At 61.4% G+C, this 57,671-nt stretch carries 52 protein-coding genes (2 of these 52 cut by a window edge); 45 read left to right on the forward strand and 7 right to left on the reverse strand.

Annotated features, from left to right (window positions below):
• The 4 genes in view from uvrC to whiA are tightly spaced (at most 18 nt apart) and all read left to right on the forward strand, a layout consistent with a single transcriptional unit that may run on beyond the window.
• On the forward strand, positions 1-1,589 hold the 3' portion of the coding sequence (uvrC, locus tag SHEL_RS05195; RefSeq protein WP_012798199.1) for an excinuclease ABC subunit UvrC. 412 nt of this gene lie to the left of the window's left edge; only the last 1,589 of its 2,001 coding nucleotides appear in the window; its start codon lies off the left edge, out of view; its stop codon occupies positions 1,587-1,589.
• 8 nt (positions 1,590-1,597) lie between these two features.
• Positions 1,598-2,584: an RNase adapter RapZ gene (gene rapZ, locus SHEL_RS05200; RefSeq protein WP_012798200.1), complete on the forward strand. Its 987-nt coding sequence runs from the start codon at positions 1,598-1,600 to the stop codon at positions 2,582-2,584.
• Positions 2,585-2,602: 18 nt separating this feature from the next.
• On the forward strand, positions 2,603-3,757 hold the full coding sequence (locus SHEL_RS05205) for a gluconeogenesis factor YvcK family protein (RefSeq protein ID WP_012798201.1): 1,155 nt from the start codon (positions 2,603-2,605) through the stop codon (positions 3,755-3,757).
• A 3-nt stretch (positions 3,758-3,760) separates the two neighbouring features.
• Positions 3,761-4,684, forward strand: a complete 924-nt coding sequence (whiA, locus tag SHEL_RS05210; RefSeq protein ID WP_012798202.1) for a DNA-binding protein WhiA — start codon at positions 3,761-3,763, stop codon at positions 4,682-4,684.
• A gap of 11 nt (positions 4,685-4,695) precedes the next feature.
• On the opposite strand, the gene SHEL_RS05215 is transcribed toward whiA, so the two are convergent.
• Positions 4,696-5,880, reverse strand: coding sequence for a MalY/PatB family protein (locus SHEL_RS05215; RefSeq protein WP_012798203.1), 1,185 nt, complete (start codon positions 5,878-5,880; stop codon positions 4,696-4,698).
• Between the two features lie 280 nt (positions 5,881-6,160).
• Between SHEL_RS05215 and SHEL_RS05220 the strand changes: the two genes are divergently transcribed.
• The 14 genes from SHEL_RS05220 (at position 6,161) to hflX (ending at position 24,493) form a co-directional block, all read left to right on the forward strand.
• Entirely contained in the window at positions 6,161-8,086 is a 1,926-nt protein-coding gene (locus tag SHEL_RS05220) for a ribonuclease J (protein WP_083762411.1), read from the forward strand.
• Between the two features lie 139 nt (positions 8,087-8,225).
• Positions 8,226-11,261 carry a DNA translocase FtsK gene (locus tag SHEL_RS05225; RefSeq protein WP_012798205.1) on the forward strand — a complete coding sequence of 1,012 codons (3,036 nt, stop codon included), beginning with the start codon at positions 8,226-8,228 and terminating at the stop codon, positions 11,259-11,261.
• 13 nt (positions 11,262-11,274) lie between these two features.
• Entirely contained in the window at positions 11,275-12,684 is a 1,410-nt protein-coding gene (locus tag SHEL_RS05230; protein WP_012798206.1) for a helix-turn-helix domain-containing protein, read from the forward strand.
• 28 nt (positions 12,685-12,712) lie between these two features.
• A complete protein-coding gene (locus SHEL_RS05235; protein WP_012798207.1) occupies positions 12,713-13,210 on the forward strand; it encodes a YajQ family cyclic di-GMP-binding protein in 498 nt (165 codons plus the stop codon).
• Between the two features lie 9 nt (positions 13,211-13,219).
• Positions 13,220-14,560, forward strand: coding sequence for a 30S ribosomal protein S12 methylthiotransferase RimO (gene rimO, locus SHEL_RS05240; RefSeq protein WP_012798208.1), 1,341 nt, complete (start codon positions 13,220-13,222; stop codon positions 14,558-14,560).
• Positions 14,553-15,668 (forward strand): CDP-diacylglycerol--glycerol-3-phosphate 3-phosphatidyltransferase, encoded by a 1,116-nt coding sequence (gene pgsA / locus SHEL_RS05245; protein WP_012798209.1) that lies wholly within the window; start codon positions 14,553-14,555, stop codon positions 15,666-15,668. The genes rimO and pgsA overlap by 8 nt, the downstream gene beginning before the upstream one ends.
• A gap of 231 nt (positions 15,669-15,899) precedes the next feature.
• Positions 15,900-16,985 carry a recombinase RecA gene (recA, locus tag SHEL_RS05250; protein ID WP_012798210.1) on the forward strand — a complete coding sequence of 362 codons (1,086 nt, stop codon included), beginning with the start codon at positions 15,900-15,902 and terminating at the stop codon, positions 16,983-16,985.
• Positions 16,986-17,003: 18 nt separating this feature from the next.
• A complete protein-coding gene (locus SHEL_RS05255; RefSeq protein ID WP_012798211.1) occupies positions 17,004-17,537 on the forward strand; it encodes a regulatory protein RecX in 534 nt (177 codons plus the stop codon).
• A gap of 207 nt (positions 17,538-17,744) precedes the next feature.
• Entirely contained in the window at positions 17,745-19,286 is a 1,542-nt protein-coding gene (rny, locus tag SHEL_RS05260) for a ribonuclease Y (RefSeq protein ID WP_012798212.1), read from the forward strand.
• Positions 19,287-19,301: 15 nt separating this feature from the next.
• A complete protein-coding gene (locus SHEL_RS05265) occupies positions 19,302-20,384 on the forward strand; it encodes an ATP-binding protein (RefSeq protein WP_012798213.1) in 1,083 nt (360 codons plus the stop codon).
• Between the two features lie 119 nt (positions 20,385-20,503).
• Positions 20,504-20,833 carry a stage V sporulation protein S gene (locus tag SHEL_RS05270; RefSeq protein WP_012798214.1) on the forward strand — a complete coding sequence of 110 codons (330 nt, stop codon included), beginning with the start codon at positions 20,504-20,506 and terminating at the stop codon, positions 20,831-20,833.
• Between the two features lie 46 nt (positions 20,834-20,879).
• Positions 20,880-22,235 carry a tRNA (N6-isopentenyl adenosine(37)-C2)-methylthiotransferase MiaB gene (miaB, locus tag SHEL_RS05275; RefSeq protein ID WP_012798215.1) on the forward strand — a complete coding sequence of 452 codons (1,356 nt, stop codon included), beginning with the start codon at positions 20,880-20,882 and terminating at the stop codon, positions 22,233-22,235.
• Between the two features lie 7 nt (positions 22,236-22,242).
• A complete protein-coding gene (gene miaA / locus SHEL_RS05280; protein ID WP_012798216.1) occupies positions 22,243-23,220 on the forward strand; it encodes a tRNA (adenosine(37)-N6)-dimethylallyltransferase MiaA in 978 nt (325 codons plus the stop codon).
• Entirely contained in the window at positions 23,192-24,493 is a 1,302-nt protein-coding gene (gene hflX, locus SHEL_RS05285) for a GTPase HflX (RefSeq protein ID WP_012798217.1), read from the forward strand. The genes miaA and hflX overlap by 29 nt, the downstream gene beginning before the upstream one ends.
• Positions 24,494-24,570: 77 nt before the next feature.
• Here the strand turns inward: hflX and lexA are convergent, their stop codons facing one another.
• Positions 24,571-25,263: a transcriptional repressor LexA gene (gene lexA / locus SHEL_RS05290; protein WP_012798218.1), complete on the reverse strand. Its 693-nt coding sequence runs from the start codon at positions 25,261-25,263 to the stop codon at positions 24,571-24,573.
• A gap of 109 nt (positions 25,264-25,372) precedes the next feature.
• Between lexA and SHEL_RS05295 the strand changes: the two genes are divergently transcribed.
• From SHEL_RS05295 to dut, 3 genes are all read left to right on the forward strand, one after another.
• On the forward strand, positions 25,373-25,660 hold the full coding sequence (locus tag SHEL_RS05295) for a hypothetical protein (RefSeq protein ID WP_012798219.1): 288 nt from the start codon (positions 25,373-25,375) through the stop codon (positions 25,658-25,660).
• Positions 25,661-25,992: 332 nt separating this feature from the next.
• Positions 25,993-26,442, forward strand: coding sequence for a transcriptional regulator NrdR (nrdR, locus tag SHEL_RS05300; RefSeq protein ID WP_012798220.1), 450 nt, complete (start codon positions 25,993-25,995; stop codon positions 26,440-26,442).
• A 2-nt stretch (positions 26,443-26,444) separates the two neighbouring features.
• Positions 26,445-26,891: a dUTP diphosphatase gene (gene dut / locus SHEL_RS05305; protein ID WP_012798221.1), complete on the forward strand. Its 447-nt coding sequence runs from the start codon at positions 26,445-26,447 to the stop codon at positions 26,889-26,891.
• Between the two features lie 225 nt (positions 26,892-27,116).
• Here the strand turns inward: dut and SHEL_RS05310 are convergent, their stop codons facing one another.
• Positions 27,117-27,992 carry a DegV family protein gene (locus SHEL_RS05310; RefSeq protein WP_012798222.1) on the reverse strand — a complete coding sequence of 292 codons (876 nt, stop codon included), beginning with the start codon at positions 27,990-27,992 and terminating at the stop codon, positions 27,117-27,119.
• Positions 27,993-28,283: 291 nt separating this feature from the next.
• Complete coding sequence (locus SHEL_RS05315; RefSeq protein ID WP_012798223.1) at positions 28,284-29,501, reverse strand: IS110 family RNA-guided transposase; 1,218 nt, start codon at positions 29,499-29,501, stop codon at positions 28,284-28,286.
• 300 nt (positions 29,502-29,801) lie between these two features.
• Here SHEL_RS05315 and SHEL_RS05320 point away from each other — a divergent pair, with 300 nt between their 5' ends.
• From SHEL_RS05320 to SHEL_RS05345, 6 genes are all read left to right on the forward strand, one after another.
• On the forward strand, positions 29,802-30,287 hold the full coding sequence (locus SHEL_RS05320; protein WP_012798224.1) for a PaaI family thioesterase: 486 nt from the start codon (positions 29,802-29,804) through the stop codon (positions 30,285-30,287).
• A 119-nt stretch (positions 30,288-30,406) separates the two neighbouring features.
• Complete coding sequence (locus SHEL_RS05325) at positions 30,407-31,291, forward strand: methionyl aminopeptidase (protein ID WP_012798225.1); 885 nt, start codon at positions 30,407-30,409, stop codon at positions 31,289-31,291.
• 150 nt (positions 31,292-31,441) lie between these two features.
• Positions 31,442-34,300: an isoleucine--tRNA ligase gene (ileS, locus tag SHEL_RS05330; RefSeq protein ID WP_012798226.1), complete on the forward strand. Its 2,859-nt coding sequence runs from the start codon at positions 31,442-31,444 to the stop codon at positions 34,298-34,300.
• A gap of 21 nt (positions 34,301-34,321) precedes the next feature.
• The gene (gene lspA / locus SHEL_RS05335) at positions 34,322-34,927 is read left to right on the forward strand and encodes a signal peptidase II (protein WP_012798227.1); all 606 of its coding nucleotides are present in this window, start codon (positions 34,322-34,324) and stop codon (positions 34,925-34,927) included.
• On the forward strand, positions 34,927-35,889 hold the full coding sequence (locus SHEL_RS05340) for an RluA family pseudouridine synthase (protein WP_012798228.1): 963 nt from the start codon (positions 34,927-34,929) through the stop codon (positions 35,887-35,889). The genes lspA and SHEL_RS05340 overlap by 1 nt, the downstream gene beginning before the upstream one ends.
• A gap of 464 nt (positions 35,890-36,353) precedes the next feature.
• Positions 36,354-36,701: a hypothetical protein gene (locus tag SHEL_RS05345; RefSeq protein ID WP_012798229.1), complete on the forward strand. Its 348-nt coding sequence runs from the start codon at positions 36,354-36,356 to the stop codon at positions 36,699-36,701.
• Positions 36,702-36,792: 91 nt separating this feature from the next.
• Here SHEL_RS05345 and SHEL_RS05350 read toward each other — a convergent pair whose 3' ends face one another.
• Together SHEL_RS05350 and SHEL_RS05355 are read right to left on the reverse strand one after the other, a co-directional pair.
• On the reverse strand, positions 36,793-37,005 hold the full coding sequence (locus SHEL_RS05350; protein ID WP_012798230.1) for a hypothetical protein: 213 nt from the start codon (positions 37,003-37,005) through the stop codon (positions 36,793-36,795).
• 643 nt (positions 37,006-37,648) lie between these two features.
• On the reverse strand, positions 37,649-38,866 hold the full coding sequence (locus tag SHEL_RS05355) for a MalY/PatB family protein (protein WP_012798231.1): 1,218 nt from the start codon (positions 38,864-38,866) through the stop codon (positions 37,649-37,651).
• Positions 38,867-39,241: 375 nt separating this feature from the next.
• Here SHEL_RS05355 and SHEL_RS15830 point away from each other — a divergent pair, with 375 nt between their 5' ends.
• The 18 genes from SHEL_RS15830 to SHEL_RS05445 all read left to right on the forward strand — a co-directional run bounded on the left by SHEL_RS15830 (position 39,242) and on the right by SHEL_RS05445 (position 56,581).
• Positions 39,242-39,562 (forward strand): nitrous oxide-stimulated promoter family protein, encoded by a 321-nt coding sequence (locus SHEL_RS15830; RefSeq protein WP_350454473.1) that lies wholly within the window; start codon positions 39,242-39,244, stop codon positions 39,560-39,562.
• Positions 39,563-39,824: 262 nt separating this feature from the next.
• Positions 39,825-40,112: a 30S ribosomal protein S15 gene (rpsO, locus tag SHEL_RS05365; RefSeq protein WP_012798233.1), complete on the forward strand. Its 288-nt coding sequence runs from the start codon at positions 39,825-39,827 to the stop codon at positions 40,110-40,112.
• Between the two features lie 122 nt (positions 40,113-40,234).
• Positions 40,235-42,466 (forward strand): polyribonucleotide nucleotidyltransferase, encoded by a 2,232-nt coding sequence (pnp, locus tag SHEL_RS05370; protein ID WP_012798234.1) that lies wholly within the window; start codon positions 40,235-40,237, stop codon positions 42,464-42,466.
• A gap of 138 nt (positions 42,467-42,604) precedes the next feature.
• Positions 42,605-42,850, forward strand: coding sequence for a 30S ribosomal protein S16 (rpsP, locus tag SHEL_RS05375; RefSeq protein WP_012798235.1), 246 nt, complete (start codon positions 42,605-42,607; stop codon positions 42,848-42,850).
• Positions 42,851-43,108: a KH domain-containing protein gene (locus tag SHEL_RS05380; protein WP_012798236.1), complete on the forward strand. Its 258-nt coding sequence runs from the start codon at positions 42,851-42,853 to the stop codon at positions 43,106-43,108.
• A gap of 4 nt (positions 43,109-43,112) precedes the next feature.
• Positions 43,113-43,670 carry a ribosome maturation factor RimM gene (gene rimM, locus SHEL_RS05385; protein WP_012798237.1) on the forward strand — a complete coding sequence of 186 codons (558 nt, stop codon included), beginning with the start codon at positions 43,113-43,115 and terminating at the stop codon, positions 43,668-43,670.
• Between the two features lies 1 nt (position 43,671).
• Positions 43,672-44,412, forward strand: coding sequence for a tRNA (guanosine(37)-N1)-methyltransferase TrmD (gene trmD / locus SHEL_RS05390; protein ID WP_012798238.1), 741 nt, complete (start codon positions 43,672-43,674; stop codon positions 44,410-44,412).
• Positions 44,413-44,450: 38 nt separating this feature from the next.
• Positions 44,451-45,020: a signal peptidase I gene (lepB, locus tag SHEL_RS05395; RefSeq protein WP_012798239.1), complete on the forward strand. Its 570-nt coding sequence runs from the start codon at positions 44,451-44,453 to the stop codon at positions 45,018-45,020.
• Between the two features lie 2 nt (positions 45,021-45,022).
• Positions 45,023-45,955 (forward strand): glycine--tRNA ligase subunit alpha, encoded by a 933-nt coding sequence (locus SHEL_RS05400; protein ID WP_012798240.1) that lies wholly within the window; start codon positions 45,023-45,025, stop codon positions 45,953-45,955.
• Positions 45,945-48,029 (forward strand): glycine--tRNA ligase subunit beta, encoded by a 2,085-nt coding sequence (glyS, locus tag SHEL_RS05405; RefSeq protein ID WP_012798241.1) that lies wholly within the window; start codon positions 45,945-45,947, stop codon positions 48,027-48,029. Before SHEL_RS05400 ends, glyS begins: the two co-directional genes overlap by 11 nt.
• Positions 48,030-48,213: 184 nt before the next feature.
• On the forward strand, positions 48,214-49,092 hold the full coding sequence (locus tag SHEL_RS05410; RefSeq protein ID WP_050749533.1) for a pyruvate, water dikinase regulatory protein: 879 nt from the start codon (positions 48,214-48,216) through the stop codon (positions 49,090-49,092).
• A 43-nt stretch (positions 49,093-49,135) separates the two neighbouring features.
• Positions 49,136-51,865 (forward strand): pyruvate, phosphate dikinase, encoded by a 2,730-nt coding sequence (gene ppdK, locus SHEL_RS05415; RefSeq protein WP_012798243.1) that lies wholly within the window; start codon positions 49,136-49,138, stop codon positions 51,863-51,865.
• Between the two features lie 157 nt (positions 51,866-52,022).
• Positions 52,023-52,463, forward strand: a complete 441-nt coding sequence (locus SHEL_RS14250) for a DUF1292 domain-containing protein (RefSeq protein ID WP_012798244.1) — start codon at positions 52,023-52,025, stop codon at positions 52,461-52,463.
• A gap of 170 nt (positions 52,464-52,633) precedes the next feature.
• Positions 52,634-52,975 carry a DUF1292 domain-containing protein gene (locus SHEL_RS05425; protein ID WP_012798245.1) on the forward strand — a complete coding sequence of 114 codons (342 nt, stop codon included), beginning with the start codon at positions 52,634-52,636 and terminating at the stop codon, positions 52,973-52,975.
• 73 nt (positions 52,976-53,048) lie between these two features.
• The gene (locus tag SHEL_RS05430; protein WP_012798246.1) at positions 53,049-53,783 is read left to right on the forward strand and encodes a CPBP family intramembrane glutamic endopeptidase; all 735 of its coding nucleotides are present in this window, start codon (positions 53,049-53,051) and stop codon (positions 53,781-53,783) included.
• A 137-nt stretch (positions 53,784-53,920) separates the two neighbouring features.
• Complete coding sequence (gene cbiM, locus SHEL_RS05435) at positions 53,921-54,940, forward strand: cobalt transporter CbiM (RefSeq protein WP_012798247.1); 1,020 nt, start codon at positions 53,921-53,923, stop codon at positions 54,938-54,940.
• Positions 54,941-54,947: 7 nt separating this feature from the next.
• Entirely contained in the window at positions 54,948-55,775 is an 828-nt protein-coding gene (locus tag SHEL_RS05440) for an energy-coupling factor transporter transmembrane component T (protein WP_012798248.1), read from the forward strand.
• Complete coding sequence (locus SHEL_RS05445; RefSeq protein WP_232001632.1) at positions 55,772-56,581, forward strand: energy-coupling factor ABC transporter ATP-binding protein; 810 nt, start codon at positions 55,772-55,774, stop codon at positions 56,579-56,581. The genes SHEL_RS05440 and SHEL_RS05445 overlap by 4 nt, the downstream gene beginning before the upstream one ends.
• Before the next feature lie 477 nt (positions 56,582-57,058).
• On the opposite strand, the gene SHEL_RS05450 is transcribed toward SHEL_RS05445, so the two are convergent.
• On the reverse strand, positions 57,059-57,671 hold the final stretch of the coding sequence (locus SHEL_RS05450) for a YgiQ family radical SAM protein (protein WP_012798250.1). The gene runs 1,544 nt beyond the window's last position; only the last 613 of its 2,157 coding nucleotides appear in the window; its start codon lies beyond the right edge, outside the window; it ends in the stop codon at positions 57,059-57,061.

A 57,671-nucleotide genomic window follows, 5' to 3' on the forward strand; every position in this document is an offset into this window, starting at 1 on the left:
ACGGACGTGCGGCGCGCCAGCTGGTGGACATCGTCCGCAAGGTCGTGCCGCTGTGCTCGAGCTCCTGTGCGGAGTGGCGCCGTCTGAAGAAGAAGCTCGATAATGACGATTTGACGGCGTTCCTGTCGGAGACCGGCACCCGGCCCTGCTTCGACGCCCATGTGGGATTAGGCCCCGGCGCCTGCTGCGGGCAGATCACGCCCGAGGACTACCGCAGGCACGTCGAGCGCGTGGAGAAGTTTCTGTCAGGCAGGCGCACCGAGTTCATCGAGGAGCTGACCCAGGAGATGATGGAGGCGGCCGCGGATTTGGATTTCGAACGCGCCGCACGTCTCAAATCAAGGATTGACACCATCAACTCGCTTACGGACCGCCAGCATGCGGTGTCGTCGCGCAATCTGAACGCCGATGTGGTGGGCATCCACCGCGAGGAGACCATCGCGGGCGTCCACGTGTTCATGATACGTGAAGGCCGCATCATCAACAGCAACGAGTTCGTGCTGGACCGCGGCAGCGACGTGCCCGACGAGGACCTGCTGCATACGTTCCTGCTGCGCTACTACGACGCCACCACGTCCATTCCCCACGAGGTTATCGTGGAGCGCGAGCTGGAGGACTCCGATGCCATGGAGGAGTGGCTGACGGGAAAGCTGGCCAGCAAGTTCGGCGCGAAGGTGCACCTTACGGTGCCTGCCCGCGGCGAGAAGGCGGAGCTGCTGGAAATGGCCCGCAAGAACGCCTCCCACACGCTGAACCGCTACAAGGTCCGTACCAACTACGAGGACAAACGGGTGAACGCCGCCCTGCTGCAGCTGGAAAGCGCGCTGGCGCTGGATGAGCCGCCCATGCGCATCGAGTGCTTCGACATCTCCACCATCCACGGCTCCTACACGGTGGCCTCCATGGTGGTGTTCACCGACGGGCGTCCCGACAAGGGACAGTACCGCCGCTTCAAAATCAAGACGCCTTTGGACGAGGCCGACGACTTCCTGAGCATGCGCGAGGTCATCGGGCGGCGCTACGCCCCCGAGCGCATGGCGGATACGCGGTTCGGCAAGAAGCCCGACCTGCTCATCCTGGACGGCGGTCTGCCTCAGCTCAATGCGGTGCTCGACCAGTTCGAGGAGATGGGCATTAACGACATTCCCGTGTGCGGCCTGGCCAAACGCGACGAGGAGCTGTTCGTCCCCTGGCAGCAGACAGGTCCTGTGGTGCTGCCGGGCGGCTCGGCCTCGCTGTATCTGGTCAAGCACGTCCGCGACGAGAGCCACCGCTTCGCCATCACCTTCCACCGGGAGCTTCGCGGCAAGGGCATGACCAAATCCATCCTCGACGACGTGGTGGGGCTCGGTCCCGTTCGCAAGAAGGCCCTGCTCAAATCCATGGGCGGTTTCAAGAAGCTTCGCGCTGCCAGCCTGGAGGAGATCAAGGCCACCAAGTCGGTCCCCGCTGAGGTGGCCGAAGAGGTCTACGCGGTCCTAAGGCAGTATAATGAGAAACGAACGACCGATATTTCAGAAGGGCTCGGGGAAGATCCTGTTCTGCAGGGCGAATCCGACGGGTCCGGCACTGACGACGTGCTTGAATAGGAGGCACCATGGTCCAGGAATTCAGCGACGACATCCAGAAGAGCCCTGATGCCAGCAATCTGGTCATCATCACCGGCATGAGCGGGGCGGGCCGCACCGAGGCCATGCATGTTTTCGAGGACATGGGCTACTACTGCATCGACAACCTGCCCGCCGGCCTGATCAAGAACCTTTTGGACATGGCGCACGCCTCCAACCTGCAGAAGAAGATAGCCGTCGTCTGCGACGCGCGCAACCAGTCGTATTTCGCGAATCTCCAGGGCGAGCTCGAGAACCTGCAGGGCCGTAACATTCCGTTCCGCGTGCTGTTTCTGGATGCGGACGACGAGAAACTGGTGGCGCGCTACAAGGCGAGCCGCCGCCGCCATCCCATGTGCGCCGAGGGCATGACCCTGGCCCAGGGCATCGCCGCCGAGCGGGCCCTGCTGTACGGCATCCGCATGATGGCCCGCGACGTGGTCAACACCTCCGACATGATGCCCCGACAGCTGCGCTCCCACATCCAGAGACTCTATTCCGACGAATCCGTGCGCGGCGGCCTTGCGGTCACCGTGTACTCCTTCGGGTTCAAGCACGGCGCGCCCACCGATGCCGACATCGTCATCGATGTGCGCTTCCTTCCCAATCCCTACTACGATTCCACGCTGCGCCCGCTGACGGGCTTGGATGCGCCCGTGCGCGACTTCGTCATGGCGCGCGACGAGACCGTGAACTTCCTCGCGTCGTGGAACAGCCTGCTCGACACGGTCATGCCTGGATACGTTCAGGAAGGCAAGCAGCAGCTGGCCATCGCCGTGGGCTGCACGGGCGGCCAGCACCGCAGCGTCGCCATCGCCGTGGCCACGGGCGAGCACCTGAGCACCCAAGGTTATCGCGTCAGCGTTACCCACCGCGACCTGCATCTGGCCGAATCGGTTCGTCGGTCCATCTACGAGGAACCTCCCGCGGATGAGGTCGGAACGCTGCCCTCCGCCGACGAACCCGACTGGGCATAAGAGGGAAGGTCTGCGAACATGACCCATTCCATATCACAGGATCCTTCGAACACAGCCTCGTTCGCACGCCTCCAGCTTTCCGCTGACGAGGCCCGCCAAGACCCGACAGCCCCCATCCGGGCGGTGGTCATCGGCGGCGGCACCGGAGCCCCCATGTCCATCCGAACGCTTTTGAGCCTGGATGCCCGGGTGTCGGCCGTGGTCGCCATGGCCGACGACGGCGGATCGACCGGCAAGCTCCGCTACGAGGCGGGGTCCCTTCCGCCGGGCGACATCCGCAAATGCATCCTGGCCATGGCATCCGACCCGGGCGACCCGGTGACCCGTGCCTTGAAGTGCCGCTTCGAGTTCGCGGGCAACCATTCGCTGGGAAACCTTCTGCTCGCGGCCCTCGAGGATGTGACCGGATCGTTCCCCGAAGCCATCGCGACCTGCGAAAACCTTGTGAACGCCCGGGGCAAGGTGTATCCGTCCACGTTGGACAAGGTGATGATCACGGCCACGACCAAGTCCGGCAACGTGATCCGCGGCCAGGCTCGCGCCTGCCATTCCCAGGAGACCCTTTCCCATGTGCAGTTGGAATCCGAAGAGCCGGTCAAGGCCTACGGGCCTGCGCTTGAGGCCATCAAGCAGGCCGACCTCATCGTTTTGGGGCCGGGTTCGCTGTTCACGTCCATCATCCCGAACTTGCTGGTGCCCGGCATAATCGACGCCATCCGGCAGTCCCATGCGCTCACGGTGTTCGTCTGTCCGCTGGCCGACCAGCAGGGCGAGACCCGCGGCATGACGGCGATCGAGCATTACCAAGCGCTGGTCGACCACGGCATGGGCGGCCTGATCCATTACATGGTGGTGCATAGCGCCGAACCGTTGAAGCCCGAAACGCCGATGGAGAGGGCAAGCCGGCCTCTGGGGGAGGGCGCCGACGACGGAAGGCGCGTCCCGAATGCGGGCGGGGATGCCCCCGTGGCCGTGCCGGTGAAGATCTCCTACGAGGACGCTGTCGCCATCCAGCAGCAGGGTGTTGTGGTCATCGTGCGCAACCTGGTGGACCCCAACCTTCCCACCTGGCACGATCCCATCGAGCTGAGGTCGGCGTTCAAGTCGATCATCGAGCTCAGCCGCTCGCAGGCCTCCCGCATGTGGAATCCTTCCGTCTTGAAAGGCCGGTAGGGCATGTCGTTCACCAACGATGTAAAAGACGAGCTGACACGCGTCATTCCGTCCTGCCGCCATTGCGACCGGTCGGTGCTGGCTGCGCTGGTGCGCATCGAGGGCACGCTGACGTTTTCGGGGCCGGGCAAGTACAAGCTCGAGATTTCCACGGAGCTTGGCTCGGTGGCCCGGTTGGTCATCCGGTCGCTGCACGGCATCTACCAGCTGGCGACCGAGCTCACCGTGCGCCGCAGCGTTCTGCATAAGACGCCGAACTACCTGATCACCGTGCCGAACCAGCCCAAGCTGGAACAGGCCCTCCACGACCTGGGCGTGCTTGGCCCCCAGGGTCTGCAGATGGGCATCGACGAGCATTTGGTGAAGAAGAACTGCTGCGCCGCCGGTTATGTGCGCGGGGCGTTTCTGGGCAGCGGGTTCATAGCCGACCCTCGCGGCGACTTCCATTTCGAAATCACCGTGGAGAACGCCGAGCTGGCCCGCGACCTGGCCGCCGTCATGAACGACCACGACATGAACGCGCATGTGCTGCAGCGCCGCAACTCCTATATCGTCTATATGAAAAGCGGCGAGTCGGTATCCGCGTTCCTCGCGTTCACGGGCGCCCACCAGTGCGCGTTGACCATGGAGAGCGAACGTGTGCGCAAAAGCGTACGCAACGACGTCAACCGCAAACTCAACGCCGAGCTGGCGAACCAGGCCAAGACCGCAAACGCTGCGGTGGACCAGATCGTCAGCATCCGCAAGATCGTCGAAAGCGGCAAGGTGAACACGCTGTCGCCGGGGCTGCAGGAGTTCGTCTACCTGCGCCTTCACAACCCTGAGCTATCCTTGAAAGAGCTGGGGGAGAAGGCGGACCCGCCCCTGTCGAAATCGGCGGTCTACCACCGCGTCCGCCGTCTTGAGGAGATCGCCAGCAAGCTGTAGCCGGAATTCGCCTACGCGTCCATACGGGTGCGGACGGCCTTGGCCAGCTGCTCGAATGCCACTTCGAGAATGGCCCGCGGACAAGCGATGTTGATGCGGATGAAACCGGAGCCCTCAAGTCCGAACATGGTGCCTTCGTCCACCCAAAGCTTGGCGTCGTGTTCCACCATGCGGTAGAGCTCGCCTGCGGTCAACCCCAGGTCGTTGCAGTCTATCCAGATCAGATAGGTGCTTTCGGGCTCGACGACGCGCAGTTCGGGCACGAAGTCCGCCAGATATCCCTTCACGTACTCCAGGTTGCCTTCCAGATAATCCTTCACCTGGCGCAGCCAGTCGTCGCCGTGCTCGTAGGCGGCTTGGGCGGCCGTAAGACCCAGGACGTTCACGCCGGACTGGCCGGTGGCCTTGATCGCGGTCTTGAAACGGGCCCGCATGTCCGGGTCGGCTATGAACACGTTCGACGCCTGCAGGCCTGCCAGGTTGAAGGTCTTGCTGGGCGCCGTGCAGGTCACGCAGCGCTTTTCGAACCGGGGGCTCAGCGAGGCGAACACCGTGTGGGTGTGGCCGGGTCGTGCGAAATCGGCGTGGATCTCGTCCGACACCACGATGACGTCATGGTCCAGGCAGATTTCGCCCAGGCGGCGAAGCTCGTCGGGGGTCCAGACGCGCCCGACGGGGTTGTGGGGGTTGCACAGCAGGAACAGCTTCACGTCGTTGTCTTCGATGCATGCTTCGAAATCGTCGAAATCGATGGCGTACTTCTCGCCGTCGAACACCAGAGGCGACCTGACCAGGGTGCGCCCGCCGTCTTCCACCACCTCTCTGAAGGGATAGTACACGGGTGGCTGGATGAGCACGCCGTCACCCGGCTCGGTGAACGCCGCCACCGCGGTGGCCAGGGCGTATACAACGCCGGGGGAGAGGACGATCCAGCTGCGGGACGGGGCGTAGCCGTGATGGCGTTCGAACCACGAGCGCACGGCATCGTAGTAGGGGGCCGACGGGTCGGTGTAGCCGAATATGCCGTGGCGCACACGTTCTGTCAGGGCGTCGAGGACCTCCTGCGGCGCGGGGAAGTCCATGTCCGCCACCCACAAGGGGATGAGATCCGCCGATTTGCCCCTCTCTTCGGCGTTGTCGTACTTGACGCTGTCGGTGCCGTACCGGTCGATGATGCGGTCGAAATCGTAGATCATGCTTGCTCCATTTCGCTCGTGTACGGAGCCATTCTATATCTAATTGAAGGACACGGTACGCACAACGCGTGGCGGTTCGGCACTTTCGCCCGCTGGAATTGTGGGACTCATGTGGCGTAAGATGGCCTCTGCGTTTGGAAAAATCGTATGAATGCAGTACTATATAGCGTCATACGCTCAGGCTGCGTGCTCCGGTTAACGGCTGTCGAGCTGCAAATCGCCTGATTAAAACGAATGTTACGTCGGACAGGCCCCCTTCTGGACCGACGTTGTGTACAACATGAATACCACCAATTCGAAGGAGTTTATCGATTTGAGCAATGGAAAACCTAGCGGCAAGGCCGCACAGTCCAAGGACGCTTCCAACGGCGTCCAGCCTTCGGCTGCGTCGGGCAACAAGAAGACCCGCCGCACGCGCCATGTGACTCTCGAACACGAGCGTCCCCACATCACCCGCGAGGTGGATTCTGCCAAGAAGGAATCCTTCGCCAAAGCGCGCACCCGCAATTCCCGCAAGTCCTCGGTGAACAAAGGCGGGGCCGTCAAGCACAAGAGCGACGCTCTCATGCGCATCATCCCCTTGGGCGGTTTGGACGGCATCGGCAAGAACATGACCGCGTTCGAATGCGGCGACGACATGGTGCTCATCGACGCAGGCCTCATGTTCCCCGACGACGGGCATCCCGGCGTCGACCTCATCCTGCCCGACTACACCTACGTGCTCGAAAACGAGCACAAGCTGCGGGGCATCCTGGTCACCCACGGCCACGAGGACCACACGGGTTCGCTTCCGTACCTGATGAAGGATCTGTCCTCCAAGGTGCCCATCTACGCCACCAAGCTCACGTTGGGCCTGATAGAGGGCAAGTTCCAGGAGCATCGCGTCAAGGCGCGCCTGCAGGAGATCCACGCCGGCGACGAAATCAAGCTGGGCAGCTTCGTCATCGACTTCTTCGCCGTGAACCATTCCATCCCGGGCGCGGTGGGCGTGTTTTTGCAATCGCCCGCGGGCAACATCCTGCACACCGGCGACTTCAAGCTAGACCAGACGCCCATCGACGGCATCCACACCGACTTCGGGGCCATGGCGCGCTTCAGCAAGATCGGCGTCGACCTCATGCTGTCCGACTCCACCAACGCCATGAAGACCACCTTCACGCCCTCCGAAGCCGAGGTGGGCAAGGCCCTGCGCAGCATCATCGAGAACGCCAAGGGCCGCGTGATCATCGCCAGCTTCGCAAGCCATATCCACCGTTTGCAGCAGATCGCCGACGCTGCGGTGGCCAACGGCCGCAAGGTCGTGGTCACGGGTCGTTCCATGATCCAGAACACCGACATCGCCCGCCGTCTGGGCTACCTTCACATCCAGGACATCGACCTGATCGACGCCTACGATCTGAAGGACATGCCGGCCGACAAAGTCGTCATCATGTGCACCGGCAGCCAGGGAGAGCCCCTGTCGGCGCTGTCCCGCATCGCCAACGGAGAGCACCGCACCATCGATATCGACCCTGGCGACACGGTCATCATCTCCGCCACGCCGGTCCCCGGCAACGAGAAGGCCGTCACCCGCGTGGTGAATTCCCTGTCCAAGATCGGCTGCGAGGTGTACGACAAGTCCCGCGCCATGGTGCACGTGTCCGGCCACGCCGGTTCCGAAGAGCTGAAGATCGTCATGTCCATCGCGAAGCCCAAGGCCTTCATGCCGGTCCACGGCGAAGCCGCCCACCTGCGCGCCCATGCGCGTTTGGCCGAAGCGGTGGGCATTCCCCACGACAACATCTTCGTCTGCGACAACGGCGACACGCTGGAGCTTTCTCCGTCGGGCGTCAGGCGCGGAGAGCCGGTCGAGAGCGGCATCGTGTACGTCGACGGTCTGTCGGTGGGCGATACCACCCGCGACGTGCTGTCCGAGCGCACGCAGCTGTCCAACTCGGGTTTGGCCTCCATCAGCGTGGCCATCGACCCAGCTCACGGCCGTTCCTGCGGCGACGTGATTATCGAGATGAAGGGCATCACCGGCGGCGACGTGTCCGAGCTGCGGGCCGAGGCCCACGACCGCATTGCCAGCGCCCTGCAGCGCGGCATGGACAAGAACGAGCGCGGCAAATCCTTGGAGAAGCACCTTCGCGACACCATGTACTCGCTTCTTTGGGAGAAGACCAAGCAGCGGCCCATCGTCATCGTCTCCATCATCGAGGTGTAGAAACCGCGCGTCGTTTTCGATTGTTTGACGGGTTCATCGGAGGGTTCGCATGTCGGGCCCTCCGTTTGCTATAATCAATCAATTACAACTATAAACACAGCAGTAAACGCAGCATAAACGCAGTATAAGGAGAGCATACGTGGCAAGAGGATCCAATTCTGCCGCCAAATCCAAATCGAATGCGTCCAAATCGAGCAGGGCGAAGGCGAACGGCTCCGCTGCCAAGGAGCCGGAAAGCCGCGTGCCTCTGAAGAAGGCCCAGAAGGGTTCCGGCGCGAAGGCCTCGAAGGCGTCCGAACAGAAGGTCGTGGCCACTGAGTCGCCTTTGCTGGACGAGCGCACCAAGCGCGACATCCTGGGCGTGGTGCTGGGCGTCTTCGCAGTGGCGCTGCTCGTTACCATGGTGGTGAAGCCCCAGGGCATCGTCACGTCGTTTTTGGCGAATACCATCCACGTCGGCCTGGGTGTCGGCGCCTACATCCTTCCCATCATCCTGATCGTCGTGTGCGTAAGCCTGTTCGTGCGCACCGAGCGCAGGTATTTCGCGCTGCGCATGGCCATCGGCCTGTTCCTGATACTCATCTGCATCATGTCGCTGTTCGCGCTGTACACCTCGGGCGGCGAGGCGGACTCCATCCTGTTCGCGCCCGAGAACCTGGCCACCCACGGGGGATACGTGGGCGCGGGCATCGCCTGGGTGCTGCTCAACCTGTTCGGCCGCGCGGTGGGAACCGTGTTCCTGCTGGGCTTGGGCATCGGCGCCGCCATCATCATCGGCTTCAGCGTGTCGGGTGTCATCAGCCTGGTGCAGGAGAAGGCCGAAGAGCAGCGGCAGCGCCGATTGGACCGCAAGGCCGAGGAGTACGCGCTGTACGACAACCAGCCCTATGACGTGGAACCCGACCCCGTCCAGCACGAGCCCCGCATCGTGCAGGCCCCGGCACCTGCGGAAAACCGCGTTGCCTCCGGCCTGCGCACCCGCATTCTGGGCGGCGGCTCCGGCACGGCGCACAGCGTTTCGGCAAGCGCGGGTGCAGGCGCCTACGCCGATGACTACGAATACGAGGAGCCCGCAAGCTCCGCCCAGACCCGCACGTTCGTGAGCCCCTTCAGCCAGGTCCGCGAGGTGGCGGGATTCAGCGCCAAGAACAACGCGTCACCGGATGTGCAGCGCCTGCCGTCCACGAGCCATGTGCCCCGCGACCTGTCCAAACCTCGCCGCGCCACCATGACCCTGCGTGAGCAGGCGTCGGCCGGGCTGGGGGACTACGGTCCCGGAGCCGACAACATGGACATGTACTGGCCGGGCGAATACGCCTACGAGGACGCAGGCTACATGGATGCCGTGTCGGACCGCGACGAGGGCGACCCCTACGGAACCGCCGTCAACGACTCCGACGCGTACTCTTCTGCAAACACCCAGGTCCTGGGTGCGGGTGCGCCTCCGCAGTCTGCCGCGCCGACGACCTATGTGCCCCCTGAGTTCACCCCTGCCACCCGCACGGGCCAGAAGGCCATGACCCGCCGCCTCAACCGCATAAGCGACGAGCCCGCCGCACCCCAGCCCGAGCAGCAGGAAGAACCCGCCGCCACGAAGAAGGCTCCCAAGACCCGGGCTTTGAACAAGAAGCCGGCATCCAAGAAGAAGGCCGACACCGCCGCCGAGGTCCGCGACGGATTTGTGCTGCCTTCGCCCGACCTGGTGAAGAGCAGCGGACGCGCCGCCAAGGCAAACGACGCCGAGCTGCGCTCCACCGCCGCCGAGCTGCAAACCACTCTGGAGGACTTCGGCATCATGGCCACGGTGGTGGACTGGGTGGCGGGCCCTACGGTCACACTGTTCAAGGTCGACCTTCCCAGCGGCGTGCGCGTGAACCGCATCATGAACCTGACCAACGACATCGCCCTGGCCCTGGCTTCGCCGGGCGTGCGCATCTTCGCCCCTGTTCCCGGCACGAATTACGTGGGCATCGAGGTTCCCAACAAGACCCGTCAGTCGGTGCTTCTGGGCGACGTGCTCAAGCATGTCAAGGGCGGCCCTCTGATGGTGGCCATCGGCAAGGACGTTGAGGGGCATCCCATCACGGCCGACCTGGCCAAAATGCCCCACCTGCTGGTGGCAGGCACCACCGGCTCCGGCAAATCCGTGGCCATCAACTCCATGATCATGACCATCCTCATGCGGGCCACCCCCGACGAGGTGCGCCTGATCATGGTTGACCCCAAGCGCGTCGAATTCACGCCCTACAATGGCATCCCGCACCTGTACGTGCCCGTGGTCAACGACAATAAGGAAGCAGCCAGCGCTTTGGCCTGGGGCGTTGCGGAAATGGAACGCCGTTTGAAGGTGCTTTCCAAACACGGCGTCCGCAACATCTCTCAGTACAACGCAAAGGTCGACGCCGGCGAGATCGACGAGCCCGATCTGACAGAGGACGGCGCCCAGGTGCGCAAGCTTCCCTATATCGTTATCGTCATCGACGAGCTGGCCGACCTGATGATGAACGTGGGTAAGGAAGTGGAGCTGTCCATCAGCCGCATCGCGCAGCTGGCGCGCGCGGCGGGCATCCACCTGATTCTGGCAACCCAGCGTCCGTCCACCAACGTTGTGACGGGCCTGATCAAGGCGAACATCACCAACCGCATGGCGCTCACGGTGGCTTCCGGCATCGACAGCCGCGTCATTCTGGATGAGACCGGCGCCGAGAACCTCATCGGCCAGGGCGACATGCTTTACGGCAAGCCGGAATATCCCAAGCCGGTGCGCATCCAGAGCTGCTTTGTGGACGAGGACGAGATCGAAGCGGTGGTCGAGCACCTGAAGACCCAGGGCGAGCCCGAATACCACAACGAGATCCTCAACGTGAACGTCATCGGCCTGGGTTCGTCCATGCCCGACGGGTCCGGAGGAAGCTCCACATCCCTCGATCCGCTCATTTGGGAAGCCGCAGATATAGTGGTTTCAAGCGGATTGGGCTCAACATCCAACATCCAACGCAGACTGAGTGTAGGCTATTCCCGAGCTGGACGTATAATGGACATGCTCGAAGAAAAAGGGATCGTAGGTCCCCCCAATGGAAGCAAGCCCCGTGAGGTGCTTGTCGATGAGCTCGAATTGGAAACGCTGAAGAGTTTTGAGCTGCACGACGAGCAAAAGGGTTCTATCGGATTTTAAGGAGTGATCTGCTGTGGCTGAAGCACCGCAGTTCGGAGCCATCCTGCGCCAGGCGCGCGAAGACTCCGGTGAAGATCTGAACACCGTTGCACGGCGTATCCGCATCCGTCCGGACATCCTCGAACGCATCGAGGAGTCCGACCTGGACGGCATGCCGCCCCGCGGGTATTCCCGCAATATGATCAACGCATACGCCCGCTACCTGGGTTTGAATCCCACGGAGCTGGTTAAGATGTATCTGGACGCGCAGTATGCGCACCAGATCGACAAGGCCCGCGCGAACATCCGTCCCTCGGGCTTCAACATGGACACGGGGCGCACCATGCGCGAGCGCCACGAGCTGTCTAACCAAGTGGGGGTGGGAGCGCCCGCGTCCCATTCCTCCTCGCACGTGCGCCGCAACGAGTCCTTCGAGGACCTGTTCCCGAGCTATGGCGAAACCGGCGGACGCCTGTCATCCTCCGGTGCCGGCGCCTATTCCGGAAGCTCCGCTTCGACCCGCTCGCTGGACAGCGCCATCACGTCCCGCGGCGCCTCCAGCGGCCTGGGCTCGGTGCATGTGGGCTCCTGCAACGGGTACGGCGACGGCCTTTCCCGCCGCCGTTCGCAGTCCGAAAGCAGCCTGACCCGCACCATGGAGCGCGTGCCGCAGAACGGTCGCCGTTCCCGTCGCGACAACGACCTGGGCGAACAGCCTTATTCCAACACGACGTGGTATGCCAACCAGCAAAACGGGTTCGACCTGCGCAGCAAGCTTCCCTTCATTCTGGCGGCCATCATCATCCTGCTGCTGGTAGTGGTCATCGCCGTGGTGGTCCAGTCCAGCAAGGCGCCGGCGGAAACCGACGACCAGACCACCATGAACATCTCCGGCATGCCTTCCTCATCCACCAGCACGTCGGACGACAAGGAAGCCGACAGCGAGAAGGATGCGGCGGCCGAGGAGGAGAAGGCCGAAGAGCCCGCCGAGGTCGCACCCACCGAAACGGTCATCAAGCTGTCCATTCCTGAGGAGGAGACCGCCTACGTCGAGGTGTACGAGGGTCAGACCTACAGCGAATCCAACGGGGAATCCCGCACGGCTGCGGAAACCTTCACGGGTCCCTACGAGCAGACGTTCAACGTGAACACCACGTTGCAGATCGTGACCACCAATCCCGACGGCGTGTACGTGACGCAGGATGACGAACAGGTGAGCTGGGAGGATTACGGCAGCGGCGTGTACGGCGTCACCTTCCGCTTCGAGGACGTGCTCAAGGCCTGGAACGAGGCCCACGGCATAACCACGGCGGCGGCCGAGACGACGGATGCGCAGTCTGCCGAATCGGGCGAGGCCGCAGAAGGCGAGGCGGAGCAGCCCGTCGAGACCACGGCGGAGGAGACCGCCGAAGCGTCTGCGGACGAATCCGCAGAGGTCGCATAGTAAAACGAAGACAAAGGGGGAGAGCCCTATGGCAAAAGAATCCAGCTTCGACGTCGTGTCCACCGTGGACATGCAGGAGATTGACAACGCATACCAGCAGGCGTGTCGCGAGATTGCGACCCGCTACGATTTGAAGGGGTCCGGCGCCAAGATCGACCTGGACAAGCAGGCCCGCAAGATTACCGTGTCCGCACCTGCCGATTTCGTGGCTAAACAGGTCATCGACGTCATCGGAACCAAGGTTGTCCGCCGCGGCATCGACCTGGGCGCCGTCAAGTGGGGCGACCCGCAGCCGGCCGCCGGCCAGAGCGTGCGCGTCGTGGCCGACATCGTCGAGGGCATCGACAAGGAAACCGCGAAGAAGATCTCTAAGGACATCCGCGACACCAAGCTCAAGGTGAAGGCCACGGTCGAAGGCGACAAGCTGCGCGTCAGCTCCGCCTCCAGGGATGCGCTGCAGGAAGTCATCCAGTTCCTCAAGGGACAGGACTACGGTCAGCCGCTGCAGTACGTCAACTATCGCTAAGGATCATACGTGTCGAATATCGATGTAACGTCCGTCCTGCTGAACGAGCAGGACGGACGTATTCCGTCTGTTAACTTCATCACCCTGGGCTGCGCCAAGAACGAAGTGGACTCGGCCGACATGCAGCGCCGACTGGTGTCGGCGGGTTTCGCGATCGTCGACGACGCCGAAGACGCCGACGCCGTCATCGTGAACACCTGCTCGTTCATCCAAGCCGCCATCGAGGAGAGCATCGACGTCATCTTGGAGGTGGCCGGGCTCGCCAACATCGCCGACGGCTCGTCCAAGCTCATCGTCGCAGGCTGCATGCCCGCCCGTTTCGGGGACGATCTGGAATCCGAGCTGAACGAGGCCAGTGCTTTCGTTCCCTGCAGCAAGGAGGACGACATCGTCGAGGTCGTCCAGCGTACACTGGGCGTGAATCCCGCACCCTTCGCCCGCGTGGACGTGGAAAGCGGCCCTGCGGCGGCCTATGTCAAGATCAGCGACGGCTGCAACCGCTTCTGCTCGTTCTGTTCCATTCCCTATATCCGCGGACGTTACCACAGCTTCCCTTACGAGCGCATCCGCGCCTCGGTGGAGCAGTGCATCGCCGAAGGCTCCGTGGAAATCACCCTCATCGGCCAGGATACGGGCTGCTGGGGCTCGGATTTCGAGGAGAAGTCCACCACGGCGCAGCTTCTGTCGAACCTGGCCGAAGAGTTCCCGGATACGTGGTTCCGTATCATGTACGTCGAGCCCGACGGCATAACCGACGAGCTGCTGGACGCCATCGCCGCGCATGACAACGTCTGCGACTACCTGGACATGCCGCTGCAGCATGCCAATCCCGAGCTGCTGAAATCCATGCGCCGCAAGGGCAGCGCCCCTGAGTTCCTGAAGCTTCTGGAACGCATTCGAACCCGCGTGCCGGGCATCACGCTGCGCACCACGCTCATCACGGGCTTCCCAGGCGAAACCGAGGAGGCCTTCGACGAGCTCATGGAGTTTCTGGAGGAGGCCGACTTCGATTACGTGGGCGTGTTCCCGTATTCGAGGGAGGAAGGCACCCGCGCCTACGACCTTCCCGACCAGGTAGAAGAGGAGCTGAAGGTGGCCCGGGCCCAGGAGGTCCGCGACCTGTGCGACGCGGTGGGGTCGGTTCATACCGCCGATCGCATCGGGAAAGAGCTGGACGTGCTGGTGTTGGGTGCCGAAGAGGACGGCCAGCTGTTCGGACGCGCCATGTGCCAGGCGCCTGATGTTGATGGCGTGGTATACGTCGACGGAGGCGAAGTGGGCGAAATTGTCCGCGTTACAATTGTGGACACGCTTGCATACGATATGGAAGGCGAAATCATTCATGGCTGAAACGAATGCTCAGACGATAAAGACCCCTTCGAACGTCATCACGATCATCCGTATCCTTTTGGTCCCTGTATTCGTCGTCGCCATTCTGAGCCCTTGGCCTGAGTGGCTTCACATCGGCGGGGCACAGGCCTGGCAGCCGTGGGCCGCAGCAGGCATCTTCATCCTCATTTCGGGAACGGACTGGCTGGACGGTTACCTCGCCCGCAAGCGCAACGAGGTTACCGACTTCGGCAAGTTCATCGACCCGATTGCCGACAAGATTCTGGTCACGGCCGCGTTGCTGGTGCTCGTCGAGCTGGGTTCGCTGCCCAGCTGGATCGTGCTCATCATTCTGGCACGCGAGCTCATCGTTTCCGGCGTGCGCATGATCGCCGCATCCCGCGGAGAGGTCATCGCTGCTTCTTATCTGGGCAAATTCAAGACGGTATTCCAAATGATCGCCATCGTGCTGTTCGTGGTGAAGGACAGCACCATCTTCCAGGGTCAGGCATCCGTGTGGCTTATCGTGCTGGCCTGGGTCGTTATGCTGATCGCCTTGGCGCTCACCGTCATCTCCATGGTTGACTACTTGTCCAAGGCCCGCCACCTGATCGGCTTCAAGCCTAAGGGCGGCATCCAGATTCCCGAGGAAGAGGAGACCATCGCCGAGCAGGTGCTGGGCGCCGCCAAGGCCAAGGGCGTCATGGTGGGCACTGCGGAAAGCTGCACCGGCGGCCTGATTGCCGGCACGTTGACCAGCATCCCCGGTTCTTCCGACAGCGTCGCGGGCGGCATCGTCAGTTATTCCAACGACGTGAAGATGGCCCGTTTGGGAGTCTTGGCGGAAACCCTCGACACTCACGGCGCCGTCAGCGAGCAGACGGCCTGCCAGATGGCCGAAGGCGCGCGCAAGCAGCTTGCGGTCGATGTCGCGGTGTCCGTAACGGGCATCGCCGGACCCGGCGGGGAAGTTCCCGGCAAGCCAGTGGGCACGGTCTGGATCGGCGTATCCAGCAAGCGCGGCACCCGCGCCGAGCTCCATCATTTCGACGGCGACCGCGATGCGGTCCGTTCCCAAACGGTGGATGCGGCCCTCCGCATGATGCTGGAAGAAATCAACGCCTTCTGATCTGGGCATTCAGGCTCAGCTCAGGTTCAGTTCAAAACCGGTTCAGGTTTTGGCCGTGTTTTGATGCAAAGTTTACATACGATTTGGCAAGGTTTGTGCTGTTAAATGGTCGTGTCGGAGGATAAAACTTCAATGGCCATTTTGAACATCTTCTTGACTTGAGAACATATGTTCGTAATAATGTAGCTAACGAGAATCAATCTGCCAAAAAGCAGTAGGCAAGGAGCATCCATGGCACGTAACTCACAACCGAAAAACATTTCGGACATCGACAACAAGGACGTGGCGTTGAAAAACGCTACGGAGCAGATCAATAAGAAGTTCGGCAAAGGTGCCATCATGAAGCTTGGCGAAGATGCCGAAAAGCTGGAGGTCGGCGTCATTCCCACAGGTGCGCTTTCGCTGGATGCTGCATTGGGTATCGGCGGCGTGCCACGTGGCCGAATCATCGAGGTCTACGGCCCCGAGGCAAGCGGCAAAACCACGCTGGCTCTGCAGATTCTTGCAGAGGCCCAGGCCGCAGGCGGCATCGCTGCGTTCATCGATGCGGAGCACGCCCTCGATCCAACCTATGCGGCCCGCTTGGGCGTAGACATAGATGAGTTGCTCATTGCCCAGCCGAGCACCGGCGAAGAGGCGCTTGAGGTCTGCGACATGCTGGTGCGTTCCAACGCCATCGACTGCATCGTTATCGACTCCGTCGCGGCTCTGGTGCCACGTGCAGAAATCGAAGGCGAAATCGGCGACGCAAGCGTCGGCCTGCAGGCACGTCTCATGTCCCAGGCATTGCGCAAGCTTGCCGGCTCGCTGTCTAAATCGAATACCACGTGCATCTTCATCAACCAGCTGCGTGAGAAGATCGGCGTCATGTTCGGCAATCCCGAAACCACTACGGGCGGCCGTGCCCTGAAGTTCTTCGCCAGCGTTCGTATCGACGTGCGCCGTATCGAAACGTTGAAGAACAAGAGCAACGAGCCCTGCGGCAACCGCGTGCGTGCCAAGGTCGTCAAGAACAAAGTGGCTCCGCCGTTCCGTCAGGCCGAGTTCGACCTCATGTACGGAACCGGCATTTCTCGCGAAGGCTGCATTCTCGACATGGGCGTCGAAGCGGACGTCGTCACCAAGAGCGGCTCGTGGTACACCTATGGCGAAGAGCGCCTGGGCCAGGGTCGCGATGCCGCTAAGGAGATGCTGCGCACCAATCCCGACCTGCGCGACGAGATCGAAGCCAAGGTGCGGGAATACTTCGACATTCCGATGCCCGGCCAATCGGTGACCGTTGATGTGGCCGAAGAGAACGCTGGCGGCTTGGAATAGCCTGGGCGGGTGCGACCGATGGTTCAAATCGACATTGCGTCGCTGGTCGAGTCCGGTATGGAGCATCGAGCCATCGATGCTCCTCCTTCGGATGAGCAGCAGCAGGCATTCGACAAAATCGTACGGTGGCTTAATGTGCGCGACCGATCCCAGAAAGAGGTCCGCAATCGGCTCCTGAAGAACGACTGCAGTCCGGATGTGGCCGATGACGCCATACGCCGGGCTGTCAGATGCGGTCTTCTGGACGACCTGCGTTTCGCCGATGTGCTCATCCGCACCAGGATCACGCAGGGGAAGGGTCGCAAGGGCATCGAGCATGAGCTCGCGAAGCAAAACATCTGCGTCGGGGATGTGCCCGATTGGCCGGAGCGGTATTTTCCTGAGGGAGGTCCCACAGAATTTGACCGTGCCATGGCTTTGCTGGAGAGAAAGCCCACCCGTTCGAAGAATCCCAGGGCGGCTGCATACCGTAAGCTGTACGTCAATGGGTACAGCTCGTCAGTGGCCGAATCGGCATCGCGTGCTTTTGTTGCACAACGGTTTGATTTTTAGTGATTGGCGCCTGTTTCGACGCATTTAGGTGTATTATTAATGAGCTTGAGTGTTCGCGTCGGATGCCCGGCGCTATTACGATATTGATTTTCAACATCTGAATATCTTTTTCGATGCCCCTTTCAGGCGCGATGCGCTCATGGAGTGCCATGCGGATGTCCTGCATGGCATGGCTGTTATGTATACGTTAACGAAAGGGAATAACCGATGGACTACGTTATCGTTATCCTCGTGCTCATCGTCGGCATCGCCGCCGGTGTGGCTATCGGTTTGATCGTCTCCCGCAACATGGCAAACTCTTCCACCCGTCGCGCTGCCGATGAGGCCAAACGCCTGATCGACGATGCGGAACGACAGGCCGACACGCTGCGCCGCGAGGCAGTCGTCGAAGCCAAGGATGAAGTTCTGAAAATGAAGCAGGAGGCCCAGGCCGAAAACAAGGAGCGCATGCGCGAAGTGCGCGCTGCCGAGAACCGCATCAACCAGCGTGAGGAATCCCTCGACCGCCGCGTGGAGAGCCTGGATGCCCGTGAGCATCAGCTGTCCTCTATGCAGGGTCAAGTTGAACGCCGCGAACGCGACGTCGCCAAGGCTATGGAAGAGGTCAACGTCCGCCTGGAGGAGGTTGCCGGCATGTCTCCGCAGGAAGCCAAGGAAGAGCTTCTCGACTCCCTGCGCGACGAGGTCACCCATGAAAGCGCCGCCATCATCCGCGATGCCGAGCAGCGCACCAAGGCCGAGGCCGACCGCAATGCCCGCGAGATCCTGAGTCTGGCCATCCAGCGTGTCGCTGCCGACCACACGGCTGAAACCACGGTCAAGACCATCCACATCCCCAGCGATGATCTGAAGGGTCGCATCATCGGTCGCGAAGGCCGCAACATTCGCTCTTTTGAGCAGCTGACGGGCGTGAACCTGCTTATCGACGACACGCCGGAGTGCGTCACCATCTCGTGCTTCGACCCGGTTCGTCGCGAGATTGGCCGCATCACCATGGAGAACCTCATCGCCGACGGCCGTATCCATCCGGCCCGCATCGAGGAAATGTTCTCCAAGGCTGAGCGTCTGGTGAACCAACAGGTGCAGGAGGCCGGCGAGCAGGCCACCTTCGATTGCGGCATCCATGATCTGCATCCGGAGCTGGTCCGCACCTTGGGCCGTCTGCGCTACCGCACCTCCTACGGCCAAAGCGTCCTCAACCACTCGCTGGAAGTCGCGTACCTGTGCGGCGTCATGGCTTCCGAGCTCGGTCTGGACCCTGCTCCCGCCAAGCGCGCAGGTTTGCTGCACGACATCGGCAAAGCCATCGACCATGAGGTCGAAGGCCCCCACGCTCTCATCGGCGGCGATCTTGCCCGTCGTTTTGGGGAACGTCCCGAAATCGTGCACGCCATCGAGGCGCATCACAACGACATCGAAACCAACAGCGTCATCGACGTTCTGGTTCAGGCCGCCGACGCCGTTTCTGCGGCACGTCCCGGCGCCCGCAAGGAAAGCCTCGAGAGCTACATCAAGCGTCTCGAGAAGTTCGAGGAGATTGCAAACGCCCATCCCGGCGTCGAGCGCACCTATGCCATGCAGGCCGGTCGTGAGATCCGCGTCATGGTTGCTCCCGAACAGGTCGACGAGGCCGCTTCCGTGGTGCTTGCGCACGACATCGCCAAACAGATCGAAGACGAAATGCAGTACCCCGGCCAGGTGAAGGTCGTGGTTATCCGTGAAAGCCGCGCCATCGACTACGCCAAGTAAACGACGGAGTTCGACGTGGCCGATCAGAATCTGCATGAGTTCATAGATTCGGTATCTACGCAGGACCGCCTCCGGGTCGAAAACGACCTGGGAGGCGGTTTTGTTCGTCTTCGCGTGTCCGAGGCGGAACGCCGCCAGGCCCAGCAGGACATCCGCTCGGTCGAAGATGCCGTAATCGAAATGCTCCGCAACGCACGCGACGCGGGTGCCCGCACGGTTTTCGTGGCATCTGCGAAATCAGGCGCCGAACGCACCGTCGTCATGGTGGACGACGCCTGCGGCGTGCCCTTAAACATGTGGGACACCATCTTCGAACCCCGCGTCACCTCGAAACTCGACAGCATGCTCTTCGACGACTGGGGCGTGCATGGTCGCGGCATGGCCCTGTATTCCATCAAGCAGAACGCAACCCTGGCTCAGGTCGAATCCTCCGTCGAAGGAGGCGGTTCAGCGTTTAGAGTGGTGTTCGACACATCCAAGCTTACCGAGCGCGCCGACCAGAGCACGTGCCCGGAGCTGCAGCGCTCCGAGACAGGGGAGTGGGTGCTGGGGGCGAGCCCCCACAACATCAACCGGTCGGTGGCGGAGTTCGCTTTGGCCAACCGAAAAGAATGCACGGTGTACATGGGCAGCATGGTGGAGATCGTCGCGACTCTTTATGCTTTCGGGCGCCAAGCGTTGCGGACATATTCCATCATGCCCGACGATTCGGCAGACGATGTGGCGCCCAGCAAGCGGCTGGCGATGGCCCGCAACGCCGACGAGCTGGTTGACCTCGCTGCCACACTGGGCATATCCATTTCATCCCGTAGCGCGTACCGCGTCATCAACCGCAACGTCGATCCATGCGACCCGTTCCTCACCACGCTGCCTCGGGCTGTTGCGACCCCCGTCACGAAGAAGGGCCGCGCGAAGGACGTTCTTAAGGATTTCCGCGGTCTGAAGATAGCTGTCGAAGACATCCAGGATTTTTCGGACGATCTGAAGAAGCCTTTCGCTCGTCTGGCTGCACGCTACTATCTTGAGCCTGACGTCGAGCCGAAGATCCGCGTCGATTCCGACGGGGTGCACGTGACGTTTCCCGTGCGTAAGATGTGATGGACACTGGAGAATTGCCTGAATGCATTGCGAATTTGCGAATGGTTCGGGTACAATCACAAGGCTAAACAGAATATGCACTAAATAACAGAGCTCAAATGCAACAAGGATCGACCCACATGCCTGAAAGCATCTCAGAAAAGCCTTCGGTAGGCTGCCTTAAAGTATCATCCAAGTCGTCGCCGGCTTCCGTCGCCGGTGCCATCGCTGGCATGATCAAAGACGGTGTCGCGGTTGAACTGCAATCTGTCGGCGCCGGCGCTGTGAACCAGGCCGTCAAGGCTATCGCCATTTCGCGTGGGTTCCTCTCTCCGGTCGGCATCGAAATCGTGTGCGTCCCGTCTTTTGCGGACATCGTCATCGATGGCGAGTATCGCACGGCCATCCGATTCGACGTGGAACCGCGTAAGCAGGTCGAGCATTTGGGCGACGAAGGCTTCGAAGGCTAGGTACGCTTATCTCGGCCGTTTCCGTCTCCCTTGTCCAGAGGATATGATGAATCAATTCTTAACAGGCCGTTCGTTCTACGTGTTCACGTACGGCTGCCAGATGAACGAACACGACTCCGAACGCATCGTCGGCATGCTGGAGGCCTGCGGCGCACATCGAACCGACGTGTTCGAGGATTCGGAAATCGTCATTTTCATGACCTGCTGCGTGCGCGAAGCCGCCGATGTGCGGTTGCGCGGCCAGGTCAACAGCATCAAGAACGTCCCGTTGCCGCGCACATCTGAACTGAAGAAGCGCGTCGTGTGCATCGGCGGCTGCATCGGTCAGCGCGACGGGCAGCAGCTCATCGACGATATGCACCACGTGGACGTGGTCTTCGGCACCCAGAACATCGAACGTCTTCCGTACCTCATCAACGGAGTGTTGTCCCGCGGCGGCCACATCGCCGAGGTGCAGGAGGAGTCCGACACCTTCTCGACAGATTTGCCGTCCAAGCGCGAGCATGACTGGGCCGCCTGGCTGCCCATCACCGTGGGCTGCAACAATTTCTGCACCTATTGCATCGTGCCCTATGTCCGCGGCCGCGAGCGCTCCCGTGCCATCGAGTCCGTGGTGGCCGACGCCCAAGCTCTGGTTGCCGAGGGCGTGCAGGAGATTACCCTGCTGGGCCAGAACGTCAATTCCTACGGGCGTGACCTGTACGGCGAGCCCCGTTTTGCGGACGTGCTCAAAGGCGTGGCCGCAACCGGCGTGCCCCGTCTGCGTTTCGCCACATCCCACCCGAAGGACCTGACCGACGAGGTAATCGAGGCCTTCGGCACGTTGGGCAACCTGATGCCCGCGCTCCATCTGCCGGTGCAGTCGGGTTCCGACGCCATCCTCAAGCGCATGCATCGTTCCTATACGGTGGAACATTACCTGGGGCTCATCGACAAGCTGCGTGCGGCATGCCCCGACATCTCCCTGTCCACCGACATCATCGTCGGGTTCCCTGGCGAAACGGAGGAGGATTTCCAGGCAACCTACGACCTGGTGGAGAAGGTGGGCTACTCCCAAGTGTTCACGTTCATCTATTCGCCCCGCGAAGGCACCCCTGCCGCCAAGATGAAAGACGACACGCCTCGTTCCGTCATCCAGGAGCGTTTCGAACGTCTGGTGCAGATGGTGCAGGACAAGGCCTACGAACAGAACCAACGATTCGCCGACCGCACGCTGGATGTGCTGGTGGAGGGCGTTTCGCAGCGCAACGATTCCATCATTGCGGGCCGTTCGCCCCACAATGCCATGGTGCACGCGCCCATTCCCGAAGGCAAGACCATCGAGCAGCTGAAGGGCACCATCATCCCCGTGCATGTGGACGAGGCGAAGACCTGGTACCTTTCCGGCACGGTCGTCGAATAGCCGGCCTTTGGCGCTTGATCTCACATACCCCGTCATCGTCGTCGTAGGTCCTACGGCCTCCGGCAAATCCGGCGTGGCCGCAGAGTTCGCCCGGCGGGTGCATGGCGAAGTGGTTTCGGCCGATTCGATGCAGGTCTACCGCGGCATGGATATCGGTACGGGCAAGATAACCCCTGATGAGCAGCTTGTAACCCACCACGGGCTCGACATCTGCAATCCTGGCGAGGCTTATTCGGCATCCCGTTTCCAGGAGTACGCCAGGGCATGCTTCGCAGACATCGACGCGCGTGGTTCGCTGTCGGTGCTTGCGGGCGGGACCGGGTTCTACGTGCGCGCGGCCATTGACGATTACGATTTCGCATCGGGCGAGCAGGTGGGAAACCCCGTGCGCGACAAGTGGCAGGCCTATTACGACGAGAACGGCGCCGATGCGCTGTGGAACAGGCTTCACGAGGTGGATCCGAAAAGCGCGGACATCATCCATCCCAACAACGTGAAGCGCGTCATTCGTGCTTTCGAGATGCTTGAGCTGGACGGTAAAGGCTATGCCCAGGTGCATGCGGGATTGGCAAGCATCGGGCAGTTCGTCCCGGCGGTGTTCTTCGGTCTGGCCGTGACGCCCGACCTTCTGGTGCAGCGCATCGAACGCCGCGTGGACGCCATGTTCGACGCGGGATTGGTCGCCGAGGTGGAGGGCCTGCTCGAGCAGGGGTTCGAAAGCGCCTGCACGGCTCGGGACGCCATAGGCTATAAGGAAGTGGTTGCGGCGCTTCGGGGTGAAATCACCATGGACGAGGCCCGCGAACAGATCAAGACCGCCACAAGGCGCTATGCCAAGCGGCAGCGCAGCTGGTGGCGTAAGGATTCGCGTATCATATGGCTGGATGCGGACGATCCTAATCCGCAGAAGCTTGCCGACGAGATACTTAAAACGCTTTCAGACAAGGGGTATACGGATGTCGTTTGCCGATATGGACGCCAATAGCGTGATGGAGGACCGCGAGCGGGCTATCCTCGTGGGCATCGATTATCGCGACAATGCGAGTGAGTACTCGCTGGAGTCGTCTTTGGACGAACTGGCTCGTCTGACCGATACGGCCGGGGCCGATGTTGTGGCTACCACCTCCCAACGTTTGGACTCGCCGAACCCACGCACGTTCATCGGATCGGGCAAGGCAGAGGAAATCGCCTCGATGTGCCGGTCCCTTTCGGCGGACGTGGTCATCTTCGACGACGAGCTTACGCCTTCGCAGCAGAGCAACCTTGAGAAGGTCCTGCCCAAGGACGTGAAGGTCATCGACCGCACCGCTCTTATTCTGGACATATTCGCCCTGCACGCCACCACCAAGGAAGGCCGCCTGCAGGTCAGGCTCGCTCAGAACCAGTACCTGCTGCCGCGTCTGCGCGGCATGTGGGCGCATCTTGCCAGCAACCGCATGGGCGGCGGCGTAGGTTCCCGCTTCGGCGAAGGCGAAAGCCAGCTCGAGGTGGACCGCCGCATGGTCCGCAAGCGCATCACGTCCATTCGCCGGGAGCTGGAGCAGGTTGCGCAGATGCGCACGATCCAACGTGCCGCGCGATACGACTCGGGTATATTCAAGGTGGCAGAGGCGGGGTATACCAATGCAGGAAAATCAAGCCTGCTCAACCGTCTGACCAATGCCGAAGTGCTGAGCTATGACAAGCTGTTCGCCACGTTGGATTCCACCACGCGCAAGCTGGTGCTGCCTGAAGGCCGCGAGGTGACCATCACCGATACGGTCGGATTCATCCAGAAGCTGCCGACGACGCTGGTCGAAGCGTTCAACAGCACGCTGGATGAGATTCGCGGAGCCGATTTGATCATGCATGTGGTGGACGCGTCTTCGAACGAACGGGACCTGCAGATGAACGCCGTAGGTGACACGCTGGAGCAGATCGGCGCCCAGGACATTCCGCGGCTCGTCGTGTTCAACAAGATCGACCTGGTGGACGAAGGGGACCGCGCTATCCTGGCCTCCCGCTATCCGATGGCCATTCTGGTGTCCGCTGAAACCGGCGAGGGCATCGACGGTTTGATAGACGCATTGGCCCGCGCCGTCGCCGCGCAGGAGGAGCTCATGGATGTGCTGGTGCCCTATTCGAAAGGCAGCGTGGTGTCTTTGGTGCACGAGCGTTGCACGGTGCTTGCGGAAAGCTACGGGGAGGACGGTACGCGTCTGACGCTGCGAGCACCACGGGATCTGATAGCTCTGCTGGGCCAGTATTCGGTCCAATAGCAACCCGATGCTGATTCCTATATGAAAACGGCTCCTGTAAGGAGCCGTTGTTTGTTTATGCGCAGTCCGTTTGTACGTTACAGACGGCGGAACACGGCAACGACCTTTCCTGCAATGGAGACGTTCTCGCGAACGATGATAGGTTCCATGGTGGAGTTTTCTGGCTGCAGGCGGATGTGATCGCGCTCTTTGAAGAAGCGCTTGACCGTTGCGCCGTCTTCGACGAGGGCCACGACGATATCGCCGTTGTTGGCATTCGGCTGTTCCTTCACCACGACGAAGTCGCCGTCGTTGATGCCGATTTCGATCATGGAGTCACCGCGTACCTTCAGCAAAAACGAACTGGAATCGCCGACGATTTCGGTGGGCAGGGGGATGGTCTCCTGGATGTTCTGCTCGGCAAGAATGGGCACGCCAGCAGCGACGTTGCCGACGACCGGCAGGTTGACCACGTTGGAGAATTCACCCTGACCGACGAAATCGTTGTGGGCTGGTTGGCCCTTTGGTGCGGTGCCTCCATAGGTTTCGCCGTCGGAGGTACGCAGCACGGTGATGCAGCGCGACTTCAGGGGGTCGCGATGGATATAGCCCTTCTCCTCAAGATTGTTCAGGTGCACATGCACGGTGGAGGGGGACGAAAGCCCGATGCTGTCGCAGATGTCGCGAACGGTGGGGGCGATGCCGGTTTCTTCGATGGTGGCGATGATGCAATCGAGCACAGCCGTCTGCTTCTTGGTGAGCTTGGTGGAGTCTTTTTTACGAACAGTCATGGTGGCCTTCCTAATACGAACATTTGTATTAAAAATCTGTTGACATGAACCTTTGTTCGCTTTATTATATACCCGAACAAAGGTTCGTGCAAGTAAGGAGTTAAGAAACATGACACGCCAGGACATGCATACATATACGAACGGCTCCTCGGCCCTCAAGTACAACAGCAAGCGTCCCGTCTTGGAGGTTATTCCTGGCGGCGCAGTTTCTGACCAGCCACAATCTTTTCTTGACGACCTGAAATTCGCTGCCAAGGCAACCGGTTTCGCAAATATGCGCGACGATTTGAAATACGGTTCCATCGCAGGTCGTCCACTGGACCTGTCCAAAGCGCACCAGTATGTGCTGTTCGGCGCACTTATGTTCGCTTTTGGTTTGGCCCTTATCCTTCTCTAATCGGGAAGGACCGTTAGTCCGACAATTCTCGTCTCCAGCGGTTTGCTGCGTTTCCTGCTGCGAGACATCCGTGAAAACTCCGTCGCTTCAGATCGGCGGAGTTTTTCGTCTCGTTGGCCGGTCTTGTATGTATGGCGCGGCGTCAGAGTTGGAGTGCATGAAAGGGGGAACAATATCTGGGTATCGATTAACATGCAGCATATTTCACTATATATGGGAATTCAGCGACGTTGCAGGTAGATTGGAAATTCTGTTGTCATAATCGATATGACGGGGTATGATGACCACAACATTTTGTGGTCATGGTGACTATGTCCCGAATGGAGGATTGCATGCGTTGCCCATCTTGTGGTCATCCCGAATCGAAAGTCGTCGACTCTCGTCCGTCGGAAGAATACAATTCCATCCGCCGTCGGCGTGAATGCTTGAAGTGCGGAACCCGCTTCACGACGTACGAACGTTTGGGAGACAGCCCGCTTATCGTCATCAAGGCCGACGGGACCAGCCAGGTGTTCAGTCGCGAGAAGCTCTACCGCGGCATCTCTATCGCCTGCGCGAAACGCCCGAATATTCCCAATGAGAAGAAAACCGAGATCATCGATAGCATCGAAGCTCAGTTGCGCAACACCGGCAAGAACGAAATCCGCTCCAAGGAGCTCGGCGACATGGTTCTTGAGCGTTTGCGTGGTTTGGACGACGTGGCATATATTCGTTTCGCCAGCGTTTACAAGGACTTTCAGAGCATCGAGGAATTCGAGGATGCTCTGAAAGGACTGGAGTAAACATGTCTCAGAAACTGCGCGTTCCCATTAAGAAACTTGCCGAAGATGCGGTTGTGCCGTCCTACGCCTATGATGGCGATGCCGGCGTAGACCTGCGTGCCACTGAAAACCTGGTGCTTAAGCCTTTCGAGCGCGCTTTGGTCGCAACCAGCCTGGCCGTGGCCATACCCGAGGGCTATGCCGGTCTGGTCATGCCCCGCAGCGGGCTCGCCATTAAGCACGGCATCTCCGTCGTCAATGCCCCAGGCCTTATCGATAGCCACTATCGCGGAGAACTCAAGGTCATCCTCATCAACTTGGATTCGAAAGAGGATTTCGAAATCAACGTGGGCGACCGCATCGCCCAGCTGGTTATCGCCAAGGTCGAAAACGTGGACTGGCAGCCAGTGGACGAACTCGATGCTACCGATCGCGGTGCAGGCGGGTTCGGCTCCAGCGGCATCGAATAGGTTTTGCCTCGCAACCGCCTAACGAAACAGCAACCGTGAATGCTTGGCAGCCGTCTGGCTAGCATGCTCATTCGGGCGTGCAGCCGAAGGCGAGCTTCTGGCGTTGGCTCAGGATAGAAGGGTGAAAACTGTTTCCTGAACGGGGCAGGGGTTCCAACGACGTTTCAGGGCATGAAAAAGGCCTGGCGCGGTGCCAGGCCTTCGGGTTCTTCAAGTCGGAATCGGCTAGTTCTTGCTGGATGCCAGGAAGAACAACGCCAATGTGCCCGGGCCGGAATGGGCGCCGATCACGGGGTCCACGTAGTTGATGCGGATGTCCTTGGTGCCGAATTCCTTACGGATGAGGTCGGCCAGATACTCGGCATCCTCCAGGCAGTCGCCATGGGTGATGAACACGGTCTGCTCGCTGACGGGCTCGTCGGCGGTCTGCTTCATGTGGTTGAGCAGTCCCTGGATGGATTTCTTGCGGCCGCGCACCTTCTCCATGGGGATAAGGTGTCCCTCGTCATCCACATGCAGGACCGGCTTGATGTTGAGCAACGTGCCTGCCCAGGCGCTCGAACGGCTTACACGTCCGCCGCGGAACAGGAACATGAGGTCGTCGACAGTGAACCAGTGGGCCAGCTTGGACTTGTTGACCTCGACCCAGTCGCGCACCTCTTCGATGGTGGCGCCTTCCTTCTTCTTTTGGGCGGCGTACCACACCAGAAGTCCTTGGCCGCCGGACGCGGCAAGCGTGTCCACGGAAAGGATCGTGCGGTCGGGGTAGCTTTTCGACAGCTCTTTCAGCAGCAGATCGGTGGCTTCGTACGTGCCCGACAGTCCGCTGGAGAAACCCAGGTACAGCACGTCGTTTCCTGCATCTAAAATGCCACGGAACACTTTTTCGGATTCCGTCAGAATGGGGAGCGAGGTGGTGACCACCTTGCCGTCGCGCATCATGGTGTAGAACTGCTTCAGGTCGGTTTTCTCGCCCTTGAGATAGCTTTGATACTGTTCGCCGTCCACAAAGAAGATCAGCGGCAGGATTTCCAGCTCGCACTCGTCGATGGTTGCTTCCGTCAGGTTGCAGCTGGAATCGGTAACAATGGTGTAAGGCATAGGGGCTCCTTCGGTTTATTCGTGGAACAGTATATCTCTCTTGTTTAGGAACGGACCAATTCCATATTTTCAGCCACTAATCGTTACCTAATCCAGGCTTAGGATACAATGCCTGCTTATATGAAAAGAAAGACCAGCTAAATAAAGTCAAGGGGTTTTCTTGGGCTTTGTTAGATAGGACTTTGACAGGTGAATATGGGATAAAGAATGCGCGTTCTCGCGTCTCGCGGCATGACGACGCGGGGCCGGCCGAAAGCGGGCCCATGTGAATTCGGGGTCTCGTCGAGAAACTCAGTCTTCCCCGAGCCGCTCCCGCTGCGATTGGACCGACGGCCTCGGCTCGTACGGACGCCGCTCCCGCAGCACGGCGAGGATCACCCCGCACAGCTTCCGGGCCACGGCGGACACCGCGACGTAGTGGTGCTTCCCCCGGGCCCTGAGCGAGTCGTAGTAGTCGCCGAAGTACGGGTCGTGGATGCGCGCCTTGTCGGCCGCCGTCATCAGCGCGCAGCGCAGGTACGACGAGCCGCGCTTCGACATGTGCTGCCCGTCGCCGTCGAACTTTCCCGACTGGTGCTTCGACGCGTCTATCCCGGCGTAGGCAACGAGCTTCTTGGGGTCGTCGAAGCGGTCCGGGTCGCCGATCTCGGCGGCTATGACGGCGGAGTTGACCGGGCCGACGCCCGGTATCGACTCCAGCAGCTCCCCGGTCTCGGCGTCGAGCAGCTCGCCGATCTTCTCGTCGAGCCTGGCTATCTCGGAGTCGAGGTGGTCCACCAGCTCCAGCGCGTGCGAGAGCTCGAAGGCCAGCGCGTCGGCGGCGTACGCCGAGCCGACGGATGACTTCGCGGCGGCCTTGACCTCCTCGGCCTTGGCGCGCCCGAGCCTGCCGCGGCTCGCCTTCGCGACGGTCTTCGTGAGCGTGCGGATATCGGTGGCGGCCACTTTGGCAGGCGTGCCGTAGTCGCGGAGGATCGCCCTGCTCGTCGCCGAGTGCCTGTCGCTGAACAGGCGCTCCAGCTCGGGGAAGATCCTGTCGGCCACCGCGGTCGAGCGGTTCTTGAGCGCGGTGCGCTCCTTGACCAGGTGCGCCCGGTAGCGCGTCAGCTGCTTGAGCCCGTCGGCGGCCTCGGGCGACACGCGCGAGGGGCCGAGCCGCTTGAAGCGGGCGTACTCGGCGATGAGGAACGCGTCCACCAGGTCGGTCTTGGTCTTGCGGACCGTGTCGGCCCTGCGGAACGCGTCGGTTTGGACCGGGTTGACCACCGCGACGTCGAAGCCGCGGTCGTCCAGGAACGACCAGAGCGCCATCCAGTAGTGCCCCGTCGACTCCATGACGACCAGGCAGTTGCCCTGGTCTGCGCCGAGCTCGCGGAACCTCCCGAGCAGGGACTCGAAGCCGCCCTCGTCGTTGGCGAACCCGAAGGCCCTCCCGTGCGGCGTGCCGTCCTCGAGCCTGGCGGCCGCCACGTGCGCGTGCTTGGCTATGTCGATCCCGATGTACTGCAAGGCTGCCCCTTTCCGTCGCGCCGTCGTCGGGCGAAGGTCCTCCTTCGGGATCCGCGACACGCAGCCTCGTTGGATATGCGGCACCGAAGCCATCCAGCCTTATTCGCGTCCTGTCGCGGGCCGGAGGCGCAATCCTTTCTCGCGAGGCTGATCCCCAGGACCTGATGGTGCGCCCTCCGCCCATTGCGCGTCCTTTATCCCATATTCGCTGACGAAGGTAAAGAACGCGGCCACTGCGTTGGAAGTGGCGGGTGCCACGCCCAGAGAAAAAGTGGCAGAAAGAATATACGAGGAGCTGTCATGCGCGACGTCAATCCTGAATATGTCGAACGCCTGATGGAGTTCATAAATGCGAGTCCGTTCGCCATGGAGCACAACTTCAAAGTGGAGGAGATGCGTCCTGGCTACGCCCGAGTGGTGGCGGAGCCTGACGGGCGGTTCCTCAATCCCACGGGCGGCCTGCACGGCGGCTATTACTCCTCGCTGGTCGATACCGCCACGGGTTACGCCACGTTCCTGCTGCATACCGAGGATGTGGGCACCATCACGCTGGATGTGAACGTGACCTACGCGAAGCCTTTCAAAACAGGCAAGATCATCGCGGAGGGCAACGTCATCAAAGTAGGCACCAAGGTAGACATGTCGGAATGCGTCGTTCGTGACGAGGAGGGGAGGCTTCTGGCCAGCGGATCTTCGAACCTGATGATCATTCCCGGTGTGCAGATCATGGAGGACTGCGTCGTCGAATCGGGTCGTCCGCCCATGCCCCCGAAGTTCCTAGATTAACCTTTTGTTGTAAGTTACCACGACGCAACTTTTACTAATTAATCCCGTGGATTCCATTGCATCGCACGCCTTTCGAGACTAATGTTTCCACGAACGAAAAAAAGAGAAAGGATGCGTACATGTACGACGGTCTGCCTACGCCCGACCGCAACGATAAATGCTGGTGCGGAAGCGGTAAGAAATACAAGAAATGTCATCTGAACAACGATGAGCGCCTGCAGCGCCTCTACGACGAGGGCTTCGAGGTGCCGTCCCGCGATATGCTGAAGACCCCCGAGGTCATCGAAGGCATCAAGCGCAGCGCCGAAGTGAACATCGGCGTGCTGGATTACGTGGCGGAGCACATTCGCGCCGGCATCACCACCGAAGAGATCGACCAGTGGGTCTACAACTACACGGTGGAACACGGCGCAATCCCCGCGCCCCTCAACTACGAAGGCTATCCCAAGAGCGTCTGCACCTCGGTCAACGAGGTGGTCTGCCACGGTATCCCCAGTCCCGACGAAGTCCTTAAAGACGGCGACATCATCAACGTCGACTGCTCAACCATCAAGGACGGATACTTTTCGGATTCGTCCCGCATGTTCATGATCGGCGAGGTTGACCCCGAGGTCAAGCGCCTGGTCGAGGTCACGAAGGCATCTGTCGAGGCGGGCATTGCCGCGGTCAAGCCGTGGTGCCAGCTGGGCGACGTGTCCGCGGCCGTCAACAAAGTGGCCACCGACGCGGGCTTCACGGTGGTCCGCGAGTTCGGCGGCCATGGCATCGGCCTGGAGTTCCACGAGGACCCCTTCGTCAGCTTCGTCGAACCCGCCAACACGGGCATCATCCTGGCGCCGGGCATGTGCTTCACCATCGAGCCCATGGTCAACCTGGGTGCCCAGCCCATCGACATGTCCGACCCCAACGGCTGGACCGTCCGCACCAAGGACGGCAAGCCCACCGCCCAGTGGGAGGTTCAGCTGGTCGTCACCGAAACCGGCTGCGAGCTGCTTTCCTGGTAGCATCCGCTTCGTTTTTAAACCCTGCGCACAGGCCTTTTGGTCTGTGCGTTTTTCTTTATGGCCCGATTGACGGTCACAGCGACAAAGAAGTTCTCTATAATAACGAAACTTGTGTAATTATTTGTCCAAGCTGAAAGGTCGGAGTACACGATGGGAAACGATTACAAGCACACAATGAACCTGCCGAAGACTGACTTCTCCATGAAGGCGAACTTGCCGGAGAACGAGCCGAAGCGCCTGAAGAAGTGGTCTGAACAGGACATTTACCATAAGGTCCTGGAGAAGAACAAGGACGGCGAGCCCTTCATCCTGCATGACGGCCCTCCGTACGCCAACGGCCCGATCCACATCGGCCACGCCTTCAACAAGATTCTGAAGGACTTCGTCGTGAAGTCCCATGCCCAGCGCGGCTATTTCACCCCGTACATCCCCGGTTGGGACTGCCACGGCCAGCCCATCGAGCATGAGGTGGAAAAGAAGCTCGGCACCGAGAAGATGAACCAGCTGCCTCAGGCCACCATCCGCCGCCTCTGCCACGAATGGGCCGAGAAGTTCGTCGACGTGCAGCGCGACGGCTTCATGCGCCTGGGTGTCAACGCCGACTGGTTCAATCCGTACCTCACCTTCATGCCCACTTTCGAGTCGGCCAACGTCGAGGTGTTCAAGAAGCTGTACCTGGACGGCGCCGTGTACCGCGGCCGCAAGCCCATCCACTGGTGCAGCCATTGCCATACCGCACTTGCCGAAGCCGAAATCGAATACGGCGACGAGGTAAGCCCCGCCATCTTCGTGACCTTCGAGCTCACCACCGTGCCTGAAGGCCTCGAAGGTTGGGAAGGCAAGGTGGACGTGGCCATCTGGACCACCACGCCTTGGACCCTGCCTGCCGACGACGCGGTCATCCTGCATCCCGATGCCGAGTATGTGGCCGTCGAGCGCAACGGCCGCGCGGTCATCTTCGCACGCGCCCTCGCCGAGAAGTGCTGCGCCAAGTTCGGCTGGGACTTCGTGCTGGTCAACGGCGACAACGGCGAGCTGTGGGCCCGCACCGGCACCCAGCTGGCCTATAACCGCTACAAGCAGCCCATCTTCGGCGACCAGGGCGAAGAGGGCCTGTTCATCTACGCCGACTACGTCACGCTGGACGACGGCACGGGCATCGTGCACTCCGCTCCCGGTCACGGCGTCGACGACTACAAGGCCGGCATGAAGTTCGACGTGCCCGTCATCATGCCCGTCGACGACAACGGCTGCTTCTACGTGGGCGACACCATCGGATTCGGCGGACCCTTCAGCGGCATGGAGGTCAACGAAGCCAACCCGAAGATCATCGAGTGGCTCGACGAGCGCGGCATGCTCATCCTGCACGAGGACATCAACCACAGCTATCCGCACTGCTGGCGCTGCCACCGTCCGGTCATCTTCCGCGCCACCAACCAGTGGTTCGTGTCCATGGACGAGACCGGCCTGCGCGAGAAGGCCCTGGACCAGATTTACAACCATGTGGACTTCTACCCCGAGTGGGGCGTGAACCGCATCGGCGCCATGGTCACCGACCGGCCTGACTGGTGCATCTCCCGCCAGCGCAGCTGGGGCGTGCCCATTCCCGTGTTCAAGTGCGGCGATTGTGGCGAGACCATCGCCGACGAGGCCACCTTCGACGCGGTCATCGACCTGTTCAACAACGAGGGTGCGGACGCCTGGTTCACTAAGGAACCCGTGGAGTACCTGCCCGAGACCACCTGCTGCCCGAAGTGCGGCAGCCGCAACATCCAGCCTGAGAAGGACATTCTGGACGTGTGGTGGGAATCCGGCGTCTCCCATGTGGGCGTGCTGCAGCATCGCGCCGAGGCCGACCACCTGCGTTGGCCTGCGGATATGTATCTCGAAGGTTCCGACCAGCATCGCGGCTGGTTCCAGAGCTCGCTGCTTCTGGGCACCGGTGCCTTCGGCCAGTCCCCGTACAAATCCGTCGTGTGCTGCGGCTTCACCGTGGACGAGAACGGTGAGAAGATGTCCAAGTCCAAGGGCAACGGCATCGATCCCAAGCAGGTAGCCGACGCTTACGGCGCCGACGTTCTGCGCTTGTGGGTCGCATCCACCGACTACTCCGTGGACGTGTCCATCGGCGACACCATCCTGAAGCGTACCTCCGACGCATACCGTCGCTTCCGCAACTCCTTCCGCTTCCTGCTGGGCAACCTGAGCGACTTCGACGACATGCGCGACGCGGTGGCCCTGGAAGACATGAAGCCCATCGACGTGTGGGCCATGCTTCGTTTGGCCGAAGTCCTCGCCGAGGTGGAGCGCGGCTACGACGAGTACCGCTTCCATCAGGTGTTCCGCGTTCTGTACGACTACGTCATCACCGACCTGTCCGCCATTTACATGGATGTGGCGAAGGACCGTCTGTACTCCGAGGCTCCGGGCTCTCTTGCCCGCCGAAGCGCCCAGACGGTGCTCATGAACATCCTCGAGGTGCTGGTTCGCGTCATGAGCCCCATCCTGTCGTTCACATGCGACGAGGTGTGGGAGCACTATCCCGAGGCCGCCCGCAACCGCGAAGGCCGTCCTATCAGCGTGCAGCTGGCCGGTTGGCCCACCGTCGACGACTTCGTGCCCGCCATTCCTCAGGGTGAGGAGGCGGAAGCCTTCATGGCCCGCTTCAACACGTTGCTGGAGGTGCGCGACGTGGTCACCAAGGCCCTGGAGGACGCCCGCAACGCAGGCGATCTGAACAAGAGCCAGGAGGCCGTGCTGACCATCACCGCGCCCGAGGATGTGATCGAGGTCCTGAACAGCTTCTCCTCCGCCGACCTGGAAGAGCTCTTCATCGTGTCCGACGTCATCGTGATGGAGCCTGCGGATGAGGAATTGACCGCCGCCGTAGCCAAGACCGACAAGGAGAAGTGCCCGCGCTGCTGGAACCATCGCAAGCTGGGCGGCAATCCCAACCATCCGGACGTCTGCGCTCGTTGCGGCGACGTGCTTGACGCGCTCGGCGAGTAGGGGAGCTGCAAAAGGTCGTATATGGCACAAAAGCCTCAACACAACGGTTCGTTGAAACACGGCGGCGTCTTCGCGGGCGTCGCCGTCCTTTGGCTTGTTCTGGACCGTCTGACGAAAATCTATTTCGAGAACGCCTACGAGCTGGGGCAGACGTCTGTGCACGATTATCTGGTCGTGCGATTCCGACTGATCCACAACACAGGCGCCGCCTGGGGAATTTTCTCCGATTCCACCTTCGCGCTGGGTTGTCTGTCGCTGGTGGTCTGCGCCCTGGTCGTTGCTGCGTGGCTCATGTGGGACAAAGCCATGGGGCGTCCCGCCACTCTGGTGGAGACGCTGGCTCTTTCGCTGGTGTTCAGCGGCGGTTTGGGAAACTGCATCGACCGCTTCATGCAAGGCTACGTCATAGATTTCCTAGATTTCACGTTCATGGATTTCCCGGTGTTCAACGTTGCCGACATCGGTGTGACCTGCGGATTCGCACTGCTGGTCATCGCGTATCTGGTGCTGGAGCGCAATTCCGGCGCCGCCGAGGCTGAAAGCGCCGACGGAGCCGAAGACGCCGACACGGTCGAAGTCGCCGATGCTCCTGAAACGTCCGACGCATCCGAAGGAGACCAGGCATAGTGGACGTTCAGACCGAATACCTCTACGTAGACGAAACCGGCGACGGCATGCGCCTGGACGCGTTCCTCGCCAAGGAGGGCGCCTATACTACCCGTTCCGCCGCAGCTAAACGCGTGGCGGCGGGGGAGGTGTCCATCAACGGCGTGGCGGCCCGCAAAAGCGCCACGGTCAAAGCCGGCGACGTGGTGGAGTACCAGGTGTTCATCGATCCGCGGGTGTTCGACTTGGAATCCGCCGACATTCCGCTGGACGTCCGTTACGAAGACGACCAGGTGCTGGTCATCTCCAAGCAGGCCGGTCTGGTAACCCATCCTGCCGACGGGCATCCGCAACAGGACACGCTGGTCAACGCGCTGATCCACCACTGCGGTCGCGAGAACCTGTGCAACGTGCAGGGCGAGCAGGACCGCTTGGGCATCGTGCACCGTCTGGACCGGGATACCAGCGGACTCATGCTGGCGGCCAAGACCAACGAAGCCGGCCAGAAGCTTATGGAGGACATCGCCGACCGCGACGTGGACCGCCATTACCTCGCGCTGGTGCATGGCTGGATTCCCCTCGAAACGGGTTTGGTGGACGCGCCCATCGGCCGCAGCGACCGCGACCGGCTGCGCATGTGCGTCTCCGACCGGGACAACGCCCGCGACGCCATGACCTCGTTTTCCGTGGTCAAGCGGTTCGAAGCCGGAAGAAACGACGACGGCTACACTCTTATCGACTGCAAGCTTTTCACGGGGCGCACGCATCAGATCCGCGTGCATATGGAATACATCAAGCACCCCTGCGTGGGCGACCCTGTGTACGGCTGGGCCAAGCACGACAACCTGGGGCTCGACCGCCAGTTCCTGCATTCCTACAAGCTGGCCTTCACCCATCCGACGACAGGGGAGCGTCTGCAGTTCGAAGACACCCTGCCCGCCGATCTGCAGCGCGTCATCGACGAGCTCGAGGCCCGCGGATAGGCCATCTTCGGTCCATGGGATTCGCTGGATCGCTCGACACTCGCTTCGCAACACGAGCACATAGCCCTCAGGTTCGCAACTTTCGCGAAAAGGGGCCCTTTCCGCCAAGAAAATCAACTAGTGTACGACCGTAAGGGCGAGCATTTCGGACCCGAAATATGCACACCGCTCTGAACTGGGTATATGCGAGTCGCTTTTCCTTGGTTCTCGAGTGGAAGCCTTCGATGGCTTTCCAAATCGTACACTAGTTGATTCTCTTGGCGCAAATCGGGGAATTGGGTTTGAGGAGCAGTCGTGTCGTGCAGATTCGGCTTTCGGGAGAGGGCTCGACTCCTGATTCGGCCTCACAACCGACATGCAAGGGCTCCTGCAAAGTTTGTTCTTGGAAACTATACTCCTGAATAGGTTACATGTCGGCCGGTCCAGAGGTCGGGCGAAGGAATCGTCGAGAGGGGTTGCGCGCCATGGAAACGATGAAAAGCAGGCTCAAGGGGAGCAAGCCGGTCAAGGTGGTGTCGCTGCTGGCTTCGTTGGTGCTGCCTGCGTGCGCGTTGGATATGGGCACCACGAATGTCGTCATGGATGTCGTAAACCCGTACTACCTGCTGTTTTTGGGATTCTACGGCTGCATATTCCTGTGCCTGTCATGGGAGGGGAAGTGGCTGTGGCTGAAGGTGGTGCTCGTTGCGGCCAACGCGGCGTTCATCTCCCTGTTTGTGTTCGTGGCGTTCATGGGCGGCTTAGGCGGGCCCATTTTGGCGTTGTTGCAGATGGTGGTGCCGATAGTTCCGTGGATTCCGCTGTTCGGGTAGACGGCTTGGGTCCGGAAAAGAACGCAGCCCCCGTGCTAGCCTTTGCACAGGGGCTGAATCGCTTGCTTTTTCGTCAGGACGTGATTGGCCGCTATTCCATGACCAGGCCGGCCTCTTCGGGGGTCGTAGCCTTCACGACTATGGTGCCTGTGGCGGGCTCGTCGTCGGTGCCTGCGACCTTGAGCATGTAGCTGCCAGGCTCGACCTCGGCACCGTAGGTGAACACGCCCGTCAGCTCGCTTTCGGCAACCACCTCGGAAGTCTCGCCGGTTTGGGCGTCAACCGTTTCCAGGGATACGTGCACGGCGCCCTTTTCACCTTTGCGCTGGCGAAGAACGCCTGACCCTCGGTGATTTCGAGGCCGTCCACGTAGTTCGTCTCAGCTGTGGCGTTTGTTGTCTTGATGGTGGTCGTGCCGTCCTCGGCGATGTCGCCCACTATGCTCGGGTTGCTGGTGCACGCCCCACCATGAATGCGGCTGCGGCCATCAGCAGAGTTGCGGTCAGAATGCATAGTGCAATGTGCCTTTTTTGCCATTGAGGTGCACCTTTCTTCAGTGGGTGGACCTTAGTCGAAACAGTATACCCGTCTTGATGGTGGATGTTGCGGTCGCCTCGGGAGGCGCCGAGACGGACGGTTTTTCGTTTACGTGGGACCGCTCCAGGCCCGCAGGGGCCCGGGGCTTGACGCCTGCCTCATCTACATTGTAGAATCAGCGGTGGTTTTGGTCCTAGCGGTGCGTCTTTCCGCTAGGCCTTTTTCGTTTGCGCGTCAGGATCCGCGCCGACAGGAGCCGGAGCAGCCAGAGCACGCATCCGGCCGCCACGTTCGCGGCGGCCGGATGCGTGCCGAGGCATGCCTCGTAAAAACAGGACTCTGGTAGACGATCTGTCACCAGGGTCCTGCTTGAGGTTCATACCCGAAAAAGCCGCATTGGCGGCGAGCCGTTATTGTTCGGCACTATGCGCGACGATGGCATCCCTCATTCGCTCGAGGCCGGTTTTGATGATGGATCGGGGCATTGCCAGATTGAGCCGAATATAGCCGTCCGCATTACCTACGAACAGGTCGTTCCCGCCTTCGAGAAGCACGCCTGCCTCGTTTGCGAAGAAGTCCGGCAGGTCGTCTACGTCCGGCAGGCACTTGGACATGTCGACCCAGGCCAGGTACGTCGCCTCGGATATGTTCATGACCGCCTCAGGCAGCTCGTTTTCCAGGAATTGCTTCGTGAATGCGAAGTTCTCGTCCAGATACGCCAACAGCTCCCGGCGCCACGGCTCGCCATACGTGTAGGCGGCCTTGGCTGCGGTTACCGCCATGGCGTTGTACATGCCGTCCAGCTTGTCGCGGTTGCGGAAGGTTTCGCGCAGGGTCTTGTCCCGGATGATGATGTTGGAGAACGACAGACCGGCCATGTTGAACGTCTTGGTCGGTGCCATGCAGGTGATAAGCTTCGGATAATCCTGCATGACCTTTCCCATGGGAATGTGCTGTTTGCCCTGGCGGAGGATGTCGCAATGAATCTCGTCGGAGACGATCCAGATGCCGTGCTTCTCGATGATGCGCGCCACCTTCTCGAGTTCCTCCTGCGTCCAGACGCGGCCGGAGGGGTTGTGCGGGTTGCACCAATATATAAGCTTCACCCACGGGTCGGCGCACATCGAATCGAGCGCTTCGTAGTCGACGGTGAAACGCCCCTGCTCGTCGATGTTCAGCGGGCAGCGCACGGGCTCCACATGGCCGTATTCCGCCGCATGCAGGAAATATCCGTACGCAGGGGTGCACATGAGGACTTTCTCTTTCGGCCCGACGAGTGACTCCGTGAGCTGGAAGAGGGCCGGGATGATGCCGGGGCTGTAGCACAGCTGTTCCTGGGGGAAGTCCCAATCGTAGTGGTCCAGGCACCACGAACGGAACAGCTGGTAGTACTCGGCGTCGTTCACGACGGTGTATCCGAAAATGCGGCGGTCGATACGAGCGCGCAGCGCGTCCAGGATTTCCGGGGCGATGCCGAACTCCATGTCGGCCACCCACATCCGGACGAACTCGTCGTCGGCGTAGGGGAACACCTTTTCAGGTCCCGCATGGAAGATGTATCCGCGGAAGCCATCCGTGTTCAAGGCATCCGTACCTTGCCTGTCGATGACTTCGTCAAAATCGTACATCGCTGCTCCTTCATTGGTTGGGGAATCCGCTTGGATCAAGCCCGAACGAGTCGTCGGCCAGGTAGTGCGCTGCTTGTGGCGGCATGGCGCGATGCGTCCCGCAGACCTGCCTGCCATCCCGCGCACGAAGGCTGGACGAGGGGGTTTCCTTTCGTCCAGCGCCGAAACGAGCTGATGGGAGGTTCCGTTGCATGTGCTGTTTTCGATGGCGCGATTATAGGATATAGGAGCGTTTGCAGAAACGCTTTCGGCAAACGAGAAACGAGGTGGTTCTGCATGCTTTGCCCGTCGCGTCCGTCAGGAAGGCGGCTTGGCATCGTCTGCGGATGCAAACGCGATGGGGAAGAGGGATTGGGGTTTGCTACAATCAGCTTTATGGAAGAGCGAAAAGACAGAGATCGGCGCACGCTTTGCGCCATCGGCAGAATCTATTGCAATGGGAACCATGGGCACGTTGAGCGCGATTGCGATGGCCTGTGCCCTGAATGCCGCGCGACCGTGGAAGCGACGGCCCGACGCGCCGAGGCATGTCCGTTCGGCCACGAGGGAAACTGCCAGGATTGCCCTGTCCATTGTCAGAGGGGAGAGGATCAGGTTCGCGTTAAGCGCATGATGCGCTACGCCGCGCCTCGCATGGCATTGCTTCATCCCTTGATGACCTGGGAATATCTGCATAAGCGACGTCGTCGGACGTGACGCTGTCGCCGTCGCATCTCGCGCAATGCGACGGAGAAGAGCGGGGTGTCTGCTGCATCCGGCACATACATTTGCCCAGTTTGTGAAGGGGGAAGACTCTCTCGGGCAGCAGCTCGGCCTCGATGGTATACTGCACAAGTTGCTTTTACCCGGGCTTCGTGCACATGCACCACCGCATGGTTCGCAGCTCGCGGCGTATTAAAAGAGCGGCGTGCAACAGCCGCATTAGGACGGATAATCCGTCAAGAAAGGTGGGATCCCTATGCCCAGCAAGCTCTCTATCACCAAAGAGCGTACCGCAGAACTGGTTGCCGAGTTCGGCAAGGACGCCAACGACACCGGCGCCCCCGAGGTTCAGGTTGCCATCCTGACCGAGCGCATCCGCAACCTCACCGAGCACCTCAAGGAGCACAAGAAGGACAACCACTCCCGCCGCGGTCTGATGATGCTCATCGGTAAGCGCCGCTCCATGCTGCGCTACATCAAGAATCGCGACATCGAACAGTATCGTGCCCTCATCAAGAAACTGGGCATCCGCGACAACATCTAAGTAGCATCTGAAAGCCCGTCGATCCGGCGGGCTTTTGATTGACGGTCGGCGCGGAAGGGTCCGCGCTGCTCGCGAGGATGGTGAGAAGCCCATCCCGAAGAAGAGAGAAAGAGTAATACTCAATGGAAAAAGTTTCTTTGGCCTTCGAACTGTACGGCAAGGAGTACGCCTTCGAAACGGGCGAGCTGGCCAAGCAGGCCACAGGTGCCGTCCTGGTCAAGCAGGGCGAAACCACCGTTCTGGTCACCGCTGTCATCTCGGCCCAGGAAAAGGACTACGACTTCTTCCCGCTGACGGTCGACTTCATGGAGAAAATGTACGCCGTGGGCCGCATCCCCGGCGGCTACCTGAAGCGCGAAGGCAAAGCATCTGACAAGGGCACGCTGACGGCTCGCATGATCGACCGCCCGATCCGCCCCGGCTTCGCCGACGGCTTCAAACAGGAAGTCCACGTCGTGGCCACCACCTTCGCCATCGACGGCCAGAACCCGCCCGACTGCATCTGCGTCGGCGGCGCCAGCGCAGCCCTCATGATCGGCTCCGCTCCCTTCGACGGCCCGGCTGCTTGCGTGCGCATCGCCCGCAACGCCGAAACCAAGGAGTTCATCGTCAACCCGACGTACGAAGAGCAGGAGACCTCCGACCTCGAGCTGACCATCGCAGGCACCCGTGATTACATCTCCATGGTGGAGGCCGGCGCCAACGAGGTCACCGAAGAGGACATGCTCGCTGCCATGAACTTCGGCCAGGAGGCCATCGCGGCCTTCTGCGAGAAGCAGGCCGAATTCCTGGCCATGGTGGCTCCCGAGCCCCGCGAATGGCCCATCCATGTGCCCGACGCCTCCATCGCCGAGCGCGTCGACGCCCACTTCGACGAAATGTCCGCAGCCCTCAAGGATGCCGACAAGCAGTCCCGCATCGCCAAGGTCGAGGAGCTGAAGGCCGCCATCAAGGCCAACGACTTCTCCGAGGAGGAGCAGGCCGCTTGGGGTTCCGACATCGCCGCGGCCCTCAAGTCCCTTGAGAAGCATGCCATGCGCCGCATGGTCATCGAGACCGGCGAACGTGCCGACGGCCGCGCGGCCGACGAGATCCGTCCGCTGTACATCCGTCCCGGCTATCTGCCCCGCGTCCACGGCTCCGGCCTGTTCCAGCGCGGCCAGACCCAGGCCCTGTCCGTGTGCACCTTGGGCCTTCTCAACGAGGCCCAGCGTCTGGACACCATCGACCCGGCCACGGGCAAGCGCTACATGCATCAGTACAACTTCCCGCCGTACTGCACCGGCGAAGTCGGCCGCATGGGCGCCCCCAAGCGCCGCGAGGTCGGCCACGGTGCGCTGGCAGAGCGCGCCATCCTGCCCGTGCTGCCTTCCGAGGACGAGTTCCCTTACGCCATCCGCGTGGTCTCCGAGATCCTCGAGTCCAACGGCTCTTCCTCCATGGCATCCACCTGCGGTTCCTGCCTGGCCCTCATGGACGCCGGCGTGCCCATCAAGGCGCCCGTCTCCGGCATCGCCATGGGCCTGATCAAGGAGGAGGACGGCGTGGTCATCCTGTCCGACATCCAGGGTCTTGAGGACTTCCTGGGCGACATGGACTTCAAGGTGACCGGCACCGCCAACGGCATCACGGCGCTCCAGATGGACAACAAGGCCCGCGGCCTGTCCACCGAGATCCTGGGCCGTGCGCTGCAGCAGGCCAAGGAGGGCCGTGCCCACATCCTGAACGCCATGCTGGCCGAGATCCCCGGTCCTCGCGAGGAGCTGCGTGACACCGCGCCCCGCATCGAGACCATCCACATCCCCGTGGACAAGATCCGCGAGGTCATCGGCAAGGGTGGCGAAACCATCCGCGGCATCCAGGATTCCACGGGTGCTTCCATCGAGATCCAGGAAGACGGCACCGTGCACATCGCCTCCGTCGACCAGGAGGCCGGCCGCGCCGCCAAGGCCGCAGTCGAGGCCATCGTCAAGGAGCCCGAGGTGGGCGAGGTGTACGAAGGCACCGTTGTCGGCATCCAGACCTTCGGCGCGTTCGTCAAGCTGACGCCATCCAAGGACGGCCTGCTCCACATCAGCCGCATGGCCAACGGCCGCGTCAGCAAGGTGGAAGACGTCCTGAACATGGGCGACACCGTGAAGGTCCAGGTTATCGAAATCGATCCGAAGAGCGGCAAGGTTTCTTTGGACCGTCTTGAGAAGCCGGATGCGCCGGAAGGCTCCGAGCCCGCTCACAACGGCCGCGAGGAGCGCGGCAACGGCCGCGATCGCCGTCCCGGCCGCGGCAACCGCAACAACGGCAACGAGGACCGCGGCGGAGACAACCGCAAGCCCCGTCGTCGCCACCAGCAGTAAGAGTAAGTCAACCAAATCGCGCGTCTGGCGTGTCCATTAGGTGTTTTCACCCCAGACGCGTGGTTGAAATATGGGGGAACCCGTAATATTATGGTTCCTCGTGATTTCGTACCAGTAGATATAAAGGAGTCCAACGAAATGGCAGTCAAGATTCGTCTCGCCCGTCACGGTGCCAAGAAGAAGCCGTTCTACCGCGTCGTCGTCGCCGATGCCCGCGCTCGCCGCGACGGCCAGATCATCGAGCAGGTCGGCCGCTACAACCCCAACACCGATCCTTCCACCATCGAGCTCGACCTTGAGAAGATCGAGTCCTGGATCGGCAAGGGTGCCCAGCCCACCGACACCGTCGTTCGTCTGATTGAAACCGCCAAGAAGGCCCAGTAAATGTCAGAGTTCAGCACCGATATCGCTGCCCTGGTGCGTACCATTGTCGAACCGCTGGTGGAGGATAAGGAAGCCGTCGATGTGACGGTGTCCGTATCCGCCCACGGCGAAGAGCTCGTGGAAATCCGCGTTGCTCCCGACGATTGCGGCAAGGTCATCGGTCGTCAGGGCCGCGTCATCAAATCTATCCGCGTTCTTGCGCGCGCTGCCGTGTGCGCCGAAGGCCGCGACGTGTCCGTCGAATTGATCGAGGACTAGCTCAGTGCAGACGTGGGCCAACGTTGCCGTTTTGGCATCTGTTCAAGGCTTGAAGGGAAGGTTCGTAGCGCATCCTGCGCACGGCCTTCCTTTTCTTTTGGAACCGGGCATGCGCGTAAGCTTCGTGCCGCCCAACTTGGACGGGCCGCGCCACGTGAAAGTGCGCGATGTGCAGCATATCAGCGGGGATGACTGGCTGGTCAGCTTCAAAGGCGTGAAGGACCGCACCCAGGCCGAGGCTCTGGTGGGGAAGTTCTGCCTGGTGGATACCGACGAGCTGCCCGAAGACTACGAAGACACCCTCTACATAGATGATGTTGCGGGCTACGCCGTGGTCGACGAGAACCTGGGCAGCATCGGCACGCTGACCGAGGTGCTCGACATGCCGGGCCAGTCGCTTTTGTCCGTCGACCGCGACGGGCGCGAGGTGCTGATTCCCGCCGTCGACGAGTTCATCCTGGATATCGACGACGAGGCGGAAACCATCCTGGTCAGCATCCCTTCAGGACTGCTGAACCTGGATTCGCTCGAAGCCGTGGACGAACAAGGGGAGGATAACTAGCATGCTCATCGAAACGCTGTCCACCTTCCCGCACATGTACGACTCGGTGGTCAACGAGTCCATCCTCAAGCGGGCCCAGGCCGCCGGAGCCTTCGAGTTTCGCGCCCATGACCTGAGGGATTGGACGCACGACCGCCACCGCACCACCGACGACGACCCCTACGGCGGAGGCCAGGGCCTGCTCATGAAGTGCGGACCCATCTTCGAGGCCTACGACGACATCGCCGCAGAAGGTCCCAAGCCCTTCACCATTTTCCTTACGCCCACAGGCGTTCCTTTCGATCAGGGCGTGGCGGCCCAGCTCGCCATGCAGGAGAGGTTGCTGTTCATCTGCGGCCACTACGAAGGTATCGACGAGCGCGCCTATACGCTGTCGGACATGAACATCTCGCTGGGGGATTACGTCCTCACCTCGGGCGAACTTGCATCCATGGTGGTCATCGACGCCGTGGTGCGTCTGCTCGACGGCGTGCTCGGCGACGAAGCCAGCGCGGTGGACGAGAGCTTCTACGACGGTTTGCTGGAATACCCCCAATACACGCGCCCGGCGGAATTCCGCGGCATGCGCGTGCCGGACGTGCTGCTCTCGGGCGACCACGGCAAGGTGGACGCCTGGCGCAGGCGGCAATCGCTTGAGCGAACCGCGCGTTTACGTCCCGATTTGTTGGAGAGGGCGAATATCACCGACGATGAGCGAGCTTTTTTGCTATCATTGCAAAGCGACTTTTCTGAAGGCGTTTAACAGCGCCTTTTATTTTTTTGCGGGAGGCTTAAGCTTACATGGCATACGGCGATCACGTTGAGCGCAGATCGGGAGGAATCGTCAGGTCCCTCATCTCATGGGTGATGTTCTTCGTCACCATGTTCGTCATGGTGTGGGTCATACAGAACTTCATCGTGCGGGCCTACGTCATCCCGTCGGGTTCTATGGAAAGCACCATCGAAATCAACGATCATGTCTGGTCGGAGAAGGTCTCCTACTATTTCCGCGATATCGAATACGGCGACATCGTCACCTTCGACGACCCCGAAGTGGCCGGGCGCACGCTGATCAAGCGCGTCATCGCCACCGAGGGCCAGACCGTCGACCTGATCGACGGCTATGTGTACGTCGACGGGGTTCAGCTCGACGAGCCCTATACCAAAGGCCAGCTCAGCGAGCCTCTGGACACAGCCGCCAACGTTACTGTTTCGTATCCCTACACCGTGCCTGAGGGGTGCATCTGGGTCATGGGGGACAACCGAACGCATTCGGCCGACTCCCGCTATTTCGGCCCGGTCAGCGTCTCCAGCGTATCAGGCAGGGCAGCGATAATCTATTGGCCGATTGAAAACATAGGAGTGTTCTAAGTATGAGCAAACCTGCAAACGGGGATGCATTGACGTTCCAGGAGGTCATTCTGCGACTGCAGCAGTACTGGGCCGACCTGGGTTGCGTCGTTCTGCAGCCGTATGACAACGAGGTGGGCGCCGGCACCTTCCACACCGCCACCACCCTCCGTTCCCTGGGTCCCGACACGTGGCGCACCGCCTACGTGCAGCCGTCCCGCCGTCCCACCGACGGCCGCTACGGCGAGAACCCCAACCGCATGCAGCATTACTACCAGTACCAGGTGCTGCTGAAGCCCTCTCCGGACAACGTCCAGGACCTGTACCTCGAAAGCCTGCGCGCCATCGGCATCAACGTCGAAGAGCATGACGTTCGCTTCGTCGAGGACGACTGGGAAAGCCCCACGCTGGGCGCCTGGGGTCTGGGCTGGGAGGTCTGGATCGACGGCATGGAAGTTACCCAGTTCACGTACTTCCAGCAGGTGGGCGGCTTCGAATGCAGCCCTGTTCCCGCTGAAATCACGTACGGTCTGGAGCGCCTGACCATGTATATCCAGGGCGTCGACTCCGTCTACGACATCGTGTGGAGCCGCGGCGACGACGGCATCGTGTTCACCTACGGCGACGTCTTCCTGGAAAACGAGCGCGAATTCTCCGCGTACAACTTCGAGGTGGCCGACACCGACTTCCTGTTCAGCGAGTTCGACCGCTACGAGAGGGAATGCAACCGCACGCTTGAAGCCGGCCTGCCGCTTCCCGCATACGACTACGTCCTGAAGTGCAGCCACGCGTTCAACCTGCTGGACGCCCGCGGCGTCATTTCCGCCACGGAGCGCATGGGCTACATCCTGCGCGTCCGCACCATCGCCAAGGCCTGCTGCGCCAGCTATCTGGAGCATGTGGTGGGCCAGGCGCCGGCGCTCGAGGACGGAAAGGAGGCCGAAGATGGCGAATAAGACCCTCGCATTCGAAATCGGCACCGAAGAACTGCCCGCGTTCGCGCTGCATGACGCCACCGTCCAGCTGCCCGGTCTGGTCGCCCAGCTGCTGGAGGCCAAGCGCATCCCGCACGGCGCCATCGACGTGTACACCACGCCCCGCCGCCTGATCACCCTGGTGGCCGACGTGCCCGAGGCCACGGAAGCCTCCGAAGAGGTGTTCCGCGGTCCTGCCGCCCGCATCGCCTTCGACGCCGACGGCAACCCCACCAAGGCCGCCCTGGGCTTCGCCCGCGGCAAGGGTGTGGACGCAAGCGCCCTTGAGCTTCGCAACGAAAACGGCGAAGACTACGTGTACGCCGTCAAGAAGACCGAATCCCGCGACGTGGCCGCCCTGCTGCCCGAGGTGCTGCTGAACACCATCGAGGGCATCTCCTGGCCCAAGTCCCAGCGCTGGGGCGCCCACACCGAGCTGTTCAGCCGCCCGATCCGCTGGATTCTGGCGCTGCTGGGCGAAACCGTGGTGCCGCTGTCCTACGCCGGCCTGGAGTCGGGCCGCACCACCCGCGGCCATCGCTTCCTGGCGCCGGCCGAGGTGGAGATCGCCTGTGCCGACGACCTGCTGCCCGCCATCCGCGCGGCATACGTCGTGCCCAGCGAAGACGAGCGTGAAGCATCCATCCGCAAGCAGATCGCTGCCAAGGAGGCAGAACTCGGCCTGGTGGCCGACCTGCCGGCCAAGACCATGGCCGAAGTTATCAACCTGACCGAGTATCCCACGGTCATGGTGGGCACCTTCGACGAGCTGTTCCTGAGCGTGCCGAAGGAGATCATCGTCGACGCCATGCTCATGCATCAGCGTTACTTCCCCTTGTTCGACCAGGAAGGCAAGCTGGTCAACAAGTTCCTGATCACCTCCAACGGCGATCCGGCATTCGAGGCCAACATCATCGACGGCAACCAGCGAGTCGTGGCCGCCCGTCTGTATGACGCCAAGTTCTTCTACGACGAGGACCTGAAGAAGCCGCTGGAAGACTACGTGAACTCTCTGGACCAGGTCGTGTTCCAGGAGAAGCTGGGCACCACGCTGGCCAAGACCACCCGCGTGGTCCGTCTGGCGGGATTCGCCGCCGACGACGCCAAGGTGGACGCCCAGGTTCGCGCCGACGCCCAGCGCGCCGCCTACCTTGCCAAGGCCGACCTGGTCACGGGCGCCGTTGTGGAATTCACCAGCGTCCAGGGCATCATGGGTTCCTACTACGCCAAGGCGGCAGGGGAGACCGATGAGGTCGCCAACGCCATCGCCGACCATTACCGTCCGCGTTTCGCAGGCGACGAGCTGCCTCGTGGCATGGCCGGCCGCATCGTGGCCTTCGCTGACAAGCTGGACACCATCACGGGCCTGTTCGCCATCGGCCAGGCGCCGACCGGCTCTTCGGACCCCTTCGCCCTGCGCCGTGCCGCCATCGGCATCGTGGGCATCCTGAACGCCGGCCTGAACGTGTCGTTGGGAAGCGCCATCGACGTCGCGTTGGCCAACTACCGCGCCGACGGCCTGGAGTTCGACTTCGCCGAGGTGAAGAAGGCGGTCGTGGACTTCTTCGTCACCCGTACGAAGGTCATCCTGAAGGATGAAGGCAACGCTTCCGACGCCATCGACGCTGTTCTGGCCTGCGGCGTTACAGAGCCGGCCGTCATCGCTTCCCGCGTGAAGGCCCTGACCGCAGCCCGCGAGCAGAACCGCGAGACCATGGACAATCTGGCTGTCGCCTTCGCCCGCGCCAACAACCTGCGCGACCCCAAGCTGGGCACCGACTGCAACACGGCGCTGTTCAATCAGGCCGAGCAGAACCTCTACGACGCTGCGCATGCCGCATCCATCGCCGTGGACGAGGCGCTGGCCGCCGACGACTACACTGCCGCCCTGGGCCGGTTGGCCGAGCTGCGCCAGCCCGTGGACGCCTTCTTCGAGGACGTCATGGTCATGGACGAAGACTCGGCCGTCCGTGTAAACCGCCTGAAGCTCCTGAACGAGTTCGTGAACGTGTTCGCCAACGTCGCCGACTTCGGCCAGCTCGCAAAAACCAAATAACGCTTCGTGGAGCCGCAGGACCATTCCTCGGCTCCCTGTTTTGGGACAGGGGGGCTTATCCCCCTTGTCCCATCCCATAGGTCGTTTGGGATAAAGGGGGGGGATAAGCCCCCTTTGTTCCACCCGATAGGTCGATCACGTGCACGAGGAGGGATGCGCTTTGCCTGGCGAACCGAGCATTCAGATGGGGTCCTATCACGAGGGGTTCCCGACCATCCACATCGTCAGCGACTCGCTTGGCTTCACGGCCCAATCGCTGGCCAGGGCGGCGGCCGGCCAGTTCGGCGTCACCGACCCCGCCTTCGAAATCTTCTCCAGGATCACCGATGCCGAAACCGCAGGCAAGGTCCTGCTGAAACACCGCGCCGAGCAGGCCAACAACGGCATAAACGAGCCCATGGTGGTGTTCTTCTCGTTCGTCGACGCCGAGGAGAGCGCCAAGCTGAAGAGAATCTGCGAGAAGCACGACATCTATGCGGTCGACATGATGACCGAGCCGATCGCCATGCTCGAAAAGGCGTCGGGCCTCACGTCGTCCCGCCAGCCTGGCCTGTTCCGCCAGACCGACGAGAACTACTTCAGGCGCATCGCCGCCATGGAATTCACCATCAACCACGACGACGGACGCAACTACCAGGACCTTCCCAAAGCCGACATCGTGCTTCTGGGCGTCTCCCGCTCGTCGAAGACCCCCATCTCCGTGTACATGGGAATGGAAGGTTACCGCGTGGCCAACGTGCCGCTGGCCGTGGGCACCGAGCCGCCCGCTGAGGTGTTCGAATGCGACCCCACGCGCATCTTCGGTCTTATGACCACCCCCGACGTGCTGGTCAGCATCCGCCAGCGCCGCCTGGGCAACGCCGGCAAGGGCGCGACGGGCGCCGCCGGGCAGTACGCCCAGAGGGATTACGTCTACGATGACCTGGAATCGGCCCGCGCCCTCATGCGCAAACTGGGCTGTATCGTCATCCACACCGAAAACAAGGCCGTCGAAGAGACCGCACAGGAAATATTGCGATACTATGAACTGACTCACCCAGCGCGCAAGCCGCCTATTGAGTGATAATGTGGTTGCATCCACTAAACAACTAGTGAAGGAGAAAACAGTGGCTGAAAACGTAAAGCGTGTCTACGCGTTCGGTAAGGACGCGCAGGGCAACAACGTTACTGAGGGCGACAAGGATATGAAGTACATCCTTGGCGGCAAGGGTGCCAACCTTGCCGAAATGGCCGTTATCGGTCTGCCCGTCCCTCCGGGATTCACCATCACCTGCCAGACCTGCATGGAGTATGCGAATGCAGGCAACACTTGGCCTGAGGGCGCGTTGGATGAGATCAACAAATACCGTCAGGACCTGGAAGAGCGCATGGGCAAGCGCATCGGCGACGCCGATGACCCGCTGCTGGTTTCCGTGCGTTCCGGCGCTCCTATGTCCATGCCGGGTATGATGGACACCGTCCTCAACCTCGGCCTCAACGACGAGTCCATCAAGGGCCTCATCAAGCACACCGAGAATCCCCGTTTCTCCTGGGACAGCTACCGTCGTTTCATCCAGATGTTCTCCAACGTGGTCATGGGCCTGGACGGCGACCTGTTCGAGAACGCCATCACCACCAAGAAGCTGGTCAAGGGCGCCAAGTCCGACACCGACCTTACCGCTGAGGACCTCGAAGAGCTCGTAGCCGAGTTCAAGCAGATTTTCTCCGACAACGTCAGCGCCGAAGATTACCCGCTGCTGGTCGTGGACGGCAAGGTCCAGTTCCCGCAGGACCCCGACACCCAGCTGCGCCTGGCCATCGAGGCCGTCTTCGGCAGCTGGAACAACCCCCGTGCAACCCTGTACCGCAAGCAGAACAAGATCGCGGACGACCTCGGCACCGCCGTCAACGTCCAGACCATGGTCTTCGGCAACAAGGGCAACACCTCCGCAACCGGCGTGGCCTTCACCCGCAACGCCGCTGACGGCACCAACGAGTTCTACGGCGACTACCTGGTCAACGCCCAGGGCGAAGACGTCGTCGCAGGCATCCGCAACACCAGCCCCATCGCCGAGCTGAAAGAGGTCGAAGGCCTGCAGGAGGCCGGCCGCGAGCTCGAGGGCATCTTCGGCATTCTTGAGAACCACTACCGCGACATGATGGACATCGAGTTCACCATCGAGCAGGGCAAGCTGTGGATGCTCCAGACCCGCGTCGGCAAGCGCACCGCAGCCGCCGCTCTGAAGATCGCCATCGACATGGAGAAGGAAGGCCTGATCACCAAGGAAGAGGCCATCCAGCGCGTCGACCCCGAGCAGCTCGACCAGCTGCTGCACCCGCAGTTCGACAAGAACGCCACCTACGACGTGGTGGCCCGCGGCCTGAACGCCAGCCCCGGCGCCGCTGTGGGCGAGGCCGTGTTCTCCGCTGCCGATGCTGTGGAAGCCAAGGCCGAAGGCCGCAAGACCGTTCTGGTCCGCTGGGAAACCACTCCCGACGATTTGGCCGGCATGATCGCTGCCGAAGGCATCCTGACCTCCCATGGCGGCAAGACCTCCCACGCCGCCGTTATCGCCCGCGGCATGGGCGCCCCCTGCGTCTGCGGCGTTGAGGCCCTGCGCATCGACGCTGAGAAGAAGGAAGCCGCCATCGCCGGCACCGACATCGTCATCCGCGAGGGCGACATGATCTCCATCGACGGCACCACCGGCATCCTGGTTCTGGGCGCAGTCGATTTGGTCATGCCCGAGCTCACCGGCGATCTGGACACCATCCTCGCGTGGGCCGACGAGGTCCGCACCCTGGGCATCCGCGCCAACGCCGACAACCCGGCAGACGCTCAGCTGTCCCGCGACTTCGGCGCCGAAGGCATCGGCCTGTGCCGCACCGAGCACATGTTCCTGGGCGACCGCAAGCAGATCATCCAGACCTTCATCCTCAACGAGGACCAGGAAGTCCGCGAAGAGGCCGTGGCCAAGCTGTTCGAGGCCCAGAAGGGCGACTTCTACGGCATGTTCAAGGCCATGGACGGCCTGCCGGTCATCGTCCGTCTGCTCGACCCGCCGCTGCATGAGTTCCTGGAGAGCCCGCGCGCCCTGGACGTCGAAATCGCCAAGCTGGAAGCCACCGGCGGCGACGCGGCCGTCATCGCCGAGAAGCGTGCCCTCATGGAGAAGATCGACAGCTTCGCCGAGCAGAACCCCATGCTGGGCCTGCGCGGCTGCCGTCTGGGCATCGTCTATCCCATCCTGCCCGTCATGCAGGTTCGCGCCATCGCAACCGCTATGGCAGAACTCAAGAAGGAAGGCCTCGATCCGAAGCCCGAGATCATGATCCCGCTGGTCTCCACCGTCAACGAGCTGGCCAAGCTGCGCGCCGTCGCCGAGCAGACCATCGCCGAGGTCGAAGAGGCCGAGGGCGTGAAGCTCGAGATTCCGATCGGCACCATGATCGAGCTGCCTCGCGCCGCTGTGACCGCTGACGAGATCGGCACCAAGGCCGACTTCTTCAGCTTCGGCACCAACGACCTGACCCAGACCACGTTCGGCTTCAGCCGCGACGACGTCGAGTCCGAGTTCGTGCCTCAGTACCTGGCTGAGAAGATCCTGCCCTACAACCCCTTCGCCACGGTGGACCCGGGCGTTGCCAAGCTGGTCAAGATGGGCGTCGAGCTCGGCCATGTGGGCAATCCCGACATCACCTGCGGCGTCTGCGGCGAGCACGGCGGCGATCCCGACTCCGTCAAGATCTTCCATTCCATCGGTCTTGATTACGTCTCCTGCAGCCCGTACCGCGTGCCGCTGGCACGTCTGGCCGCCGCTCAGGCAGCCCTGAAGGATACCGGCAAGGACAAGTAAGTCGCTTCGGCATACCGTACTTTGAAGGCGGACCGCTTCGGCGGCCCGCCTTTTTTCGCGCGCGTGGCGGTTGCGCAATCGGCCGAAGCCCTGCAGCCTAGGATGTTCCCATCGTAAAAGGGGAGCGGTGCTTCCAGCAATAGCGAAAGGAACAAAGATGGAATGCGGCAATACCTTCACCGTCACGAAGGACGACGGCCAGACCGTCGAATGCTCGGTCCTGTTCACCTTCGAGAGTGCAGACTCAGGCAAGACCTACGTGGTGTTCACAGACGAGTCGCGCGACGAGATGGGCAACACCATGGTGTATGCGAACATCCTGGGCAAGCACAACAGTCTGGAACCTATCGAGACCGATGAGGAATGGAACGTTGTGGAAGGCATCCTGAACCAGCTGGAGCGTGAGGCACGAAACGGCAGTTTCGACGGTTTGGACGAAGACGAAGTCGCCCGCCTTTTGGAAGACCGCATCAACGTCGCACCCGAGCCCGAGCTCGACCCCGAGCCTTACACCCTGGAAGACCTGAACAGGGATGTGGACGCCCTGAACGCCTTCATGCGCCAGCTTGAAGCCGAGATGGGCGAAGGCGGGGTATAAGGACATGCCGGCCGACCGCGCGAAAAGGCAGCTTCTCCTGACGGACGCCTGCCCTTGAAAATGCCGCAAAATGCATGGGATTCACACCACGCAGGGGCGTTTAACATGGGATAATGCAGACAGAACATCCGTAAAGCTTGCGAAAGCCTGTTCGTAGAAAGGAAGCCGCCATGACGGAATTCGAAGACAAAGAACGCGACGTCGAAGAGATTGAGGACGAAGAAGAGTTCGATGACGATGTGATCGTGTTCGTCGACGAGAACGGCAACGAGCAGGAGTACGACATCGTCCTGACGTTCTACGACGAGGGTACCGACAAGGACTACATCCTGTACGCCGACGGCGAGCTGGATGACGAGGGCATGGCCATGGTGTACGCCAGCACCTACGTCTATAACGAGGAGACCGGCGAGCTGGATCTGGAAGAGGTCGTGGACGAAGCCGAGGTGGCCGTGGTGAACGCCAAACTCGAGGAGCTCGACACCGACGACGATCTGGATGACCTGGACTAACGCCGATTCGTAATTCGAACGGGGCCGGCCTTGCGGGGTCGGCCCTTTCGCTGTTTTCATGCAAAGGACCGCCATGACCGCACGTGAGACATACCCTCTGCCCGCCGAAGAGGAGCGCGAGCTTATACGTTCCACCGTCATCTCCGAGGCGGTGCTTTTGGGCATCGGCATCGTATTCGCTGTGATGATGTCGTGCCTTGACGGCGGCCCGCGCCACGCCTTTCTCGAACTGGGCGTGCTGCGCGATTTGGCGGCTGTGTGCAAACCGCATTGGATTATGGCCGTGCTGCCTGCGGTTATGCTTGCCGTTCTGTATCTGGTTGATACCTGGGCCATGCAGCATAACGGTGAATACGTGGAAGCGGCCATCCGGGAGCGCCAAGGCATGACCGGCGAGCTGCCGCGTCTGTCCATGGTTGCCATCGTGCCCTGCATGGCCGTGGGCGCCATCGCCGAGGAGCTGGTGTTCCGCTACGGCATCCTGGGAATCTTGGTCATATTGGTGGGATACGTTGTCCCAGGTCCAGTGGCTGCAAGCGTGGCGGTGTTCGTGTCGGCCATCATGTTCTGGTACATGCACGCCCGCAACCGCGACCCCTGGAACACGGCCGTCGTGCTGATCAACGCCATCCTTTGGGGCAGCGCCTACGTGTTTACGGGAAGCCTGCTGTCATGCATCGTGGCGCAGGCCGTCTACAACATCGGCGAGCTTGCCTTCGAGCGTGTGAAAATGACCTCGGAGCCTGATTACTTCCGCGGTCGCGTGCCGGTGCGCGAGGCGTTGGACATGCAGAAAAAACGCCGATGACCAGGGCTGCGACGACGCTTCGCCCGCTGGGTCAGCTACGTTCGCTTCGCACACAATATTACCAATTGTAAATTCGTAACAACGATGGTATGCTACGTGTGTCACGAATCAACAATTGGTAACACAGGGGGAACACGATGCATATACCTGACAACTACCTGTCGCCTTCGACCTGCGGCGTTCTGACCGTCGCCATGGTGCCCGTCTGGGCCCACTGCGTCAAAAAGGTGAAAGAGGAACTCGATCGCGAGAAGGTGGCGTTCATCGGCGTTGCAGCCGCGTTCTCCTTCCTGCTCATGATGTTCAACGTGCCGCTGCCGGGCGGCACCACGGGACATGCCGTGGGCGCGGTGCTGATTGCCATTTTGCTAGGGCCCGAAGCGGCGTGTTTGGCCGTCACCGTGGCGCTTCTCATCCAGGCGCTGCTCTTCGGCGACGGCGGCATCCTGGCCTTCGGCGCGAACTGCTTCAACATGGCCTTCATCATCCCGTTTTCGGGGTACTACATATATAGGTTCATCCGCGACCACGCGCCTGCCGCCTGGGGCGATAAGGTGGGTGCTTTTGTCGGCGCCTACGTCGGCATGAACCTGGGCGCGTTTATGGCCGCCGTCGAATTCGGCATCCAGCCCCTGCTGTTTACGGACGCGGCGGGCAACGCCCTGTACTGTCCCTATCCACTGGCCGTCTCCATTCCCGCAATGCTGATCCCACACCTGCTGCTTGCGGGCATCGTGGACGCCCTGGCCACCGTGCTCATTTACACCTTCGTGAAGAACGCCGCGCCTGAATACGTGTACAAGCCGGCCGATTCCCAGGTGGACACCTCCAAAAAGGGCTCGTTGGTCACCGTCTACGCGTTGGTGGCCGTGCTTGTCGTAGCCACGCCGCTGGGCCTGCTTGCCGGGTCCGGCGACGGTTGGCTCTCCCGGTTCGGCGACGCCTGGGGAGAATGGGGCACCGAAGACGTGGCCGCTATGGTAGGCTATACGCCCGGCGGCATGGCCGACGGCTTCGAATGGAGCGCCATCATGCCTGATTACTCGCTGGCGGGGCTGCCTGACGTGGCGGCGTACATCCTGTCTGCGGTCATCGGCGTGCTGCTGCTCATCGTAGGCTTCAAGGTCGTCTCGTCGTTCGTCTCGAACAAGGAGTAAACAGGGGATGATTCCCGACTGGCTTGAACAGCCGCAAGACTACACGCCTCGGAAGGACCGCGACGTCTTTCTGAGGCGTAATGCGTTGCAGCTCACGTCCATGCTGTCGCGCGTGAAGATGCAGCGCGGCGGCCTGGACGACGACAGCCTGTCGGTGTTGGATAGGCTGCTGATTTGCGTCGACCCTGCGTTGCGCATCGCGGGCATCATCCTGGTCATTCTGCTGAACGCGGCTTCTACCAACATGTTCTTCACCTATTGCGTAGCCGCAGGCGTGCTGGGCATTCTGGCGCTCAAGCGCGGCGAAGACGTCGTGGACGTGGTGAAACCTGCGTTGGGAGGCGCTGCCTTTACGGCGCTCATCATGCTGCCTGCGGTGTTTCTGGGGCAGCCCCAGTCGATGGTGCGCATCACTTTGAAGGTGTTTCTGTCGGTGGTGCTGCTGGCGAACCTGGCTCGCGGTGTGGCGTGGAACGAGCTGGTTGCAGGCCTGCGGTTCTACCATGTACCGTCGATTTTCGTGTTCATTTTCGACATCACCATCAAATACATCGTGCTATTGGGCGAGACCGCCCAAAGCGTGCTTGAGGCGCTGGCGCTGCGCAGCGTGGGGTCGAACCGCGACAAGAGCGGCTCGGCGTCGGCCGTCATGGGCGTGACGTTTCTGAAGGCGCAGGATTACGCCCGCGAGATGTACCAGGCCATGGAGTGCCGCGGGTTCGTGGGCGACTACCTGTCGCCGCGCCATAGGGTGTTCAATCCTGCGGGCATCGCATATCTCCTGGTCATGGCGGCGCTGGTGGTGTGGTTCTTCTATCTAGAGGGGGCAATGTGACAAACGCTGGAATGAAGGGCCACGAGGGGCTTTCCGCCGAGGAGCGCGCGGCCCACGAGGCGTCGGTGCATGCGCAGGCGGCCAAGGCCGTGGAGTATCTGGAACATTTGGAGCATGCGGGGCATGAGAAGCCGGGCCGCAGCAACGAGGCGCCGGTGCTGATCGAGTTCGACCATGTGAGCTTCGGGTACGAGGACGAACCGGTGCTCGACGACGTGTCGTTCGCGATTCGGCAGGGACAGGCCGTGGCGCTGACCGGGCCCAACGGGTGCGGCAAGTCGACGGCGTTGCGCCTGATCAACGGGCTGCTGTTCGCCAAGTCGGGGGAGTATCGCTTCGACGGGCAGAAGGTTGACGCCGCCGCCATGAAGAACCAGACGTTTGCGAAACGGCTGCACCAGCGCATCGGGTTCGTGTTCCAGAACCCCGACACGCAGCTGTTCTGTCCCAGCGTGCAGGAGGAGATCGCCTTCGGACCGCGGCAGATGGGGCTTTCCGAGGAGGAGGTCCAGCGTCGGGTGGACGACATGCTGGACATGTTCGACCTGCGCAAACTGGCGAAGCGTGCGCCGTACCGCCTGTCCGGCGGCGAGAAGCACAAGGTGGCCATCGCCTGCGTGCTGTCGATGAACCCGGATGTCATCGTGCTGGACGAGCCCACCAACGGGCTGGACCAGAAGACCCAACGGCTGCTCACGCGCACGCTGCACGATTTGAATTTCGCTGGGAAGACCGTGGTGCTTTCCACCCACGACCATGATCTGGTGATGGACCTGGCCGCCCGCGAACTCCGCATGCGCGGCTAGCCGGGGCAAGGGGACACGCCCACGGGACATAGGGGACGGAGCCCTTTGTCCCTTTTTCCGACGAGGCGGAGGCTGGGCGGGCGAGTGCTTTCATCAAGTCCCGTTCCTCGGCCCGAAATCCTCGTTTTCCGCCAGGAAAAACAAGTAATGTACGACTTCGCGCCGGAATGGGTCGCGCGTATCATGTCGACACGCGTATGACCTGGGGCTTTGTATGGGTGCATATTTTCAGTAGCGAAGCGGAGCCGAACAGTCGTACATTAGTTGATTTTCTTGGCGTAGAATCGGGTTTTGGGCTGGAGGAGCGGGCCGGAATGGCGGGGGAGCGCCCCTGCTGATGCATCGAGTGTCAAGGGGCGGTTCCCTTTGCCCCAATTTGCATAAAGAACGATACCGATGTGTCAATAGGAAACGTCCCTACTGACACACTGCGGCTAAATAGGACAAGAGGGACTGTCTCCTTTGTCCCAAAGGCGGCTACTTCTTTTTTCGGGGGCGGACCAGGCAGTTCTTTCCGAAACCGATGAGGTCGGTGCGGCCGGCGCGGCGAAGCGCCTCGACCACCAGGTCGTAGTTCTTGGGGTCGCGGTACTGGATGAGCGCGCGCTGCATGGCCTTGTCGTGGGCGGATTTCGGGGTGTAGATGGGCTCCATGGTCCGCGGGTCCACACCGGTGTAGTACATGCAGGTAGAAATCGTCGACGGGGTGGGGTAGAAGTCCTGCACCTGTTCGGGCATGTATCCCAGGTCGCGGCAGTATTCCGCCAGCTCGACGGCTTCTTTAAGGGTGGAGCCAGGGTGCGACGACATCAGGTAGGGCACCACGAACTGCTTCTTGCCGGTTTTGGCGTTCTCGCGTTCGTACAAGCTGATGAACTCCTGGTAGACGGAGTTTTCGGGCTTGCCCATGGCCGCGAGAACCGCATCGGATACGTGTTCGGGCGCCACGCGGAGCTGGCCGGAGATGTGGTGGCGGCAGAGCTCGCGCATGAAGGTGGGGTCGGAATCGGCCACCACGTAGTCGAAACGGATGCCCGAACGCAGGAACACCTTCTTCACGCCGGGCAGGGCGCGCAGCTTGCGCAGCAGG

This window comes from Slackia heliotrinireducens DSM 20476, assembly GCF_000023885.1.
Taxonomy (GTDB): Bacteria; Actinomycetota; Coriobacteriia; order Coriobacteriales; family Eggerthellaceae; genus Slackia; species Slackia heliotrinireducens.

What these genes read in the sequence shown, in the direction of transcription:
- rapZ (WP_012798200.1), top strand. Translation starts at nt 1,598, where the DNA reads ATGGTCCAGGAATTCAGCGACGACATCCAGAAGAGCCCTGATGCCAGC.
- SHEL_RS05205 (WP_012798201.1), top strand. Translation starts at nt 2,603, where the DNA reads ATGACCCATTCCATATCACAGGATCCTTCGAACACAGCCTCGTTCGCA.
- whiA (WP_012798202.1), top strand. Translation starts at nt 3,761, where the DNA reads ATGTCGTTCACCAACGATGTAAAAGACGAGCTGACACGCGTCATTCCG.
- SHEL_RS05215 (WP_012798203.1), bottom strand. Translation starts at nt 5,880, where the DNA reads ATGATCTACGATTTCGACCGCATCATCGACCGGTACGGCACCGACAGC.
- SHEL_RS05220 (WP_083762411.1), top strand. Translation starts at nt 6,161, where the DNA reads ATGAATACCACCAATTCGAAGGAGTTTATCGATTTGAGCAATGGAAAA.
- SHEL_RS05235 (WP_012798207.1), top strand. Translation starts at nt 12,713, where the DNA reads ATGGCAAAAGAATCCAGCTTCGACGTCGTGTCCACCGTGGACATGCAG.
- pgsA (WP_012798209.1), top strand. Translation starts at nt 14,553, where the DNA reads ATGGCTGAAACGAATGCTCAGACGATAAAGACCCCTTCGAACGTCATC.
- recA (WP_012798210.1), top strand. Translation starts at nt 15,900, where the DNA reads ATGGCACGTAACTCACAACCGAAAAACATTTCGGACATCGACAACAAG.
- SHEL_RS05255 (WP_012798211.1), top strand. Translation starts at nt 17,004, where the DNA reads ATGGTTCAAATCGACATTGCGTCGCTGGTCGAGTCCGGTATGGAGCAT.
- rny (WP_012798212.1), top strand. Translation starts at nt 17,745, where the DNA reads ATGGACTACGTTATCGTTATCCTCGTGCTCATCGTCGGCATCGCCGCC.
- SHEL_RS05270 (WP_012798214.1), top strand. Translation starts at nt 20,504, where the DNA reads ATGCCTGAAAGCATCTCAGAAAAGCCTTCGGTAGGCTGCCTTAAAGTA.
- miaB (WP_012798215.1), top strand. Translation starts at nt 20,880, where the DNA reads ATGAATCAATTCTTAACAGGCCGTTCGTTCTACGTGTTCACGTACGGC.
- hflX (WP_012798217.1), top strand. Translation starts at nt 23,192, where the DNA reads ATGTCGTTTGCCGATATGGACGCCAATAGCGTGATGGAGGACCGCGAG.
- lexA (WP_012798218.1), bottom strand. Translation starts at nt 25,263, where the DNA reads ATGACTGTTCGTAAAAAAGACTCCACCAAGCTCACCAAGAAGCAGACG.
- SHEL_RS05295 (WP_012798219.1), top strand. Translation starts at nt 25,373, where the DNA reads ATGACACGCCAGGACATGCATACATATACGAACGGCTCCTCGGCCCTC.
- nrdR (WP_012798220.1), top strand. Translation starts at nt 25,993, where the DNA reads ATGCGTTGCCCATCTTGTGGTCATCCCGAATCGAAAGTCGTCGACTCT.
- dut (WP_012798221.1), top strand. Translation starts at nt 26,445, where the DNA reads ATGTCTCAGAAACTGCGCGTTCCCATTAAGAAACTTGCCGAAGATGCG.
- SHEL_RS05310 (WP_012798222.1), bottom strand. Translation starts at nt 27,992, where the DNA reads ATGCCTTACACCATTGTTACCGATTCCAGCTGCAACCTGACGGAAGCA.
- SHEL_RS05320 (WP_012798224.1), top strand. Translation starts at nt 29,802, where the DNA reads ATGCGCGACGTCAATCCTGAATATGTCGAACGCCTGATGGAGTTCATA.
- SHEL_RS05325 (WP_012798225.1), top strand. Translation starts at nt 30,407, where the DNA reads ATGTACGACGGTCTGCCTACGCCCGACCGCAACGATAAATGCTGGTGC.
- ileS (WP_012798226.1), top strand. Translation starts at nt 31,442, where the DNA reads ATGGGAAACGATTACAAGCACACAATGAACCTGCCGAAGACTGACTTC.
- lspA (WP_012798227.1), top strand. Translation starts at nt 34,322, where the DNA reads ATGGCACAAAAGCCTCAACACAACGGTTCGTTGAAACACGGCGGCGTC.
- SHEL_RS05345 (WP_012798229.1), top strand. Translation starts at nt 36,354, where the DNA reads ATGGAAACGATGAAAAGCAGGCTCAAGGGGAGCAAGCCGGTCAAGGTG.
- SHEL_RS05355 (WP_012798231.1), bottom strand. Translation starts at nt 38,866, where the DNA reads ATGTACGATTTTGACGAAGTCATCGACAGGCAAGGTACGGATGCCTTG.
- SHEL_RS15830 (WP_350454473.1), top strand. Translation starts at nt 39,242, where the DNA reads ATGGAAGAGCGAAAAGACAGAGATCGGCGCACGCTTTGCGCCATCGGC.
- rpsO (WP_012798233.1), top strand. Translation starts at nt 39,825, where the DNA reads ATGCCCAGCAAGCTCTCTATCACCAAAGAGCGTACCGCAGAACTGGTT.
- pnp (WP_012798234.1), top strand. Translation starts at nt 40,235, where the DNA reads ATGGAAAAAGTTTCTTTGGCCTTCGAACTGTACGGCAAGGAGTACGCC.
- rpsP (WP_012798235.1), top strand. Translation starts at nt 42,605, where the DNA reads ATGGCAGTCAAGATTCGTCTCGCCCGTCACGGTGCCAAGAAGAAGCCG.
- SHEL_RS05380 (WP_012798236.1), top strand. Translation starts at nt 42,851, where the DNA reads ATGTCAGAGTTCAGCACCGATATCGCTGCCCTGGTGCGTACCATTGTC.
- trmD (WP_012798238.1), top strand. Translation starts at nt 43,672, where the DNA reads ATGCTCATCGAAACGCTGTCCACCTTCCCGCACATGTACGACTCGGTG.
- lepB (WP_012798239.1), top strand. Translation starts at nt 44,451, where the DNA reads ATGGCATACGGCGATCACGTTGAGCGCAGATCGGGAGGAATCGTCAGG.
- SHEL_RS05400 (WP_012798240.1), top strand. Translation starts at nt 45,023, where the DNA reads ATGAGCAAACCTGCAAACGGGGATGCATTGACGTTCCAGGAGGTCATT.
- glyS (WP_012798241.1), top strand. Translation starts at nt 45,945, where the DNA reads ATGGCGAATAAGACCCTCGCATTCGAAATCGGCACCGAAGAACTGCCC.
- SHEL_RS05410 (WP_050749533.1), top strand. Translation starts at nt 48,214, where the DNA reads ATGGGGTCCTATCACGAGGGGTTCCCGACCATCCACATCGTCAGCGAC.
- SHEL_RS14250 (WP_012798244.1), top strand. Translation starts at nt 52,023, where the DNA reads ATGGAATGCGGCAATACCTTCACCGTCACGAAGGACGACGGCCAGACC.
- SHEL_RS05425 (WP_012798245.1), top strand. Translation starts at nt 52,634, where the DNA reads ATGACGGAATTCGAAGACAAAGAACGCGACGTCGAAGAGATTGAGGAC.
- SHEL_RS05430 (WP_012798246.1), top strand. Translation starts at nt 53,049, where the DNA reads ATGACCGCACGTGAGACATACCCTCTGCCCGCCGAAGAGGAGCGCGAG.
- cbiM (WP_012798247.1), top strand. Translation starts at nt 53,921, where the DNA reads ATGCATATACCTGACAACTACCTGTCGCCTTCGACCTGCGGCGTTCTG.
- SHEL_RS05440 (WP_012798248.1), top strand. Translation starts at nt 54,948, where the DNA reads ATGATTCCCGACTGGCTTGAACAGCCGCAAGACTACACGCCTCGGAAG.